The sequence below is a fragment of the Streptomyces caeni genome, from assembly GCF_042678285.1.
Lineage (GTDB): Bacteria > Actinomycetota > Actinomycetes > Streptomycetales > Streptomycetaceae > Streptomyces > Streptomyces caeni.
This window is the reverse complement of the sequence record NZ_JBHUDX010000004.1, coordinates 119,459-175,561: the sequence shown is the minus strand read 5'-3', so window position 1 is coordinate 175,561 and position 56,103 is coordinate 119,459. Positions and strand designations below refer to the sequence as shown.

Annotated in this window: 47 protein-coding genes and 5 pseudogenes (1 of these 52 running past the window's edge); 19 read left to right on the top strand and 33 right to left on the bottom strand. The window is 72.0% G+C overall.

From position 1 onward, the window contains the following. A protein-coding gene (gene recO, locus ACFSL4_RS02205; RefSeq protein ID WP_381077630.1) for a DNA repair protein RecO crosses the window boundary here: on the bottom strand, nucleotides 1-725 show its 5' portion. The gene continues 22 nt to the left of window position 1, outside the view; 725 of the gene's 747 nt are visible here — the first part of the coding sequence; the start codon lies at nucleotides 723-725; its stop codon lies beyond the left edge, outside the window. Nucleotides 726-812: 87 nt separating this feature from the next. On the opposite strand from recO, the gene ACFSL4_RS02200 reads away from it, so the two are divergent. Continuing rightward, nucleotides 813-2,276, top strand: a complete 1,464-nt coding sequence (locus ACFSL4_RS02200; RefSeq protein WP_381077627.1) for an MFS transporter — start codon at nucleotides 813-815, stop codon at nucleotides 2,274-2,276. A gap of 180 nt (nucleotides 2,277-2,456) precedes the next feature. Here the strand turns inward: ACFSL4_RS02200 and ACFSL4_RS02195 are convergent, their stop codons facing one another. Continuing rightward, nucleotides 2,457-2,672 (bottom strand): hypothetical protein, encoded by a 216-nt coding sequence (locus ACFSL4_RS02195; protein ID WP_381077625.1) that lies wholly within the window; start codon nucleotides 2,670-2,672, stop codon nucleotides 2,457-2,459. Next, a complete protein-coding gene (locus ACFSL4_RS02190) occupies nucleotides 2,669-2,977 on the bottom strand; it encodes a hypothetical protein (protein ID WP_381077623.1) in 309 nt (102 codons plus the stop codon). The genes ACFSL4_RS02195 and ACFSL4_RS02190 overlap by 4 nt, the downstream gene beginning before the upstream one ends. A 58-nt stretch (nucleotides 2,978-3,035) precedes the next feature. On the opposite strand from ACFSL4_RS02190, the pseudogene ACFSL4_RS02185 reads away from it, so the two are divergent. After that, nucleotides 3,036-3,294: pseudogene (locus tag ACFSL4_RS02185) on the top strand (Scr1 family TA system antitoxin-like transcriptional regulator); the annotation flags it as partial. A 363-nt stretch (nucleotides 3,295-3,657) separates the two neighbouring features. Here ACFSL4_RS02185 and ACFSL4_RS02180 read toward each other — a convergent pair. The 9 genes from ACFSL4_RS02180 to ACFSL4_RS02140 form a co-directional block, all read right to left on the bottom strand. Next, entirely contained in the window at nucleotides 3,658-5,163 is a 1,506-nt protein-coding gene (locus ACFSL4_RS02180; RefSeq protein WP_381077620.1) for an MFS transporter, read from the bottom strand. Nucleotides 5,164-5,261: 98 nt separating this feature from the next. After that, nucleotides 5,262-5,897, bottom strand: coding sequence for an NUDIX hydrolase (locus ACFSL4_RS02175; protein WP_381077617.1), 636 nt, complete (start codon nucleotides 5,895-5,897; stop codon nucleotides 5,262-5,264). A gap of 123 nt (nucleotides 5,898-6,020) precedes the next feature. Beyond that, nucleotides 6,021-6,557 (bottom strand): GTP cyclohydrolase I, encoded by a 537-nt coding sequence (gene folE / locus ACFSL4_RS02170; protein WP_381077615.1) that lies wholly within the window; start codon nucleotides 6,555-6,557, stop codon nucleotides 6,021-6,023. 407 nt (nucleotides 6,558-6,964) lie between these two features. After that, on the bottom strand, nucleotides 6,965-7,993 hold the full coding sequence (locus ACFSL4_RS02165; RefSeq protein ID WP_381077613.1) for a DUF6879 family protein: 1,029 nt from the start codon (nucleotides 7,991-7,993) through the stop codon (nucleotides 6,965-6,967). A 38-nt stretch (nucleotides 7,994-8,031) separates the two neighbouring features. Next, the gene (locus ACFSL4_RS02160) at nucleotides 8,032-9,000 is read right to left on the bottom strand and encodes an SCO2521 family protein (RefSeq protein ID WP_381077611.1); all 969 of its coding nucleotides are present in this window, start codon (nucleotides 8,998-9,000) and stop codon (nucleotides 8,032-8,034) included. A 1-nt stretch (nucleotide 9,001) separates the two neighbouring features. Then, complete coding sequence (locus ACFSL4_RS02155) at nucleotides 9,002-9,982, bottom strand: SCO2522 family protein (RefSeq protein WP_381077609.1); 981 nt, start codon at nucleotides 9,980-9,982, stop codon at nucleotides 9,002-9,004. Then, nucleotides 9,979-10,896: an SCO2523 family variant P-loop protein gene (locus tag ACFSL4_RS02150; protein WP_381077716.1), complete on the bottom strand. Its 918-nt coding sequence runs from the start codon at nucleotides 10,894-10,896 to the stop codon at nucleotides 9,979-9,981. Before ACFSL4_RS02150 ends, ACFSL4_RS02155 begins: the two co-directional genes overlap by 4 nt. A gap of 2 nt (nucleotides 10,897-10,898) precedes the next feature. Next, complete coding sequence (locus ACFSL4_RS02145; protein WP_381077606.1) at nucleotides 10,899-12,740, bottom strand: SCO2524 family protein; 1,842 nt, start codon at nucleotides 12,738-12,740, stop codon at nucleotides 10,899-10,901. Nucleotides 12,741-12,813: 73 nt separating this feature from the next. After that, nucleotides 12,814-13,602 (bottom strand): SCO2525 family SAM-dependent methyltransferase, encoded by a 789-nt coding sequence (locus ACFSL4_RS02140; RefSeq protein WP_381077603.1) that lies wholly within the window; start codon nucleotides 13,600-13,602, stop codon nucleotides 12,814-12,816. A gap of 265 nt (nucleotides 13,603-13,867) precedes the next feature. Between ACFSL4_RS02140 and ACFSL4_RS02135 the strand changes: the two genes are divergently transcribed. Then, nucleotides 13,868-14,401 (top strand): GNAT family N-acetyltransferase, encoded by a 534-nt coding sequence (locus ACFSL4_RS02135; RefSeq protein WP_381077600.1) that lies wholly within the window; start codon nucleotides 13,868-13,870, stop codon nucleotides 14,399-14,401. 50 nt (nucleotides 14,402-14,451) lie between these two features. Here the strand turns inward: ACFSL4_RS02135 and ACFSL4_RS02130 are convergent. Further along, nucleotides 14,452-14,810: pseudogene (locus tag ACFSL4_RS02130) on the bottom strand (protein phosphatase); the annotation flags it as partial. A gap of 121 nt (nucleotides 14,811-14,931) precedes the next feature. Here ACFSL4_RS02130 and ACFSL4_RS02125 point away from each other — a divergent pair. Next, on the top strand, nucleotides 14,932-15,867 hold the full coding sequence (locus ACFSL4_RS02125; RefSeq protein WP_381077597.1) for a dihydrodipicolinate synthase family protein: 936 nt from the start codon (nucleotides 14,932-14,934) through the stop codon (nucleotides 15,865-15,867). Between the two features lie 7 nt (nucleotides 15,868-15,874). Here ACFSL4_RS02125 and ACFSL4_RS02120 read toward each other — a convergent pair whose 3' ends face one another. Together ACFSL4_RS02120 and leuA are read right to left on the bottom strand one after the other, a co-directional pair. After that, complete coding sequence (locus ACFSL4_RS02120; RefSeq protein ID WP_381077595.1) at nucleotides 15,875-16,579, bottom strand: TerB family tellurite resistance protein; 705 nt, start codon at nucleotides 16,577-16,579, stop codon at nucleotides 15,875-15,877. 182 nt (nucleotides 16,580-16,761) lie between these two features. Further along, complete coding sequence (gene leuA / locus ACFSL4_RS02115; protein WP_381077592.1) at nucleotides 16,762-18,483, bottom strand: 2-isopropylmalate synthase; 1,722 nt, start codon at nucleotides 18,481-18,483, stop codon at nucleotides 16,762-16,764. A gap of 347 nt (nucleotides 18,484-18,830) precedes the next feature. Between leuA and ACFSL4_RS02110 the strand changes: the two genes are divergently transcribed. From ACFSL4_RS02110 to ACFSL4_RS02055, 12 genes and pseudogenes are all read left to right on the top strand, one after another. Continuing rightward, complete coding sequence (locus tag ACFSL4_RS02110) at nucleotides 18,831-19,898, top strand: M4 family metallopeptidase (RefSeq protein ID WP_381077589.1); 1,068 nt, start codon at nucleotides 18,831-18,833, stop codon at nucleotides 19,896-19,898. Between the two features lie 32 nt (nucleotides 19,899-19,930). After that, nucleotides 19,931-20,197 carry a protealysin inhibitor emfourin gene (locus tag ACFSL4_RS02105; RefSeq protein WP_381077587.1) on the top strand — a complete coding sequence of 89 codons (267 nt, stop codon included), beginning with the start codon at nucleotides 19,931-19,933 and terminating at the stop codon, nucleotides 20,195-20,197. 74 nt (nucleotides 20,198-20,271) lie between these two features. Further along, a complete protein-coding gene (locus tag ACFSL4_RS02100; RefSeq protein ID WP_381077584.1) occupies nucleotides 20,272-21,588 on the top strand; it encodes a GH1 family beta-glucosidase in 1,317 nt (438 codons plus the stop codon). Next, nucleotides 21,585-22,841: an MFS transporter gene (locus ACFSL4_RS02095; RefSeq protein ID WP_381077582.1), complete on the top strand. Its 1,257-nt coding sequence runs from the start codon at nucleotides 21,585-21,587 to the stop codon at nucleotides 22,839-22,841. Before ACFSL4_RS02100 ends, ACFSL4_RS02095 begins: the two co-directional genes overlap by 4 nt. Before the next feature lie 185 nt (nucleotides 22,842-23,026). Further along, the gene (locus ACFSL4_RS02090; RefSeq protein WP_381077579.1) at nucleotides 23,027-24,091 is read left to right on the top strand and encodes a PhoH family protein; all 1,065 of its coding nucleotides are present in this window, start codon (nucleotides 23,027-23,029) and stop codon (nucleotides 24,089-24,091) included. A gap of 12 nt (nucleotides 24,092-24,103) precedes the next feature. Beyond that, nucleotides 24,104-24,601: an rRNA maturation RNase YbeY gene (ybeY, locus tag ACFSL4_RS02085; protein WP_381077576.1), complete on the top strand. Its 498-nt coding sequence runs from the start codon at nucleotides 24,104-24,106 to the stop codon at nucleotides 24,599-24,601. After that, nucleotides 24,598-25,905: a hemolysin family protein gene (locus ACFSL4_RS02080; RefSeq protein ID WP_381077573.1), complete on the top strand. Its 1,308-nt coding sequence runs from the start codon at nucleotides 24,598-24,600 to the stop codon at nucleotides 25,903-25,905. Before ybeY ends, ACFSL4_RS02080 begins: the two co-directional genes overlap by 4 nt. Before the next feature lie 10 nt (nucleotides 25,906-25,915). After that, nucleotides 25,916-26,289, top strand: a pseudogene (locus ACFSL4_RS02075) (MmcQ/YjbR family DNA-binding protein). 81 nt (nucleotides 26,290-26,370) lie between these two features. Then, entirely contained in the window at nucleotides 26,371-26,724 is a 354-nt protein-coding gene (locus tag ACFSL4_RS02070; protein WP_381077570.1) for a cytidine deaminase, read from the top strand. Between the two features lie 274 nt (nucleotides 26,725-26,998). Next, nucleotides 26,999-27,469: a hypothetical protein gene (locus ACFSL4_RS02065; RefSeq protein WP_381077567.1), complete on the top strand. Its 471-nt coding sequence runs from the start codon at nucleotides 26,999-27,001 to the stop codon at nucleotides 27,467-27,469. A 204-nt stretch (nucleotides 27,470-27,673) separates the two neighbouring features. Further along, on the top strand, nucleotides 27,674-28,993 hold the full coding sequence (locus ACFSL4_RS02060; RefSeq protein WP_381077565.1) for a WxL domain-containing protein: 1,320 nt from the start codon (nucleotides 27,674-27,676) through the stop codon (nucleotides 28,991-28,993). 92 nt (nucleotides 28,994-29,085) lie between these two features. Continuing rightward, nucleotides 29,086-30,099: pseudogene (locus ACFSL4_RS02055) on the top strand (DUF916 domain-containing protein); the annotation flags it as partial. On the opposite strand, the gene ACFSL4_RS02050 reads toward ACFSL4_RS02055, so the two are convergent. After that, nucleotides 29,996-30,334 (bottom strand): P-II family nitrogen regulator, encoded by a 339-nt coding sequence (locus tag ACFSL4_RS02050; protein WP_381077562.1) that lies wholly within the window; start codon nucleotides 30,332-30,334, stop codon nucleotides 29,996-29,998. The pseudogene ACFSL4_RS02055 and the gene ACFSL4_RS02050 overlap by 104 nt on opposite strands. Beyond that, nucleotides 30,331-31,659, bottom strand: a complete 1,329-nt coding sequence (locus tag ACFSL4_RS02045; protein WP_381077560.1) for an ammonium transporter — start codon at nucleotides 31,657-31,659, stop codon at nucleotides 30,331-30,333. The genes ACFSL4_RS02050 and ACFSL4_RS02045 overlap by 4 nt, the downstream gene beginning before the upstream one ends. Before the next feature lie 167 nt (nucleotides 31,660-31,826). Here ACFSL4_RS02045 and era point away from each other — a divergent pair, with 167 nt between their 5' ends. Next, entirely contained in the window at nucleotides 31,827-32,786 is a 960-nt protein-coding gene (gene era, locus ACFSL4_RS02040; RefSeq protein ID WP_381077558.1) for a GTPase Era, read from the top strand. A gap of 7 nt (nucleotides 32,787-32,793) precedes the next feature. Here era and ACFSL4_RS02035 read toward each other — a convergent pair whose 3' ends face one another. The 12 genes from ACFSL4_RS02035 to hrcA all read right to left on the bottom strand — a co-directional run bounded on the left by ACFSL4_RS02035 (nucleotide 32,794) and on the right by hrcA (nucleotide 48,369). Continuing rightward, a complete protein-coding gene (locus tag ACFSL4_RS02035; RefSeq protein ID WP_381077555.1) occupies nucleotides 32,794-34,893 on the bottom strand; it encodes a glycoside hydrolase family 31 protein in 2,100 nt (699 codons plus the stop codon). Between the two features lie 151 nt (nucleotides 34,894-35,044). Then, nucleotides 35,045-36,157: a carbohydrate kinase family protein gene (locus ACFSL4_RS02030; protein WP_381077553.1), complete on the bottom strand. Its 1,113-nt coding sequence runs from the start codon at nucleotides 36,155-36,157 to the stop codon at nucleotides 35,045-35,047. Nucleotides 36,158-36,272: 115 nt separating this feature from the next. Continuing rightward, nucleotides 36,273-37,580 (bottom strand): glucarate dehydratase family protein, encoded by a 1,308-nt coding sequence (locus ACFSL4_RS02025; protein ID WP_381077551.1) that lies wholly within the window; start codon nucleotides 37,578-37,580, stop codon nucleotides 36,273-36,275. Between the two features lie 153 nt (nucleotides 37,581-37,733). Beyond that, nucleotides 37,734-38,726 (bottom strand): adenosine deaminase, encoded by a 993-nt coding sequence (locus tag ACFSL4_RS02020; protein ID WP_381077548.1) that lies wholly within the window; start codon nucleotides 38,724-38,726, stop codon nucleotides 37,734-37,736. 20 nt (nucleotides 38,727-38,746) lie between these two features. After that, nucleotides 38,747-39,652 carry a ribonuclease Z gene (locus ACFSL4_RS02015; RefSeq protein ID WP_381077545.1) on the bottom strand — a complete coding sequence of 302 codons (906 nt, stop codon included), beginning with the start codon at nucleotides 39,650-39,652 and terminating at the stop codon, nucleotides 38,747-38,749. A gap of 6 nt (nucleotides 39,653-39,658) precedes the next feature. Next, entirely contained in the window at nucleotides 39,659-40,012 is a 354-nt protein-coding gene (locus ACFSL4_RS02010; protein ID WP_381077543.1) for a histidine triad nucleotide-binding protein, read from the bottom strand. A 108-nt stretch (nucleotides 40,013-40,120) separates the two neighbouring features. Then, nucleotides 40,121-43,327 carry a S41 family peptidase gene (locus ACFSL4_RS02005; protein ID WP_381077541.1) on the bottom strand — a complete coding sequence of 1,069 codons (3,207 nt, stop codon included), beginning with the start codon at nucleotides 43,325-43,327 and terminating at the stop codon, nucleotides 40,121-40,123. A 70-nt stretch (nucleotides 43,328-43,397) separates the two neighbouring features. After that, nucleotides 43,398-43,952 carry a hypothetical protein gene (locus tag ACFSL4_RS02000; protein ID WP_381077538.1) on the bottom strand — a complete coding sequence of 185 codons (555 nt, stop codon included), beginning with the start codon at nucleotides 43,950-43,952 and terminating at the stop codon, nucleotides 43,398-43,400. Between the two features lie 118 nt (nucleotides 43,953-44,070). Continuing rightward, nucleotides 44,071-44,811 (bottom strand): 16S rRNA (uracil(1498)-N(3))-methyltransferase, encoded by a 741-nt coding sequence (locus tag ACFSL4_RS01995; protein WP_381077535.1) that lies wholly within the window; start codon nucleotides 44,809-44,811, stop codon nucleotides 44,071-44,073. Beyond that, complete coding sequence (locus ACFSL4_RS01990; protein ID WP_381077533.1) at nucleotides 44,808-45,932, bottom strand: nitronate monooxygenase; 1,125 nt, start codon at nucleotides 45,930-45,932, stop codon at nucleotides 44,808-44,810. Before ACFSL4_RS01990 ends, ACFSL4_RS01995 begins: the two co-directional genes overlap by 4 nt. A 280-nt stretch (nucleotides 45,933-46,212) precedes the next feature. After that, on the bottom strand, nucleotides 46,213-47,349 hold the full coding sequence (gene dnaJ / locus ACFSL4_RS01985; RefSeq protein ID WP_381077531.1) for a molecular chaperone DnaJ: 1,137 nt from the start codon (nucleotides 47,347-47,349) through the stop codon (nucleotides 46,213-46,215). After that, nucleotides 47,350-48,369 carry a heat-inducible transcriptional repressor HrcA gene (hrcA, locus tag ACFSL4_RS01980; RefSeq protein ID WP_381077529.1) on the bottom strand — a complete coding sequence of 340 codons (1,020 nt, stop codon included), beginning with the start codon at nucleotides 48,367-48,369 and terminating at the stop codon, nucleotides 47,350-47,352. 204 nt (nucleotides 48,370-48,573) lie between these two features. Between hrcA and ACFSL4_RS01975 the strand changes: the two genes are divergently transcribed. Next, nucleotides 48,574-49,308 (top strand): MBL fold metallo-hydrolase, encoded by a 735-nt coding sequence (locus ACFSL4_RS01975; RefSeq protein ID WP_381077526.1) that lies wholly within the window; start codon nucleotides 48,574-48,576, stop codon nucleotides 49,306-49,308. Nucleotides 49,309-49,354: 46 nt separating this feature from the next. Beyond that, complete coding sequence (locus tag ACFSL4_RS01970; protein WP_381077524.1) at nucleotides 49,355-50,173, top strand: DUF3097 domain-containing protein; 819 nt, start codon at nucleotides 49,355-49,357, stop codon at nucleotides 50,171-50,173. Here ACFSL4_RS01970 and ACFSL4_RS01965 read toward each other — a convergent pair. From ACFSL4_RS01965 to ACFSL4_RS01950, 4 genes and pseudogenes are all read right to left on the bottom strand, one after another. Then, nucleotides 50,142-50,580 (bottom strand): annotated as a pseudogene (locus tag ACFSL4_RS01965) (Uma2 family endonuclease); the annotation flags it as partial. The gene ACFSL4_RS01970 and the pseudogene ACFSL4_RS01965 sit on opposite strands and share 32 nt — an antisense overlap. Before the next feature lie 34 nt (nucleotides 50,581-50,614). After that, nucleotides 50,615-51,847 (bottom strand): radical SAM family heme chaperone HemW, encoded by a 1,233-nt coding sequence (gene hemW, locus ACFSL4_RS01960; RefSeq protein ID WP_381077521.1) that lies wholly within the window; start codon nucleotides 51,845-51,847, stop codon nucleotides 50,615-50,617. A 31-nt stretch (nucleotides 51,848-51,878) separates the two neighbouring features. Continuing rightward, a complete protein-coding gene (locus tag ACFSL4_RS01955) occupies nucleotides 51,879-53,816 on the bottom strand; it encodes a SpoIIE family protein phosphatase (RefSeq protein ID WP_381077518.1) in 1,938 nt (645 codons plus the stop codon). A gap of 228 nt (nucleotides 53,817-54,044) precedes the next feature. Further along, nucleotides 54,045-55,919: an AMP-dependent synthetase/ligase gene (locus ACFSL4_RS01950; protein ID WP_381077516.1), complete on the bottom strand. Its 1,875-nt coding sequence runs from the start codon at nucleotides 55,917-55,919 to the stop codon at nucleotides 54,045-54,047. Nucleotides 55,920-56,103 lie beyond the last annotated feature (184 nt).

Here is a 56,103-nt window from a genome sequence, read left to right as displayed (position 1 = left end):
GAGCGCAGTCCGCGCTCCAGGTGCCAGTGCAGATACGCCGACACCAGTCCGCTGCCCTCCCGGACGTACCGCGGCTCGCACGCGTCCGCGGTCTCCCAGTCTCCCGTGAGCAGCGCGCCGAGCAGTTCGAGGGCCCGCGGCGAGGGTACGACGCTGCCGGGCACCCTGCAGTCCCCGCAGACGACCCCGCCGGACGCCATGGAGAAGAAACGGTTCGGGCCGGGTATGCCGCACTTCGCGCAGTCGCCGAAGCTGGGCGCGTAGCCGTTGACGGCGAGGGAGCGCAGCAGGAAGGCGTCCAGCACGAGGTGCGGCGCATGCTCGCCCCGGGCGAGGGTGCGCAGTCCGCCGACCAGCAGCAGATACTGCTGCACCGCCGGCTCGCCCTCGTGGTCGGTGAAGCGCTCGGCGGTCTCCAGCATGGCCGTACCGGCCGTGTAGCGCGCGTAGTCGGTCACGATGCCGCCGCCGTAGGGAGCGATGGTCTCGCTCTGCGTGCACAGCGGCAGGCCGCGCCCCACCAGCTCGCTCCCCCGCGCGAAGAACTGCACGTCCACATGGGAGAAGGGCTCCAGCCGGGCCCCGAACTTGGACTTGGTCCGCCGCACCCCGCGGGCCACGGCGCGCACGCGTCCGTGCCCGCGGGTGAGCAGGGTGATGATCCGGTCCGCCTCACCCAGCCTCTGGGTGCGCAGCACGATGCCGTCGTCGCGGAACAGGCTCATGAGCCCCATTCTGCCCTCCTGCGAGCCCGTGCGGCCGGGCGAGCCGGAGACCAGCGGATGGGCATATCGGTGATATCGATGTTTTTCATGACCCGCGCCCATGCCCGCCCCGATCCGCCGGCCGCCCCCTCAGCGGTCGCCGCGGAGCACACCGCACCGGATCCCCGCGCGTGGCGCATGCTCGCCGTCGCGCTGAGCGCCACCTTCATGGCGAGCTTCGACCTCTTCGTGGTCAACATCGCCACGGCGGCGCTCCACACCGATCTGCGCATGAGCGACGCGGCGCTGGAACTCGTCGTCGCCGGGTACGGGTTCGCGTACGCGGCGGGCCTGGTGACCGGCGGCCGGCTCGGTGACCGGTACGGCTACCGGCGGATGTTCGTCACCGGCCTGTCCGCCTTCACGGCGACCTCGCTGCTGTGCGGGCTCGCCCAGTCCCCGGCCCAACTCGTCGCGGCCCGGCTGGCGCAGGGCCTCGCGGCGGCCGTGATGGTGCCGCAGGTGCTCTCGCTGGTCACGGCCCACTTCCCGGCCGCGCACCGGGGCCGGGCCACCGCGTGGTACGGCGCCGTCAACGGGATCGGCGCGGTCACCGGGCAGTTGCTCGGCGGACTGCTGCTCGAAGCGGACGTCCTCGGGCTGGGCTGGCGCACCGTCTTCCTGGTGAACGTGCCGGTCGGCCTGATCGCCGCCGGATTCGCCCTGCTCGTGCTGCCACCGCCCGCACGGGGCCGGACTGACCGGCGGTTCGATCCGCTGGGCGCGGTCGGCGTCACGCTCACCCTGGCCCTGGTCCTGGCGCCGCTGTCACTCGGCCGCCAGGAGGGCTGGCCGGTGTGGACCTGGGTCTGCCCGGCCGTCGCCGTGCCCACGGGCCGGCTCACCCTGGGCTGGCAGCGGACCCTGCGGGAGCGCGGCGGCGACCCCGTGGTGCATCCCGGGCTGCTCGGCAACCGCCCGTTCACGACCGTGCTCCTCGCGATCGGCCTCTTCCAGTCCTACTTCGGGGCCTACCTGTTCACGCTCGCCCTCCTCCTGCAGGGCGGCCTCGGCGCCCGCCCCGTCACGGCGGCCGTGGTCTTCGTCCCCCAGGCCGTGCTGTTCAGCACCGCCTCGTTGCTCAGCGGACGACTGACGGCCCGGCACGGGACGGCCGTGCCCGCCACCGGGGCCGCGCTGATCATCACCGGTCTGACCGCCCTCGCCGCCCACCTCGCGATCGCCGGGAACGACGTCACCGGCCCCGCGCTGATGCCCGCGCTCGCCCTCATCGGCCTCGGCAACGGCCTCCTGCTGCCGCCGCTGATCGGCTTCGCGCTGGCCCGCGTCGGCCCGGCGGAGGCGGGGTCCGCCTCCGGCACGCTCAGCACCACCCAGCAGTTCGCCAGTTCCCTGGGGGTCACCGTGTTCGGCATGGTCTTCTTCGCCGCGGCCGGCCCCGGCCTGCGCTCGGCCCCCACAGCGATGGTGACCGTCACGGCCGTGTTCGTCATCCTGATCGCGGCGGTCGCGTCCCTGCTGCGGGCCGTCGCCCGCCACCGCGCGGGCTGACGCGGGGGCGTTCCCGCCCGGGAGGGGAGAACATCAAGACCGGGCCCGCCCGGGAGGGGAGCACGTCAAGACCGGGCCCGCCCGGGAGGGAGCGCGTCGAGGCCCACCCCGGAAGGGAACGCCTCAAGGCCGGCCCCACCCGGAAGGAACACCTCAAGACCCGCCCCGGAAGGAAGCACCTCAAGGCACCTCGCCCCGGCTGCGGGCGTTGGCGTACGCGGTCGCCGCGCTCAGGCGCTCCGTCGGGGTCGCGATGCGCACGGCCCCCGGCTCGGCATCCCACTCCCTGCCACCGCCGTACGGCCGCAGCTGTACGTACGGCCCCTCGTGCCCCATCACCACGCCCACCCGTCCGGTGCGGACGTCGACGGCGTACGCCCCGATCGGCGGCCTCATCCCACCTCCGCGACCCGCTCGGCGCGCAGGGCCGCCGCGAGGCGGGCGGCGACGCCGGCGGAACAGCCGCCCAGTTCAACGAGTGGACACGGTGCCTCACGCGCAACACTCACCGGGTCGAGCCGGAGCGACGGCAACAGGATTCCGGCGCTCGCGAGCGCCGCACGCAATTCCTTCACGATGTCCTCCGCCTCTTCGACGCAACGCGCCGAGTGCCGTCCCCCGAGTGATACATGTGCCGCAGACACGTGCTCCCCTTCCTCTCCGGCTTTTACGCTTCGCATCTCCACGGTGACGTTGCGCATCTATACTCGGCAGCCATCCGGGCTCTACAAGCGCGGGGCAGCGAAAGGGCGTTCAGCTATGGCCGGCAGTTCGCGCCAGGTGGCGTGGGAGTTCTTCGGCGCGGAGCTGAAACGGCGGCGGGAGAACGCGGGATTGACGCTTTCGAGCGCACGTGGCGACAGCTGATCGACGACAAGCGGTACGCGGATTACTTCGCGGAGTCGTGGAGCTGGAGCGGACGGCGACGAAGATCTGCGAGTTCGCGCCGACGTTGGTGCCGGGGCTGTTGCAGACGGCGGAGTACACACGAGCGGTGACCCTGGCGAGCAGCCCGTTCGTCGCACGGGAGCACATCACGGGAGCACATCCAGGAGAAGGTGGCGGCCCGCGCGGAGCGGGCGCGCATCCGGTCAGCACCCGGAGTTGGCGGGCGCATCAGCACCCCGCATGCACGCCGGGCGGGTTCGGCGTCCACCGCAAAGCCGGTGGGCGCAACCGCCCACCGGGGCACACCGGGCCGAACCGGCGCCTGCGGCAGGACGGAGCCTCGGCGAGCGGCCGCCGGGCTCCTTCGAGAAACGCGTCGCGTCCGCCGGACGGTTCCTCCGCCCGCTCACGGTGCCCGCTGGTCGACCGGTTGGTGCATCCGTTCACTTCCTCACTTCCCTGCCTTCCCACCCGTACGAACAGGCCCATCGGCCTACCGCCCGTCCGGCACCGTCGCCTCCCGGAGTTCCGGGTCGAGTTCGCCGGGGTCCCGGTGTGCCGTCTCGTGGCGCAGCAGCGTCAGGTGGGCCGCGGCCAGGGCCAGCAGGACCCCGACGTTGAGCAGGGCCGCCGCGTGCAGGCCGTCGGTGAAGGCCCTTCGGGCGAGGGCGAGGAGTTCGCCGCCGAGCCGTTCCGGCAGCCGGCCGGCGACCTCGGCGGCGCCGCCCAGGGTGGCGCGGGCGGCCTCGGTGAGGTCGGGTCCGATGCGGCCCGGAAGGCTGCCGCCGTCCATCGTCGCCCGGTACACGGCCGCGGCGACGGATCCGGCGACGGCCACGCCCAGCGCCTCGCCCAGGTTCGCGCCGGTCTCCCCGACCCCCGAGGCGTTGCCGGCGCGTTCGGGTGGGGCGCTGCTGATGATCACGTCGTTGGTCAGGGCGAGCGCCGCCTGGATGCCGAAGGAGGCGATGGCGAAGGCGATGACGGCGGGGACCGGTCCGGATGTCGTGCGTGCCTGGGTGAGCAGTACCAGGCCCGGTACGGACAGCAGGAACCCACCCGACATGATCCAGAGCGGGTTCGTCCGGTTCGCCGCGAGTGGGGCCAGCAGCGCGCCCACCACGCCCGCCGCCACCGCGGGCAGCGTCCACAGCCCGGTCGCCAGGGGGGACAGTCCCAGCACCAGTTGGAAGTACTGCAGGAGCAGGAACTGTGTGCCGGTCACCGCGAAGAGCCCCAGGGTCAGCCCGCCGAGCGACACCCCGAACGCCGGGCGGGAGAACAGCCTCAGGTCGAGCATGGGGTCGGCGAGCTTCAACTGCCTGCGCACGAAGACCGCACCGAGGCAGAGCCCCACGACCATGCTCAGCAGCGGCAGTGCGTGAAGGCCGTGCTGGGCGACCTGTTTGAAGCCGTAGACCACCGGCAGCACGGTCGCGATGGACAGGACGGCGCTGAGCGGATCGAGCCGCCCGGCCTGCGGGTCGCGGAATTCGGGCAGCAGCAGCGGGCCGGCGATCAGCAGGACGACGCCTACCGGCACCCCGAGCAGGAACACCGAGCCGTACCAGAAGTGCTCCAGGAACAGCCCGCCGATCAGCGGGCCGATCATTCCGCCGATGCTGAAGTTGGTCATCCACACCGCGACCGCGAGCCGCCGCTGCCCCGGGTCGCGGAACATGTTGCTGATCAGGGAGAGCGTCGACGGCATCAACGTGGCCCCGGCGACCCCGAGCAGCGCCCGCGAGGCGATGAGCATCCCCACGCCGGACGAGCAGGCGGCGAGCAGCGAGGCCGCTGCGAAGGCGGCGGCGCCCGAGAGCAGGAGTCTGCGGCGCCCGATCCGGTCCCCCAGCGTTCCCATGGTGGCGAGGAAGCCGGCGACCATGAAGCCGTAGATGTCGATGATCCACAGCAGTTCCGTGGTGCTCGGATGCAGTCGCTCGCTGAGGTGGGGCGCGGCCAGGTGCAGCACGGTCATGTCGAGACCGATGAGCATCGTCGGCAGCGCGAGGACGGCCAGTCCGGTCCATTCCCGTCGTCCGGCCCGCGCCGGAACCCCGGCACGGGCGTCTGACGTGCCCCGGGCCACCGGCGTCAACCGGTCGCTCGGGAGGAGACCGGCGCGCCGCGGTAGGCGTCCAGCAGGCGGCGTACGGCGTAGGTGACCGGGACCGGATGGTGCAGCGCCTCGTCGGGTGTCAGCCATACGGCCGAGGTGCCCTCCGGGCCGAGGTGCACCGCGAGGCCGGTGTCCACCGCGTCGGCGGTGCGGTAGACGTGCCACAGATGGGCGTCGGCGCCGCGGCGGCAGCCGTCACCGGGTACGGGGACGCGGGCCAGGTGTTCCAGCCGCTCACCGGCGATGCCGGTCTCCTCCCGGAGTTCGCGCGCCGCCGCCTCGCCGGGGTGCTCGCCGCACTCGACGTGTCCGGCGGGGATCGTCAGGCCGAAGGGGAACGCCGTGCGGTCGAAGAACAGGAGGCGGCCGCGGACGTCATGGACGAACACGCCCGCCGTCTCGTGCCAGTACTCGCCGTCGGCGTCCGTCCACCACCGGACCGCGGGATCGAGCACCAGCGCCCGGTCGGCGGTGTGACCGCAGGCGGGGCACACGCAGTGCCGCCGGCCGCCGGTGGTGCGCCACTCCACCGGCTCGCCGTGGCAGCGCAGGCAGTAGTGGTGCTCGGCGCCGTCGTTCAGCGCGTGCGGTGGAAGGAAGTCCAGTTTCATGTCTCATCACCGTTCTCCGGCCTCCCGTCACGAACGTGCCGGACGTGCCGGACGGCGCGGCTTCGCGCGGCGGACGGCCCGGTGTCCTGGGCGCGAAGCCGGGTGCGTCGGCCGACGGGCCCGTCAGTCGTCCAGGCCGTACCGGAGGAACAGCTCCTTGTCGCCCGCGACATAGGAGGTGTCGGTGATCACCGTCTGGTCGGACGGGCCCCGGCTGCACATGCACATGTGCCGGCCGGTGGAGACGACCCGCGCCGCACGGGCACCGCCCGAGGTCATGATCTCCTCGGCGATGTCCTTCACGAGGTGCTCCTGGATCTGGAACCTGCGGCTGAACGCCTGTACCAGCCGGGGGAACTTGCCGAGGCCCAGGATCCGGTCGCCGGGCACGTAGGAGATCGCCACCTTGCCGTAGAAGGGCAGGAAGTGGTGCGCGCAGATCGAGTAGTAGTTGATGTCGTGCACGCGGACCACGCCGGCGTGCTCGCCCTTGACCTCGACCGTGGTCTTGAGGATGGTCGAGGTGTCGATCTCGTAGCCGCTCAGCAGTTCGCGGTAGGCCCGTACGATACGGGGTTCGCATTCCGGTTCCTGGTACCAGTCGAGCGCGCGCTTGTCGGTGGTGACGTTCTGTTCGAGCCACTCGGCGATGCTGCTCATGAAACACCTCCTGATGGGCGCCCATGGCGCCTTGAGTGCTGCTGTTTCAGGTCGCCCTGCGGCCGGCTCCGCGAAAGCGGTTGCCCGAGGAACTCGATCACGACGTTCCGACGGGATCCGACGGGTCCGAGGGAATCCGAGGGAATCCGACGGGATCCGACGGGATCCGACGGGATCCGACGGGATCCGACGGGATCGGTCGCTGTTGTCGACCAGAGCCAGAAGCGCGTACGCACGTGCTGTGAACAGCAGCTTCGTGCTGACTGTGCCATGCTGCCCGCCGCTGTCCGGGGCACGCAACTTGTCGGAGATGTCCGAGTGATCCCTCACTCTCCCGGCCTCTCCCGGGGGCCGCCGTCGCGGGGGGGCCGCCATGGCCGCCGCGACGTCGAGCCGCCCCCCGGGGTTCAGCCGGACGCCGTGCTGGGTTCGGGCTCGGAGTCCGGACCGCCGGGCTCGGTGGCCTCCCACAGCACGTTGAACCGGCTGACCCGCTCCTCGACGTGCTGGCGGGTCATCTTCAGCAAGGTCTTGGCGGGCACGATCTCCACGTCGGGCTCGGTCTCGTAGGACAGCTCCCCGTCGAAGAGGATGAAGTCGTTGAGCGGGGTCACCTGGGCGCGCGGCGGCAGCAGCGACCGGACCGCGATGCGGGCGTCGATGCCGAACTCCCGGTGCCGGTCGCACAGGCGCTCCAGGCTCTCTGTGCGCTCCTCGGGCCTGCTGACGAGGAACAGCCGCCGCACCTCCACACCGCGCTGCTTGATCGCCTCTTCCTGCGCCTTCAGATAGCGGTTCGCGGGCTCGCTGAACCAGAAGTCACGGTCCACCGAGGTGCTGGTCGCGTACACCGTCTTCCTGGCACAGGTGGTGAGATCGATCAGCCAGTCGTGGTTCTCTCCGGGACAGTCGGCGCTGCCGTTGCTGAGGCTCTCCATCAGCGAGGCGAGCCGGCCTATCTCCTCCTGGGCGAAGGTCTTGACGATCTCCGAACCGTGCTCGCCGACCTGGGTGTACTTGCGGGCCAGCCGGGTCACCCCGTCGGAGCGGAGCACCGACCGGTCCACCTGGCTGAACAGCTCCGTGGCGTCGTTGATCTTGGCGAAGCTCTCGTCGACGGCCGCGCGCATCTGCGCATTGTGCTCGGCCAGGCTGTCCTTCATCTCGCGGATGCGCTTCTTGTGGCCCGACTCCATGGTCTCCAGCCGCTGCTCGAACTCCACGAGGTACTGGATGATCAGCGCGGCGCCGCCGAGGACGACGGACACGGTCAGCTGCCACACCTGGTTCTTGTCCTGGTTGAGGACGCTGGTCAGGACCCAGGTGCCGCCGGCGACTAAGACCGTGAACAGAGTCTTCCTGAGGAGCTTCGGTATCTGCGTCTGGTCCTGGGTCCTCGGCGCGGTCCTGACTTCCCCTGTCGATGCTCCGTTCATATGAGCCTCCCCCGTCGGGTGTGTCGTTGTGCCGCCCTTCAGCGCGTGCTCAGTGCCTCGTGCAGCAACGGAACGGCCTGGACGGCCAGTTGGTCGCGGATGCGCTGGACCAGGGTCTGCCACTGGCGTGTGAACCCCGGTTCCCGTTCCAGCACGTCCCACAGGTGGCCCAGCGTGCGGTCCACGTGGGCGCGGGGCATCCACAGATGCAGTAGGTGATCGACGGCCGGGCGCAGGGCCAGGACGGCCGAGGGGCCGTCCGCCGCGCCGAGCCTGCTGCTGTCGAGCATGTGCACCACGGTCGTCAGCAGCCAGTCGTGCAGGGCGAGGTCCTCGCACAGGCCCGCCGCTGCGGCGGCCGGGGTGTCCTGCGGCAGCCGCAGCTCCACGGTCCGCAGCCCGTCCTCGGCGAGCGTGAAGCGCTCCAGTGACGGCCCCTCGCCCTCGGGGCCGCGCCGTGCGGCCCAGCGCAGATGGGTGCGCCGGGACTTGAAGGGTGCCTTGTGGTCGAGCAGCGGATGGCGCACCACCTGGGCGAACAGCCCCTCGGCGATCATCCCGAGGTCCAGTTCACCGCGTCCGCCGCCCCGCAGTACGCCCTCGGCGGTGGCCTGTTCGGGGAGCTTCCCGAAGGGTTCGACCAGGCCGGGCCTGACGAGGTAGTGGCCCCAGGGGCGGCGCGTGTCGGGGCCTGCGGCCGGGGCGCTGAAGTAGGCGGTGGCCTGCAGGACGCGGCCTTCGGTGAGCGCGGCGCGGGCGGCCACCGTGCCGACGCCGCGCACCTTGGCTCCGTTGGAGGTGGGCAGCCGGCAGTCCACTCCGGTGAGGACCTCCGGGGAGAGCGCGTACAGGTTGGGGCGTTCGGAGACGCGGACCAGTTCGTCGGCGCGCAGCCGCAGCAGTTGGGCGGCGGCCCGGCCGTCCAGCGCCTGGAAGGACGGCAGCAGGCCGGTGCGCACCTCACCGCAGGCGAGAACCGGGCGGGCCGACTGTCCGGGAGGCGGCATCTCAGGTCTCCCCGGGGGAGAAGGCGGGCGCGGGCTCCTCGTAGAACACGTAGGTGGCGCGCTGCGCGACGGCCGCCGGCACGGCGGCGCCCTCGCGCGCGGAGCGCTCGGCGACCTGCCGCAGTGCGCCCACGTCGACGTCTATCTGGTCGAGGATGAGCCGGACGGCGTCCTCGACGGCCAGGAAGCGGTTCGGCATCAGGGTGCAGGTGCGGTACGCGCTGAAGGGTGTCGCGGAGGCGTTGAGCTGGATCAGCGGCGGCAACCGGTCCCAGTCGTAGGGGAAGCCGGCACCGTTCCAGGGGCGCGGGGTGAGCACGGGCTCACCGAGGTGGCGCAGGAGGCCGAGGCGGGCCAGTTGCCAGACGGCGGCGAGGAACGGGCAGGACCACAGGCGCTGTCCGTCCTTCTCCGACCACAGTTCGACGTCCATGAACACGGAGTGGTTGCGGGCCGCCGTCTCCTGGGGCGGCTGCCAGACGCTGACCTCCATGGCGCGGCGGGAGGTGGGGCTGCGCTGCCCGTTGGCGAGCCAGCCGGTCTGGCTGACGGGCGGGCGGGAGCCGTGGCTGCCCGGCGGCGGCGACTCGACGAGGCGGTGCATCACGGCCTCGGCCAGCTCGATCTTGTCGGCGACGGCGCAGCCCGATTCGCGGGCGAGGTAGTCGATGACCAGTCCGGCCCGCCCGGCCTCTTCGAGGATCACGGGGACGAGCTCGGCGGGCGTGGAGAAGCGGGTGAAGTAGTCGTCGACGAGGAAGCAGGTGCTGATGCGGGGCCGCTTGCCACCGGTGCGGCGGGCGGCGGCGGCGCGGGCGGCGTCCACCCAGATCCGTACCTCGGCGAAGTGCTCGCGCAGCCGCTCGGGGCCGGCCTCGAAGTCCTCCATGTAGAGGTGGCCGAGCTCCAGGGAGAGGTGGGACAGCGGGACGGACTGGGTGCGGGGCTCTGCGGCGGTCTCGCGGAACACGGCTTCCGTCACGGCTGCTCCCAGTACTTGTCGTCGGTGAGCCGTCCGGCCAGCTCGCTCAGCGCCTCCCAGGTCTCCCTGTTGGCGATCTGGCTGTCGAGCACGTCCTCGTCGGTGATGAGCTGTTCGCGCCACTGCAGGACGGGCTCCAGGGGCACGGAGCCGAGGACCTGGCTGTAGCCGATGCCCTGGGCGGAGGCGAGGTGCTTGAGGTCCCGGTCGCACTCGCGCATCCACGCCGACTGGGTGGCCGACACCTGGGACCACAGTGGCGACTCGGGATCGGGGACGGCGGCCCGTACGAAGCGGATGACGGCGCGCAGCGCGTCCTCGTCGTGGCCGCGGGCCACGCCTCCGGCGACGATGCCGCGCCTGCCGAAGACCAGGCTGGCGGCGGCGGCCACGTGCTGGCGGGTCCAGCGGTGGAAGACGAGCCAGCGGAACTGCACGCCGCTCATCTCGCGCTGCGCGGTGGCCTCCAGGACCATGTCGACGGCGTAGCTGCGGCCGGCGCTGAGGTCGACGACGATCAGGTCGAACTCGCTGTTGAGCCGGAGCAGGAGGTCCACGCAGCGGCGCAGGTTGTCGTCGGTGGTGGCGAACTCGCCGCCGCTGAGGTCGCCGGGCATCAGGACCAGGCGGCCGGAGCCGGGCGGCCGGTTGCGCAGCACCCGGTGCTCGGTGTCGGACCAGACGTCGATGCGGGCCGGTTCGCCGACATCGCCCACCAGATAGGAGTGCAGTCCGCAATCCTCGGCGGCCTGGCGTGCGTCGGGCACGTCGAAGACGGCCGACGCGGTGGGCGAGCCGAAGTCGAAGTCCAGGTAGCAGACGTCGTCGCCGGCCAGCGCACGGTGGTAGGCCAGGTTGGCGCTGGTGACGGAGCGGCCCGTGCCTCCCTTGTCGGAGGCGGCGAACAGGAGCACGGTCACACCCCCTGGACCGCGGCTTCGCGGGCCCGGGCCAGGGCGTCCAGCTGTCCGAGGACGTCGAGGGCCAACGCGCAGGCGGTGCCGGGTTGTTCGTCCACGAGCGTGCGGGCGCGGCGCAACTTGACCTCGATGCCTCTGAGTTCCAGGCCGCGGTTGCCCTCGCTGGCGGGGGCGGGCTCCATCTGCTCGTTGCCGAGGAGGTGCGTGGACTCGCTCAGCAACGCCTGGGCGAGGTCGGTCAGTTTCGTGCTGCGGATCGGCGGCTGCTTGTACATCTCCTGGACTTGGACCATCACCTCGGTGACGCGTTCGGTGATGCTCCAGGACACCGGTACGTCGAGGGACGGGGAGTCCGGGTAGGCGGCGTGGACGTTGTCCCACAGGCCGATGCCCTCACCGTCGCGCAGGCGGCGGCGCCACACGTGGCCGAAGATGTGCTCGGCGAGTCTCAGCAGGCGGTCGTGTGCGTCGAGGTTGCGGGAGAGCGTGCACAGCTGGATGGTCCGCTTGAGCAGCTGCGCCGAGAAGTCGGTCATGGTCCACTGCATGGGCGGGCCGATGCGTTCGCTGCCCTGCAGCGGCAGGGTGACGCCGGGGTTGTGCAGCCGGACCATGGGGTCGTCGCGGGTCATGCGGCTGGTGATGCGGCCGCGTTCGGCGAGGCGTTCCATGACGCTGACGGTGCGGGTCAGGTCGTCGTCGGTGGCCCGGCGGCGCATCAGGTCGTGGATGAGGATGGCGGCGACGGAGAGGGAGAAGTACTCGGACTCCAGCTTCTGGCCCGTGGTGCGCCAGGGGATGTCCTCCAGGGGCCAGCGGTCGGTGTCGAAGCGCGCGATGCGCGACCAGAACTGCTGGGTGATCTCCCACCGCAGGCGTAACGCCTCGGCGAGCCTCTGCTGTTCGGGGCTGAGCAGGCCCAGGGTGAGGGTCCGGTCGGAGAACAGGTCCTGGATGCCGTCGAGGGCGACGACGGAGAAGTAGAGGTACGGCACCGCGTTGGCGACGCCCTCGGGCTGGGTCCCGATGGGTTCATCGGTCTCCACCTCGGGCGCGTCCTTGATGATGCTCCAGCCCCAGCCGCACTCGAAGAACTGGTTCTCGTCCTTGAGGCCCTCCTCGACGTCGAGGCCGAGGACGAGGCTCTCCCCGATGGCGGCGCGCAGCGCGCGGAAGCGGCGCTGGAACTTCTGCACCACGTGGCGCTGCGACAGCCGCCCCTGGCCGAGGAGTTCGCACAGCGTACGGCCCTGGGAGGAATCGGTGTCGAAGACGTTGACGGTGAAGGAGCGCAGCAGGCTCACCATGGCGGCGGTGAGCCGGGCGCTGGTGGCGAGGCGCAGTTCCTGGATGGTCTCCAGGACGTCGCTGCGGCGGGTCTTGGACTCGTAGACCTTGAGGAAGCCGAGCGTGGCCAGGCAGAGGGTGATGGACATCGAGTACGAGTCGACCACCCCGAGCTCACGCTGTTCCTTGGTGAGGTCCCGGTCCTTGTCCCTGGAGGAGAAGTAGTAGCCGCCGGCGAACGACGGCCGCTTGTCCTCGCCGGTGTGCATGCGCATGAACTGGGCTGCGGCGGCGACGAGGTTCGCGGGGATCTCCAGCCGTCCGCCTGCCCTGCGCATCGTCTGCTGGACGTCGTCCTGTGTGGTGTCCGGGTCGTCCAGCCGGAAGGCCGGGATCTCGGTAGCCGGGTACAGCAGGCAGAGCAGGCGCTCCGCATCGGCGACGCTGCTCTCTCCGCCCCATTTGCCCCATGCCCACTCCCCGCCGTCGAAGGAGTGGCGGGCGATCGCCTGCCAGATGTCCAGCAGATGCTGGCGTGGCTTGATCTGCATCCCATGCCCCTCACACAGGCCGCGCTGCCATCAGCTCGGTGAATTCTCTGTTCTCTTGTCGAAGCCGCGCTCCTCAACCGGTCGGAATATCGGACTCCGAATTCCTGCGCCCCCAGGCGACGATCATTCCCGAATACCCCTCGCGCAGGGCGGCCGACGCCTTGAGCCGCGTGGTCTTGAACTCCCGGGCGAAAGGCACCAGGCTCTCGTGCACCTCCGACTCTCCCACGTCGCACGCGGGGAAGAAATGCTCACCCGCGTGATACCCCGTGGAATGCTCCATGAACGCGGCGGCGAAGGGCGCGCCGGGGGCCAGGGCGCGCAGGAAGCACTCGACGCCCCGGGCGAACTCCTTGTGGGAGGTGGTCATCGACTCCGCGACGAAGAACATGGTCCCCATGGACCACTGCCCCTCGTGGTGCACCAGGTCGAACAGGTTGCCCGACCGGACCCGGACGACGTCGCGGAACTTCGCCCGCGGATCCATGTCCAGGGCGCCGTACACGTCGTTCTTGCACAGGACGCGCCAGAACTGGTCCCAGTTCGCGTCGTAGGAATCGACCTGGCTCTCCAGGTAGCGCACATTCGCGGGTGAACGCTCCAGGAGGGTGATCTGGTCGCACCACGGCAGCATGGCGAGTGCGGGATAGAGGTTCGCGCCGGCACCCACATCGATACCGGAGACCGGTCCGGGGGGCGGCGTTCGGAAATGATCGCCGAAATGATCGCGTACGATGTGGAGAATCTCCGCGTCCTCTGCCTGCAGGTCGCGGTAATTGTGATCCACATAGGCGATGGGGTCGAATGCGGCCCATGATACGTCCGCATTCAGTTGAGTATCCCCCGACGATCTCAAGGTCATTGGCTTACGGTACCAACGCCAGGCACCCCGCGGATCCCCTCCGACCAAGTGTCATGGAAGGCGACTACGGCACATGGGGCGCACCGGGGGCGCACCGGGGCGAATGACTTGTTGGACCTGATCCCACCTTGAACGGCCAGATCACCCCGCTCAAGATGGTCGGAACTCTGTCGAACACATCCGAACGGCAGAGATCACGCGTCCCACCCGTATCACCCGTGCGGGTGTCAACGCGTCCTTGACTCCTTTCCGCTTGGGGGGCGGCATGGCTGCGTTTCCACAGGAACGTTTCTCTTCGCATGGGGGCCGGACCGGCCCGGCGCTGTTCCACGACCGGGGGCTCGTCGACCGGACGCTGACGATGAGGGGAGCCACGGAGGAGGACCTGCCCGAACTCGTCCGGGTCGACAGGGAGGCGTTCCCCGACGACCCCTACCCCTACTTCGTGCTCCGCCAGCTCTTCGACCTGCACGCGGACCAGCTGCTCGTCCTCGAGGACGGGGAGCGCCTGCACGGCTACGTCCTGTTCGTCATCTCACCCGACCGCTACCGGGGTTGGATCGTCAGCCTCGGCGTCACCCGCGACCAGCGGGGGCGCGGGCTGGGCCGGCGGCTGATGCTGGAGGTGCTGCGCCGGCTGCGCGCCGAGAGCGTCCGCGAGGTCCGGCTGACGGTGGAGCCGGCGAACGATGCCGCGATCACGCTGTACCGGTCGCTCGGCTTCTCGTCCGACGAGGGCGTGCGCAAGGACTACTTCGGCGCCGGGGAGGACAGGCTCATCATGACGCTCGGGCTGTGAACCTCACGGCGCGGGGGCCGTGAGGCTCATGAGGCCCGCTCGGACGGTCAAGCGCCGGGCGTACCGCGCTGCCAGGGCGTCTCCACGGCGTGCCGGTCGCAGTGCGCGCGGACGTACGCCACGACGTTCCCGGCGGCACGCCGTCCAGCACGGCGAGGCAGGCCGGCGCCGTGCCGGTGCGGCCGCGACCGCCGCCGCGGGCGACCTCGACACGCTCGGCGGCGGCGCGGTCCCACGCCCCGGCGAGCAGCCGGCGCGCCTGGGAACGGCTGCCGGGCAGGCGGAAGTCGGGCCAGCGCAGCCAGCCGGCCTCCCAGGAGACGACGGACCGGCGATCAAGCACGCCACCGCCTCCCGCCACCAGCGGCCCGCGGCCTCCCGGGCGAGTCGGCCGCCGGGCACCGCTTCCGCTGCCACCATCCTGTGCGGGAGGGCGAGCCGGCGCGCGAGCCCCTGCGGCAGGCGGCACACCCCTCCCCGGCCACCGCCGTGGCCGACGTACCCCACCAGAAGAACGCCAGGGAGCCCTGATGACCCTGCCCGCCCCGCTGACCGGTGTCGTCCCGCCCGTCTGCACCCCTCTGACGCCGGAAGGCGAGGTCGACGTCCCCTCGCTGCTCGGGCTCGTGGACCATCTGGTGACGGGCGGGGTGGACGCCCTGTTCGTCCTGGGGTCGTCCTCGGAGGCGGCTCACCTGACGGACAGTCAGCGCCGTCTGGTGGTGCGGACGGTGGTGGCGCACGTGGCCGGCCGGCTGCCGGTCCTGGCCGGGGCGATCGACATGACGACGCCGCGTGTGCTGGACCACGTGGCATACGTGGTGGAGGCGGGCGCGGACGCGGTGGTCGTCACTGCGCCGTTCTATACCCGGACGCATCCCGCCGAGATCGCCCGCCACTACCGGCTGGTCGCCGGCCGCTCCCCCGTGCCGGTGATCGCCTACGACATCCCCGTCTCCGTCCACACCAAGCTGAGCGCCGAGCTGGTCCTGGAGCTCGCCGCGGACGGGACGCTGGCCGGGCTGAAGGACTCCAGCGGCGACCTGGCCGGCTTCCGCGCGGTCGTCACGGGCGCCCGTGCGCGGGCCGGCATCACGGGCTTCAGCGCGCTGACGGGGTCCGAGCTGGTCGTGGACTCGGCCCTGGCGCTGGGCGCGGACGGGGCGGTGCCGGGCCTGGCGAACGTGGACCCGGAGGGCTACGTCCGTCTGGACCGCCTGTGCCGTGCGGGCGACTGGGACGCGGCGCGGGCGGAGCAGGAGCGGCTGTGCGCGCTGTACGGGATGACGGGCGTCGGGGACAGGGCCCGGATGGGCGCGAGCTCGTCGGGCCTGGGGGCGTTCAAGGCGGCGCTGTACCTGCGGGGGGTGATCGCCTGCCCGGCGACGGCCCAGCCGCAGGTGCCCCTGTCGGAGGGGGAGGTGGAACGGGTCGGGAAGCATCTGGCGGCGGCCGGGCTGCTGTAGCGGGGTCCTACGACGGTGTGCGCGCCGCCGCCAGCAGTCGGGTCACGTCGTCCGAGCAGATGGTGAGCGCCGCGCCGACGGTGGCGAGGACCTCGCACTCGGCGACGGTGTAGGGGCCGTCCGCGAGGGCGATGCGGGCGCCCTGCAGCAGGACGGACTCCCGGCCGGTGGGGGCGAGGTGGGGGGCGAGCGGGTCCAGGGCCTCATGGAGCTCTATGGCCAGGCTGGCGCCGCCCGGTTCGCCGCAGACGCGGCCGGTGTCGGCGGCCAGGGCGTCGACCAGGGCGCTGAGGCTGTCCGCCGTGCAGTCCTCGAAGCCTGCGGCGCGGACCGCGGACGCGGCCGTCTCCAGGGACGTGCGGGAGCCGGTGCCGCCCGCGGCGAGGACGGCGAGGGCCACCGTGTGGACGGCGTCGCGGAGCATCGCGGAGAAGCGGGTGGTGGTCGGGTGGTCGAGGACGTCCGTGCCGTAGTGGTGGCCGCAGGCCGCGCACTCCACGACCGGGCCGGTCTCGCCGCGCGGCAGCACGGGCAGGCCCGCCAGGGAGAAGCTGCGGCGTCCGGTGAGGCGCTGGTAGTTGCGGTCGCCCCCGCAGCCCGGGCAGAAGAACTCGCCGTCGCCGACGGCGGTCCACGTGGTGCGGACACCCAGGAGACGCGCGGCACGGCCCTTGCGGACTCCACGGCCGTTGCGTCCCCGTCCTGGCAGCACGTCGCACCTCCGAAACGGCACGGCAACATCGCCGTGCTGGCGTGATGTTAGCCACATCGTTGATGCGAAGTCAGTACCCCGGACGAGACCTCTCCGTGATCTTTGGCGGAAATGGCCGGTCCGCGACGCGGCCCTGCCCGCCCCCGGGGGCGGGCAGGGCCGTGAAGCCGCCGGTCAGAGGGTCAGCGGGTGGCGCGGTTGACGGCGGAGACGACGGCCTTCAGCGAGGCACGTGTCGTATTCGCGTCGATGCCGATGCCCCACAGGACCTTTCCGTCGATCGCGCACTCGATATAGGAGGCGGCCTGCGCGGAGGCGCCCTCGCTCATGGTGTGCTCCTGGTAGTCCAGGAGGCGTACGTCGATGCCGATGTTCTCCAGGGCGTCGAAGAACGCCGAGATCGGGCCGTTGCCGGTGCCGGTCAGGACGGTGTCCTCGCCGTCGACCGTGGCCTCGACGGTGAGGGTGTCGACGCCGTCCTTGTCGGTGGTCGTCTGGCCCGTCCTGACCTGGATGCGGCCCCACGGGTTACCGGGGTTCGGCAGGTACTCGTCCTGGAAGACCGACCAGATCTCCTTCGGCGTGACCTCGCCGCCCTCGGCGTCCGTCTTCGCCTGGATGATCCTGGAGAACTCGATCTGCATCCGGCGCGGCAGGTCCAGCTTGTGGTCGTTCTTGAGGACGTAGGCCACGCCGCCCTTGCCGGACTGCGAGTTGACGCGGATGACGGCCTCGTAGGAGCGGCCGACGTCCTTGGGGTCGATCGGCAGGTACGGCACCGCCCACTCGATCTCGTCGACGGTCCTGCCCTGGGCCGTCGCCTCGGCCTCCATGGCGTCGAAGCCCTTCTTGATGGCGTCCTGGTGGGAGCCGGAGAAGGAGGTGTAGACGAGGTCGCCGATGTAGGGGTGGCGCGGGTGGACCTCCATCTGGTTGCAGTACTCCCAGGTGCGGCGGATCTCGTCGATGTGGGAGAAGTCGATCTGCGGGTCGACGCCCTGCGAGAAGAGGTTCATCCCCAGGGTGACCAGGTCGACGTTGCCGGTGCGCTCGCCCTGGCCGAACAGGCAGCCCTCGACGCGATCGGCGCCGGCCATCACGGCCAGCTCGGCGGCCGCCACCGCGGTGCCGCGGTCGTTGTGGGGGTGGGCGGACAGGCAGACGTACGCGCGGCGGGAGAGGTTGCGGTGCATCCACTCGAAGCGGTCCGCGTGCGTGGACGGGGTGGAACGCTCCACGGTGGCGGGCAGGTTCAGGATGATCTCGCGGTCCGGGCCGGGCTGCCAGACGTCCATGACCGCCTCGCAGACCTCCAGGGCGAAGTCCAGCTCGGTGTCGGTGAAGATCTCGGGGCTGTACTGGTAGCCGAACTCGGTCTCGGGGCCCAGCAGCTTCTCGGCGTACTCCATCACCAGCCGGGTGCCATCGACGGCGATCTGCCTGATGTCGTCCTTGGAGCCGCGGAAGACGACCCGGCGGAAGACCGGGGCCGTCGCGTTGTAGAGGTGCACGTTCGCGCGCCGGGCGCCCCTCAGGGACTCGACGGTCCGTTCGATCAGGTCCTCGCGGGCCTGGGTGAGGACGGAGACGGTCACGTCCTCGGGGATCGCGCCCTCCTCCTCGATGATGGAGCGCACGAAGTCGAAGTCGGTCTGGCCGGAGGCCGGGAAGCCGATCTCGATCTCCTTGTAGCCCATCTTGACCAGCAGGTCGAACATCGCGCGCTTACGGGCCGGCGACATGGGGTCGATCAGTGCCTGGTTGCCGTCGCGCAGGTCCGTGGACAGCCAGCGCGGGGCCTGGGTGATCCGCTTGTCCGGCCAGGTGCGGTCGGGGATGTCGACCTGCTCGTAGGGGCGGTACTTGTGGATCGGCATGGACGTGGGCTGCTGGCGGTTCGCCATGGTGCGTGGGCTCCTCGTGGGGTCCGGAAGGACGGCCGACGGCGCAACGCCGAACTCCGCGGGGAGGGAGTCGGCCTCGACTACAGGCCCTCGCCGCGGCAGCTAAGGAGGAGCAGCCCGAAACGCATGATGCTCCGCATGCTAGCCGAGCCGCGCCGGATGCGCGGGCCCGTATCAGTATGCGGGACTGGGGTGACATTCCGGACATAAAGTGTCTCAACTCACAGAGACACCAGACCCCGCCCCTTACCACTTTCCCGCGAACCGCACGATCCCCTTCCTCGCCTTTTCACCGATCATGGTTGCAGGTAGTGACAGGCCGGTAACGCAGTGCAAGGGTGCCGGGCATGACCAGCAACGGGAGCCACGAGCCCGCCTTCTGCACCATCGTGCCACCGCATGTCCTCGACAATCTCGCCCAGCACGAGGACTCCGCGCTCGCCACACCCGCGCGCCGCACCCTGGAGCGCGACGCCCTGGAGCGCACCCGCCGCCGGCTGACCACGGTCATCGGGGCCCCCTCGGCGGCGCCGCCCGCGCACGCCGCCGACCAGCCGCACCGCACCGTCTACGACGCCGGGCACCGCCAGGACCTGCCCGGCAGGAAGGTCCGCGGCGAGGGCGACGAGCCCGGCGGGGACGCCACGGTCAACCGGGCCTACGCGGGCCTCGGCGCCACCTACGAGCTGTACCGGACGGCGTACGGCCGCGACTCCATCGACGGCAGGGGGCTGGCGCTGGACGCGAGCGTGCACTTCGGCGAGAACTACGACAACGCCTTCTGGAACGGCGAGCAGATGGTGTTCGGCGACGGGGACAACGAGATCTTCCTCGATTTCACCATCCCGGTGGACGTGATCGGCCACGAGCTGACCCACGGTGTGACCCAGTACACGGCGAACCTGGCCTACTACGGCCAGCCGGGCGCCCTCAACGAGTCGATGTCGGACGTGTTCGGCTCGCTGATCAAGCAGCACGCCCTCGGGCAGACCGCGGCCGACGCCGACTGGCTGATCGGCGCCGGGCTGCTCGCCCCGCGCGTCACCGGCAAGGCGCTGCGCTCGATGAAGAAGCCGGGCACCGCGTACGACGACGACGTGCTCGGCAAGGACCCGCAGCCGGGGACGATGGACGGCTATGTGCACACCAGCCAGGACAACGGCGGTGTGCACATCAACTCCGGCATCCCCAACCACGCGTTCTACCTGGTCGCCACCGAACTCGGCGGGCACGCCTGGGAGCGGGCCGGACAGATCTGGTACGACGTGCTGACCGGCGGGGAGCTGCGGGCTCGGGCGACCTTCGCCGACTTCGCGAAGCTGACCGTGGCGGCCGCCCTGGCCCGGTACCACCGGGGGCAGGAGCAGGAGGCCGTCCTCAAGGCGTGGGAGCAGGTCGGGGTGCCCACCTCGTAGCCCCGGCGCCCGTCACGTACTAGACAGGACCCATGCGTATTCGGGTGAGGCGCACGGGCGGGTTCGCGGGCATCGAGCGCCGGGCCGAGGTGGAGACCTCGGGACGGGCCGACGCCCCCGAGTGGCATGTCCTGGCGGAGCGGGCGCTCGCCGGCGGCCGGGGCGCGCCGCCGGCGGGTGTGCCGGACGGCTTCAGCTACGAGATCACCGTGGACGGCAGGACCGTGTACTGCGCGGATCCCCGGCTCACCGAGGAACAGCGGACGCTGATCTCGAGAGTCCTGAAGGAAGGGGCCTGACCGCCCCCTTCGCCCTCCAGCGGGGGAACAGCCGGTCGGCGCCTGCCCGTTGACTTCCCTTACCCGCGGTAAGGATGATCCGGCGCATGGCGACGAACCCGATACCCCAGTTCCCGGCCGGCTTCCTGTGGGGCGTGTCGACCTCGGCCCACCAGATCGAGGGCGCGGTGGACGAGCGCGGGCCCTCCGTGTGGGACGCGTTCACCGCCGAGCCGGGGCGGGTGAAGGACGGCTCGACCGCGGCGGTGGCGTGCGACCACTACCACCGCTACCGCGAGGACGTGGCGCTCCTGGCGGACCTCGGCGTGGACGCGTACCGTTTCTCGGTCTCCTGGCCCCGGGTCGGTTCCCCCGGGGGCCTCGACTTCTACGACCGCCTGGTGGACGAGTTGTGCGCGGCGGACGTGCAGCCCGTCCCGACCCTCTTCCACTGGGACCTGCCGGTCGCGCTGGACTGGCTGGAGCGCGACACCGCGGCCCGGTTCGCCGAGTACGTGTCCGTCGTCGCCGAACGCCTCGGCGACCGGGTCACCCGGTGGATCACCCTCAACGAGCCCGCCGAGCACACCCTGCTCGGCCACGCGCTCGGCGTCCACGCGCCGGGCAGGCGGCTGATGTTCGACGCGCTGCCGGTGGCCCACCACCAGTTGCTCGCCCACGGTCTGGCCGTACGGGCCCTGCGCGCGGCCGGCACCTTCGACATCGGCATCGCCAACTCGCACGGGCCCACATGGCCCGCGTCCGGGTCGCCGCAGGACGTGGAGGCCGCGGAGTTCTACGACGTCCTGCTCAACCGGCTCTTCTCCGACCCGCTTGTGCTGGGCCGTTACCCGGAGGGCATCGGCGAACTGATGCCGGGCGATGTGGAGTCCGACCTGAAGGTGATCGCGGAGCCGGTCGACTGGTACGGGATCAACTACTACGCGCCGACGAAGGTGGGTGCTCCGCAGGGCGCGGAGATCGATTTCGCCGGCATCACGCTGCCCGCCGAGCTGCCCTTCTCCGTACGGGAGATCGAGGGCCACCCGGTCACGGACTTCGGCTGGCCGGTGGTGCCGGAGGCGCTGACCGAGCTGCTGACCGGCTTCCGCGAGCGCTACGGCGACCGGCTCCCGCCGATCGTCATCACCGAGAACGGCTGCTCCTACGAGGGCATCGACGACCAGGAGCGCGTCGCCTACCTGGACGGCCATGTGCGGGCGCTGCACCGGGCGTTGGAGGCGGGCGTCGACGTGCGCGGCTACTTCGTGTGGTCCCTGATGGACAACTTCGAGTGGGCCGAGGGGTACGCCCGCCGCTTCGGGCTGGTCCACGTCGACCACGAGACGCTGGAGCGCACCCCCAAGGCGTCCTACGCGTGGCTGCGCGACCGGCTGCGGTCGCGGGGATGACGACGGCCGGGCGGACCGTGGACGCCCTCGCCGAGCCCGTCGAACCGGTCGGCGGAGGCTGGACGTCCGCCCTGTCGCTCGCCAACGGCGCGATCTGGGTGGGCTGGTACGGCCCGCTGCAGATCCTGCTCGCCTCGCAGGCGAAGGACTTCGCCCCGGGTTCCGGCATGTCCAAGGAGACCATGCTGGCCTGGGTCACGGGCGCGGGCGCCGTGGTGTCGCTCGTCGCGAACCCGGTCTTCGGCGCGCTGTCGGACCGCACGACGGCGCGCCGGGGCCGCCGCACGCCGTGGATCGTGGCCGGTGCGGCGGGCGGCGCGGCGTCGCTCCTGCTGCTGGCGGGCGCCGGCGGGCCGTGGACCATGGCGCTCGGCTGGTGCCTGGTGCAGCTGACGCTGAACGCGGCCTTCGCCGCGGTGACGGCGGCGGTGCCGGACCGGGTGCCGCGGCTCCAGCGGGGTTCGGTGGGCGGCTGGCTGGGCGCGGCGCAGATCCTCGGCGTGGTCGGGGGCACCGGTCTCGCCGCGGCGGCGGGCGGGGTGGGCGCGGGCTACACGGCGTGCGCACTGTTCACGCTGGCGGGGGTGCTCCCGTACGTCATGGCCTACGAGGACCTGCGGCTGCCGGTGGCGGACCGCCCCGCCTGGTCCTGGCGGGGCTTCCTGGCCGGCTTCTGGCTCAGCCCGCGCCTCCACCCGGACCTGGGCTGGGCCTGGCTGACCCGCTTCCTGATCAATCTCAGCAACGCGCTCGTCCTGCTGTACCTGCTCTACTACCTCCGGGACCGCCTGCACCGCGGCGATCCCGAGCAGGGCGTGCTGGTCCTCACGGCCGTGAACGGCCTCACGCTGCTGGCCACGGTCGTGGCCGGCGGGATCTGGTCGGACCGGGTGGGCCGGCGCAAGCCGTTCGTGATCTGGTCGGGCGTCCTGATGGCGGTGGCGACGGCGGCCCTGGCCGTCTGGCAGACCTGGCCGGGCGCGATCGTCGCGGCGGCGGTGCTGGGGGTCGGCTTCGGCGTCTTCACATCGGTCGACTTCGCGCTGATGACGGACGTCCTGCCGACGGCACTGGACCGCGGGAAGGACCTCGGGGTCATCAATGTCGCCAACGCGCTCCCCCAGGTCGCGGCCCCCGCCCTGGCCGCGCCGGTCGTCACCTACCTGGGGGGCTATCGCGTGCTGTACCTGGTGGCGGCGGTGATCGGGCTGGGCGGGGCACTGCTGGTGGGGCGGATCCGCGGCACGAAGTGAGCCGGACGGCGCGGGCCGCCCGGTCCGCGCCGCCCGGCACGGCACGGTGTCCGAGGGACGGCGTCCACCGGCCGGGTGAAAAGTCCTACGGCTCTGTCAGTCCCGCGTCGTACTCTTGAAACCGCGAGGCCGCCCTCAGCAGCGCGGCCGTACGGAGGAGGAATCGCGGCCTTCAGAGCCGGCCCATGACTCAGACACCCACAGCGCACAGCCCCGCGGAGGGACAGGCCAGAGCGCACTTCACCGTCCCCGCCCAGCACCCCATGGTGACCGTGCTGGGTTCTGGAGACTCCCTCCTGCGCGTGATCGAGAAGGCTTTCCCGGCGGCCGACATCCATGTCCGGGGCAATGAGATCAGCGCGGTGGGCGACGCCGGTGAGGTCGCCCTGATCCAGCGCCTGTTCGACGAGATGATGCTGGTGCTCCGCACCGGACAGCCGATGACGGAGGACGCAGTGGAACGCTCGATCGCCATGCTCCGGGCGGGCGGGACCGGGGAGGGCCCGGAGGAGACCCCGGCCCAGGTGCTCACGCAGAACATCCTGTCGTCCCGCGGTCGCACGATCCGTCCCAAGACGCTCAACCAGAAGCGGTACGTGGACGCGATCGACAAGCACACGGTCGTCTTCGGCATCGGTCCCGCGGGCACCGGCAAGACCTACCTGGCCATGGCCAAGGCCGTGCAGGCCCTGCAGTCCAAGCAGGTCAACCGCATCATCCTGACCCGCCCGGCCGTCGAGGCGGGCGAGCGCCTCGGCTTCCTGCCCGGCACGCTGTACGAGAAGATCGACCCGTATCTGCGCCCGCTGTACGACGCGCTGCACGACATGCTCGACCCGGACTCGATCCCACGGCTCATGGCGGCGGGGACGATCGAGGTGGCACCGCTGGCCTATATGCGCGGAAGGACCCTGAACGACGCCTTCATCATCCTCGACGAGGCCCAGAACACGAGCCCCGAGCAGATGAAGATGTTCCTCACCCGCCTCGGCTTCGACTCGAAGATCGTGATCACGGGTGATGTGACCCAGGTCGACCTCCCCGAAGGGACCAGGAGCGGCCTGCGGCAGGTCCAGGAGATCCTGGAGGGCGTCGAGGACGTCCACTTCTCCCGGCTGTCGTCCCACGATGTCGTACGGCACAAGCTGGTCGGCCGTATCGTCGACGCCTACGAGAAGTACGACAGCAAGCACGGCACCCAGAACGGCACGCACAAGGGCCGGGGCAAGGCCGGGCACAAGGGGAAGTAGACCAGCACGACCATGTCGATCGACGTCAACAACGAGTCCGGCACCGAGGTCGACGAGCAGGCGATCCTCGACATCGCCCGCTACGCGCTCGCGCGGATGCGCATCCACCCGCTCTCCGAGCTCTCGGTGATCGTCGTGGACGCCGACGCCATGGAGCAGCTGCACGTCCAGTGGATGGACCTGCCCGGACCCACCGATGTCATGTCCTTCCCCATGGACGAGCTGCGGCCGCCGTCCAAGGACGACGACGAGCCGCCGCAGGGGCTGCTCGGCGACATCGTGCTGTGCCCGGAGGTCGCCGCCAAGCAGGGCGCCGAGGCACCGACGCAGCACACCATGGACGAGGAGCTGCAGCTCCTGACCGTCCACGGTGTGCTGCACCTGCTCGGCTACGACCACGAGGAGCCCGACGAGAAGGCCGAGATGTTCGGTCTTCAGGCCGCCATCGTGGACGGCTGGCGCGCGGAGAAGGGGCTGAGCGGCCCCTCGCCGGCGCCCACCGTGTCATGAGCCCTCAACTCGTCACCGGCGCGATCGCTCTGGTGGTGGTCGCCTGGCTGGCCGCCTGTGCGGAGGCGGGCCTGGCCCGCGTGTCCAGCTTCCGCGCCGAGGAGGCAGTCCGCAGCGGCCGGCGCGGCAGCGCCAAGCTCGCCCAGGTCGCCGCGGACCCGACCCGCTATCTGAACGTGGCGCTGCTGGTCCGGGTCGCCTGCGAGATGGCCGCCGCCTCGCTCGTCACCTACGCCTGCCTGAAGGAGTTCGCCGGTACCGCCGAGGCCCTCCTGGTCGCGATCGCGGTCATGGTCCTCGTGTCGTACGTCGCCGTCGGCGTCTCCCCTCGCACCATCGGCCGCCAGCATCCGCTGAACACGGCGACGGCGGCGGCGTACGTCCTCGTGCCGCTGGCCCGGGTGATGGGGCCGGTGCCCTCCCTGCTCATCCTCATCGGCAACGCCCTCACCCCCGGCAAGGGCTTCCGCCGCGGCCCGTTCGCCTCGGAGGCGGAACTGCGCGCCCTCGTCGACCTCGCCGAGAAGGAGTCCCTCATCGAGGCCGAGGAGCGCCGCATGGTGCACTCCGTCTTCGAACTCGGCGACACCCTGGTCCGGGAGGTGATGGTGCCGAGGACCGACCTGGTGGTCATCGAGCGCTACAAGACCATCCGGCAGGCGCTGACCCTGGCCCTCAGGTCCGGCTTCTCGCGCATCCCGGTGACCGGGGAGAGCGAGGACGACATCGTGGGGATCGTGTATCTCAAGGACCTGGCCCGCAAGACGCACATCAGCCGCGACGCCGAGTCGGAACTGGTGGCCACCGCGATGCGGCCCGCCACCTTCGTACCCGACACCAAGAACGCGGGCGACCTGCTGCGGGAGATGCAGAAGGAGCGCAACCACGTGGCCGTCGTCATCGACGAGTACGGCGGCACGGCCGGGATCGTGACCATCGAGGACATCCTGGAGGAGATCGTCGGCGAGATCACCGACGAGTACGACCGTGAGCTGCCGCCGGTCGAGGAACTGGGCGGGGACAGCTACCGGGTCACGGCCCGTCTCGACATCGGCGACCTGGGCGAGCTGTACGGGCTCGAAGCGTTCGACGACGAGGACGTGGAGACGGTCGGCGGGCTGCTCGCGAAGGCGCTGGGCCGGGTGCCCATCGCGGGTGCCTCGTCGGTCGTCGAGCTGCCCGACGGGCGTGAGCTGCGGCTGACCGCGGAGGCCGCGGCAGGCCGCAGGAACAAGATCGTGACCGTGCTGGTGGAGCCGGCGGGGCCCGCCGGGCCGCCGGGGGAGGAGCCGAGGCCGGAATGACCCGCAGGAGCTGCGCGCGTTGTGCCTGGCCTTCAACGCCGCCACGGAGGACCTCCCGCTCACCTCGCAGACCTCGGTCTTCAAGGTCCAGGGCAGGCTCTTCGCCCTGGTGAGCCTGGACGCCCGGCCCCTGAAGGTCAACCTCAAGTGCGACCCGGAGGACGCGGTCCGGCTGCGCGCCGAGTACCCGGACCTGATCGTCCCCGGCTGGCACATGCTGCGTTCTCCGGGGGTGGCCCCCAGACCCCCGAGTACCGCTGGAACACCGTCACGGTGGACGGCGAGCTCCCGGACCGCCTGGTCCGGGAGCTCATCGAGGACTCGTACGACCTGGTCGTCGCCGGTCTACCGCGGGCCGACCGCCTCCGCCTCGACCGCCCCTGAGCCCTGCCTCCCGGCCCATCCGACGACTCCGGTGGCGGGGTGAGCGGCCGGGGCGTTCGCACCGCTCCGTATGCTCGGGGCATGACCGACAGCAATGCGCTCGACCCCGAGGACCGCAAGATCGTCACCCTGGCCCGTTCGGTGCGGGCCCGCAATGGCGTGCCCGAGGGCGCCGCCGTGCGGGACGAGACCGGGCGGACGTATGCCGCCGGGACCGTCGCCCTCGACTCGCTCAGGCTGAGCGCCCTGCAGACGGCGGTCGCCATGGCGGTGGCGTCGGGGGCGAAGTCGCTGGAGGCGGCGGCCGTGGTGACCGAGGCGGAGTCCGCCGCCGCGGAGGACCGGGCGGCCGTCCGGGATCTCGGTGGGCCTCGGACGCCGGTGCTGGTGGCCGGGCCCGACGGAACGGTCCGCGAGCGGACGACCGCGGGCTGAGGGTATGACTTCGGCCACTTTTCCCGGCCCCTGAAGAAACCGCCCGGCGTCTCTTGCAATCCCACCGCCCCGGCGCATCAATGGAATCGCTGGTTTCCGACGGACCGTCAGTTGTGCCGTCACGTGGCGTGCCGCACCCCGCCCGTGGACGGTCCGCGTTCAGCGCGCATCTCTCCGCACCCACCGCGGTCCCGTGACACTCCTGTGCGCACGGCCCGCGGCGGTCCGTTGGGCGTCCCCACATGGCAATTCCCGTACCAGGGAAGGGATTTCAATGAGAGGCAAGCGACTCGGCACGGGCACGGCGTTACTCGCGGCGGTCGCCGCGACCGGCCTGGCCTTCACCCAGACCGCGGCCGCCGTCACTCCCCAGACGGCGAGCATCACCGCCGACTGCGGCAGCTTCGGCGGCGGCGCGGCCACGCTCACGGCCACCCAGAGCGGCACCGCCGCCACCATCACCGTGCAGTCCGCGGTGACCGTGCCGATCAGCCTGGCAAAGGACTCGATCACGTCCACGCTCACCCTGGTGAAGGCGGGCGGCGGCACCACCGTCTTCTCCGGCAAGAAGAACCCCGCCATGTCCGCCGGCAGCTCGGTCACCGTGGGCCCGCTCAGCGGCACCGTGGCCTCCGGCGACAGTCTGGAGGCGTACGGCGGCTCGCTGAAGATGACCGTCTTCGGCATCACCATCACCTGCACGGCGACCGGGCCGCAGTCTCCGGGCCCGTTCGTGTTCGACTGACGGTGGGTCCCACCGGACCCGCGGCACCGTGAGCCGGTGCCGCCCGGACACGGGCGGCACCGGTTTGCGCATCGCCCGGCCATAACTGACGGAGCATCAGACCACTTGCGGCATCTCCATTGACTTCTCACACATTCCGCACATCAATGACCCCGTGCCGGCGCAGAACAGCCGCTGCGCCCATGACCACACGAGGGGGCAAGGATGGCTTACGGAATTCGAAGACGCCGCTGGGCCGCGGTGCTCGCGCTGGCCGCCGGTGCGGTGGCCGGCGGCGGCGCACTGGCCTGCCCGGCCGGTGCCACCCCGCAGGAGGTGGCCTTCGCCACCCACTGCATCCCGCCCGCGATCGCGGGAATCCCGCCGATCGACGGCACCACCACCGCGAAGATCACGGTGGACGACGCCAGCCCCAAGGTCGGCGACACGGTCACCGTGACCTACACGGTGGTCACCCCCGCCGCGAGCAACCCCACCGACCTGGCCCTGCCGGCCGACATCATGACGCCCACCGGCAAGGTCGCCCTCGGCGGCGCCCAGACGGGGGACGTCACCGTCACAGGGCCCAAGAAGAACGACCCCGTGCCGGGCAAGGGCGCCTTTCCCTCGTTCAGCATGACCGGCACGTTCACGGTCACCTCGCCCGGTGCCATCACGCTCTCGCCGGGCGACTACAACATCCACACCAGCTACATCCTGGAACTGGACACCCCCTGCACGGTGACCGACCCGCCCGCCCCCGTCTCCGAGACCGTGACGGCGGCGGACACCACCCCGGTCAACAACCGTGCGATCACGCTGAGTTCAGCCTCCGGGAAGCCCGGTGACAGCGTGACCGTCACCGGCAGCAACTTCACCCCGGGCGCGACCGTCACCCTCGCCGGGCGCTCCGGCACCGCGCAGACCGCGGACACGGCGACCGTGACCGCCGACGCCCAGGGAGCCTTCAGCGGCGCGCTCACCGTCAGCGACAGGACGACGACCGGTGTGGTGGCCTACGAGGGCGGCGCCTGGAGCGAGGACGAGGGAGCCGGCCCGGCCACGTACATCGTCGTGGACGACACCCCCGTACCCGCGGACAGCCAGAAACTCACCACCACCGTGAAGGCGGGCACCCTGTCGATGTCGCAGGCCGCGGACACCGTCCAGTTGTCGGCCGTCGACTTCGGCACGGGCGGGGCCTCGCAGGGGGCCCTGCAGACGGTGACGGTCAAGGACTTCCGCGGCGGACCCGCGGGCTGGTCCCTGACCGGCAAGGTCACCGACTTCGCGGGACCGGGCGCGACGATCGACGCCGGCCGGCTGAGCTGGACCCCGGCCTGCGCCACCGAGGCGGGCAGCCCCAGCACCTGCCTGGCCGGTTCGGCGGGCACGGTGGGCACGTCCGGCGCGACCCTGGCCTCCGCCCCCGACGGCACGCTCACCGGTGGTGAGTTCACCGTCGACGCCGGGCTCTCGCTGGACGTGCCGGCGTTCACTCCTCCGGGGTCGTACTCCGGTGTGCTGACGCTGACCCTGACCTGACCGCACACCTCACCCCTCCGGTGGCCGGGCGCCCGCCCCGCGGGACCGCACCCGCCCGTCCACCCCGACCACGTCCGCGGGGGTCCGCACCCATGCGCAAGCCGTACGTCGTCCTGTTGTTCCTGTGCTTGTTCCTCAGCGCGGCGGCGGCACCCTGCCACGCCGCCGACAACGGCGGCTGGTCCGTCTACCCCGTCTCCTCGAAGCTCGGCGCACGCCCCTACTTCTATCTCTCCGCCGATCCCGGGCAGACGATCGAGGACACGGTCGTCGTCGCCAACAAGACCGGCCGCCCCCTCACCTTCCGCCTCTACGCGGCCGACGCCTACAACACCGCGCGCGACGGCGGGTTCGCGGTGCGCACGGTACGGGAGAGGATGCGGGGCGTCGGCGCGTGGGCCAGGCCCGCGCGCTCCCGGGTCACCGTCCCCGGCCACGCGTCGATCAGCGTGCCGTTCACGTTACGGGTGCCCGCGGACGCCGAACCGGGCGACCATCCGGGGGCGCTGGTGGCGCTCGACGATCACGTCGACAGGGGCGGCGGGCCGCTCGCGCTGGGGGTGCAGCGGGCGGTCGGCGCCCGCGTCTACCTCCGGGTGAGCGGGCCGGCCCTCCCCGCGGTCTCCGTCGAGGACGTCCGCGTCAGCCACCACCAGCCGCTGGTGCCCGGCCTCGGGAACAGCACGGCGGCGATCTCGTACACGCTGCACAACACGGGCAACGTCACCCTGAGTCCGAGGGTGGAGCTGCGGGCGCGGGGCCTGTTCGGCCGTACGCTGCTGGCGCGCGGCCTGACGGGGATCCCCTCGCAGCTGCTGCCCGGCCAGCGCGTCCGGCTCACCGAACCGTGGCGGGACGCGCCGCAGCTGGACCGGGGCGACGTCACGCTGACGGCGAGCGCGCGGGGGACGCGCGACTCGGCCGGCGCGTCGTTCCTCGCGCTGCCGTGGCTGGTCGTGGCGGTACTGGCCGCGGCGGCGGCCGCGGCGGCGGCGCTCGCGGTCAGAGCGCGTCGGGGCCGCGCTCGCCGGTCCGTACCCGCACCACCGACTCCACCGGCACCGCCCACACCTTCCCGTCCCCGATCTTCCCCGTCTGCGCGGCCTTCACGATCGCGTCGATGACGGCGTCGGTGTCCGCGTCCTCGACGACGACGTCGATCCGCACCTTGGGCACCAGATCGACCTGGTACTCGGCGCCGCGGTACACCTCGGTGTGGCCGCGCTGGCGGCCGTAGCCGCTGGCCTCGGTCACGGTCAGGCCGTGCACGCCGAGTTCCTGCAGGGCCGCCTTGACCTCGTCGAGGCGGAACGGCTTGACGATCGCGGTGATGAGCTTCATGCCTGGGACGTGACCTTCTGGGTGACGGAGGAGACGGAGTGGGCGACCGGGGCGCCATGGCCCAGGACCCCGTGATCGTAGGCCGTCTCGGCGTGCACCGTAAGGTCCAGGCCGGTGTGCTCCTGCTCCTCGCTCGCGCGGAAGCCCATCGCCTTGTCGATCAGCTTGCCGATGCCGTAGGTGACGGCGAAGGCGTACGCGGCGACGGCGGCCACGGCCACCGCCTGCCTGCCCAGCAGGACGAGCCCGCCGCCGTACAGCAGGCCCTCGCTCCCCTGCGTCATCTCCCGCACCGCGAACAGACCGATGAGCAGGGTGCCGATGACGCCGCCGACGAGGTGAACGCCGACCACGTCCAGCGAGTCGTCGTAGTTCAGCTTGAACTTCCAGCTCACGGCGTACGAGCAGACGACACCGGCGGCGAGGCCCACGACCAGCGCGCCGAGCAGGGACACCGAGCCGCAGGACGGGGTGATGGCGACCAGGCCCGCGACCGCGCCGGACGCCGCGCCGAGCGTGGTGGGGTGGCCGTCCCGCTTCTGCTCCACGAACAGCCAGCCGAGCAGGCCGGTGCAGCCGGCGGCGAGGGTGTTGAGGAAGACCGCCGCGGCGAGGCCGTTGGCGCCAAGGGCCGAGCCCGCGTTGAAGCCGAACCAGCCGAACCAGAGGAGACCGGCCCCCAGCACCACCATGGGCAGGTTGTGCGGGCGCATGGCGTCCTTCTTGAAGCCGAGGCGCGGGCCGAGGACCAGGCACAGGGCGAGACCGGAGGCGCCGGAGGTGATCTCGACGGGGAGGCCGCCCGCGAAGTCGAGGGCACCGAGCCGCTCCAGGATCCAGCCGCCCGGGCCCCACACCCAGTGAGTGACGGGAACGTATACCAGCAGGGCCCACACGGGGACGAAGACGAGCCAGGCCCCGAACTTCGCCCGGTCCGCGATCGCGCCGCTGACGAGGGCCGCCGTGACGATCGCGAAGGTCAGCTGGAAGGTCGCGAACAGGAGGGTCGGCACGGTGCCGTGAAGGCTCGCGGGACCCAGGCCCGCCATCCCGGCGTGCCGCAGATCGCCGATCAGCCCGCCCGCGCTGTCGTCGCCGAAGGCGAGCGCGTACCCGGCGGCCAGCCACACCACCGTGACCAGCGCGATCGACACGAAGCTCATCATCAGCATGTTGAGGACGCTCTTCGTGCGGACCATGCCGCCGTAGAAGAGGGCCAGGCCCGGGGTCATCAGCAGGACGAGGGCGGTGGCGGCGAGCAGCCAGGCGGTGTCGCCGGTGTCGAGGGCGGGGGTCTTTGCGGCGGCCAGGAAGGCGGTCTCCACGGACGGGTCTCCTCGGGGTGCGGGGCTCGTCCGAGGGTCACGGGTGTGCGTTTCCGGTTGCGTACAGATGTGTTTCGCCGACGTTTCGTGTTGCGCGGGGGTTTCCGGAACCTCACCTGGGGCCGTGCCGCGCTCGCCGTGCGAGGCTGCCTCGTGGATCAGGGAGAATGGGCGCCATGAGCGTTCGCAGCCAGTCATCCGAGCCGACACAGGCCGTCCACCGGGCGGGCTTCGCCTGTTTCGTGGGCCGCCCCAACGCGGGCAAGTCCACCCTGACGAACGCTCTGGTCGGGCAGAAGGTGGCAATCACCTCGAACCGCCCGCAGACCACGCGGCACACGGTGCGCGGCATCGTGCACCGTCCGGACGCGCAGCTGATCCTGGTCGACACCCCCGGTCTGCACAAGCCGCGGACGCTGCTGGGCGAGCGGCTGAACGACGTGGTACGCACCACATGGGCCGAGGTGGACGTGATCGGCTTCTGTCTGCCCGCCGACCAGAAGATCGGCCCCGGCGACCGTTTCATCGCCAAGGAGCTCGCGGGGATCAGGAAGACCCCCAAGGTGGCGGTCGTCACGAAGACGGACCTCGTGGACTCCAAGGCCCTGGCCGAGCAGCTGATCGCGATCGACCGGCTCGGCAAGGAGCTGGGGTTCGAGTGGGCGCAGATCGTTCCGGTGTCGGCGGTCGGGGGCAAGCAGGTGGACCTGCTGGCGGACCTGCTGATCCCGCTGCTGCCCGAGGGGCCGGCGCTCTACCCGGAGGGTGACCTGACGGACGAGCCGGAGCAGGTCATGGTGGCGGAGCTGATCCGGGAGGCGGCGCTGGAGGGTGTGCGCGACGAGCTGCCGCACTCGATCGCGGTGGTGGTGGAGGAGATGCTGCCGCGCGAGGACCGCCCGGCGGACAAGCCCCTCCTCGACATCCACGCGAACCTGTTCATCGAGCGCCCGAGCCAGAAGGGGATCGTGATCGGGCCGAAGGGGAAGCGGCTGAAGGAGGTCGGCGTCAAGTCCCGCAAGCAGATCGAGGCGCTGCTCGGGACGCCCGTGTTCCTCGACCTCCATGTGAAGGTGGCCAAGGACTGGCAGCGGGACCCGAAGCAGCTGCGGCGCCTGGGCTTCTGAACGCCCGTCAGCCGGGCGTGGGGGAAGGTCTCAGCGCCCGCAGGGCCTTGCCGGCGCCCTCGGCCTTCAGGTTCACGAAGGCCGGGGTGACGCCCAGGGGGACGTCGTAGCCCGTGAGGGTCCGCGGGCCGCGGACGACGGTGCCGCGGGCGACGTCGTACCAGACTCCGGGCGGGAGGTGGACGGTGCGACTCGCGCCGTCGGTGAGCTGCGGGGCGGCCAGGACCGCCGGGCCGAGCATCCACTCGTCGGTGATCGTGTAGGAGGCCCTGTCCCGCGGGAAGTCGAAGAACAGCGGCCGCATGATCGGGTCGCCGGTGCGCAGCGCGCGCCGCACCTGGTCCCAGATGTACGGCGCGAGGCGTGCGTGCCGGGCGACGGCCTTGCGGTAGAGGTCGACGGTCTCCTGGTCGTAGTCCACCGTGCGGCCCGTCGTGACGTCGACGGTGTCGACGGGAGATGTGGAGGAGTACATCAGCGGCTGCAGCGAGGCGGACTGCGCCCAGCGCACCAGCACCTGTTTGACGGGCGCGGGCCGGCCGCCGGAGCCGCCGATCATGTCGGTGGCGACGAAGGGGTAGCCGATGGTGGAGATGGCCAGGTTCTGGGTCACGGAGGCGCGCAGCGACTCCCAGCCGGTGCCCTTGTCGATCTGCCGGGTGACGAACCCCGCCCGGTGGGCGCTCGCGTCCCAGTGCACGCGGATGCCGACGCCCTGGAGGTCGAACCCGTCGGCGAGTCCGGCGCCGAGCCGCTGGTAGTCGGTGGGCCGGTAGCCGTCGTGCGGGGCGCACCGTTCGTCGAAGAAGCGGGTGTCGAACTTCAGCCCGTCGACGCCGTAGTCGCTCATCAGGGTCCTGAGCCGGCCGGTGTACCAGGCCCTGGCGTCCTGGTCGGCGAGGTCGACGATCCCGGCGGTGCCGTTCCACCAGGTGACGGTGCACGGCTTGGAGGGGTCGGCCGCGTCCTTCAGCAGGTACCCGTGGTCGGCGGCGTACCGGTACGCGTCGGAGTCGAGGTTGATCCACAGGGTGACCCAGAGGCCGAGGTCGAAGCCGAGGTCGTGGATGGTCCGCGACATGGCCCTGGGGTCGGGGTACGCCTTCGGGTCGAAGGTCATGTTCCCGTAATGCGACTCCCATTTGTCGTCGAGCTGGAGGGTGTGCCCGGCGAGTCCGTTGTCGTGCAGGTCGCGGGCGTAGTCGAGGAGCCCGGCCTGGTCGACGTGGGTGTAGAACTGCGCCCAGGAGTTCCACACCGGCGTGGCGTACTGCTCGTGGGTGGCGTCGCTCTTGGCGGGCTTGCCGACGATGCCGATGTAGTCGCGGTAGACCTCCAGCGGTGTGGACTCCACGAAGACGGTCGCCCGGTAGGGCTCGGCGGACTCTACGTCGAAGCGGCCGAGGCCGTCCTTGCCCCGGTTGATCGCCACGTCCATGACGTGCCCGGTGTCGACGTGCAGCCCGGCCGCGCTCGACGTGTACCAGAAGGGGTCGATCATCTGGTACGAGGCCGGGCCGAAGGCCGGGTGGACGACCTCGCCGGCGTCGAGCGGCCAGGGCTGGTCGGTGCCGGGGCCGCCCTGCGGGGTCTCGGCCTCCCCGTGCCCGTACCAGTGGCCGGCGGACGCCAGGTCGTAGGCGAGTCCGAGCCGGTCGGGGTCCGCTCCCCCGACGGTCCAGTCGAGGTGGTAGCGGTCGGCGGAGGGGGTGACGCGGGCCCGGACCGTGGCGCCGGTGGCCGTCGTGTCCGCGGTGAGGGCGAGGACTCCGTCCTTCCAGGACCAGCCGGTGACCTCGGTGGCGTGCTGCCAGACTCCGTCGGCGCGGAAGCGCAGGGCGCCGGTGTCGCCGCCCGCGGTGGCCAGGACGCCGGTGCCGGACCGGCTGGTCGCGAGGGCGAGCCGGGCCGTCGTCACCTCGACGGTGTAGCCGGGGGCGTTCCCGGAGGGCGGCACGGTCAGGGCGAGCCGGCCGGCGGACGCGGAGAACCGGGCGGCCGGGAGAGCGGGGGCGGCCTGTACCGGTGCGGTGAGGCCGGCGGGGAGGGCCGGGGCCAGTGTCACGGTCGCGAGCAGTGCCCTGAGTCCGCGTGATGGTCCGCGCACAGCACATGTCCTTCGACGGGGGCGGTCAGGGGCCGGGAGGCGCGAGTCAGAGGTCGGTCCGTGCAAAGTCGTGCTCGATTCAGCTCGATCCAGCCGATGATCGAGCGGTGTTCATCATGTGTCAACGACCGTTTGCGGTCGGCCCGGTGCGTCACGCCGGCCGTCTGAAGCCGATCGTCGGCACCGCCCGGCGCCGCGGCCACGGCTCCACGCACACCTCGGGGAGCAGTCCGTCCAGGAAGGCGTACCGGCGCAGCGCCGCGGGCGCCTGGTTCTCGTACGACTGCACCTTCCGCCACCAGGCCGCGATCTCCGACCACCCGGGCGCCGAGAGCGACCCGCCGAACTCCTGCACGGACAGGGCGGCGGTCAGCCCCGCGAAGGCGAGGCGGTCGGCCAGCGGCCACTCGGCGAGCGTGCCCGTCACGAACCCCGCAACGAAGACGTCCCCCGCGCCCGTGGGGTCCAGCGCCTCGACGGCGATCGCGGGCACGGCGGCGGTCTCCCCGGTACGCCGGTCGACGGCGTACGCGCCCTCCGCGCCGAGGGTGACGACGGCCAGCGGCACATACTCGGTGAGCGCGTGCGCGGCGGCGCGCGGGCAGTCCGTGCCGGTGTACCGCATGGCCTCGTCCGCGTTGGGCAGGAACGCCTCGCACAGTTCGAGGTCGGCCAGGCCCGCCAGGTTCCAGGCGCCGGTCTCGTCCCAGCCGACGTCGGCGAAGATACGGGTGCCCTGCCGGGCGGCGGTGGCGATCCAGGGGGCGCGTCTGCCGGGGGTCAGGGAGGCGACGGCGGCGCGGACACGGGGCGGGCAGTCGGGTGCGGGCTCCTGTGGCGGCGGCTCGTGGCCGTGGGAGACCATGGTCCGCTCGCCCTCGTACGCCATGGAGACGGTGACCGGGGAGTGCCAGCCGGGAACCGTCCGCGAGGGCGACAGGTCGATGCCCTCACCCCGTTCCAGGGCGTCCCAGCAGTAGTCGCCGTAGTGGTCGTCGCCGAAGGCCGCCGCCAGGCAGGTCTTCAGGCCCAGGCGGGCCAGCGCGGTGGCCATGTTGGCGACGCCGCCGGGACTCGACCCCATGCCCCGCGCCCAGCTCTCGGTGCCGCGCACCGGGGCCGAGTCGAGCCCGGTGAAGATGATGTCGAGGAAGACCGTGCCCGTCAGATACACGTCCCAGGGCGGGTCCTCCGGCAGGCGCAGGACGGCAAGGGGATCGATGTGGGCCTGGCGGTGCGGTCCCTCTCCGATGGACGCGGTCACGGTGCGCTCCCTGGCGTGATGCGGATCCAGCCAGTGTGCACCAAGCGCCCCTTCGAAGGGGCCGGTCACACGAGAGCGGCGACGGACGGGCGCCGGGGGCCGCGGCCGCGGGCCGTTACCAGCGGGGGACGGTCGGTGTGGCCCAGGCGGGGTTCGCGATGCGCATCGCGGCCTCGTCGTCGCGGTCGCGCAGGGCGCCGTCACCGGTGAGCCAGCGCTCGTGAAGGGCGGCCATCCGGTCGCGGTCCAGCGTGACGCCGAGGCCGGGGGCGTCCGGCACGGCGATCGTGCCGTCCCGGAAGGCGAGGCGCTCGGTGAGGACGTCCTCGGACTGCCACGGGTAGTGGGTGTCGCAGGCGTGGTGGAGGTCCGGCACGGTCGAGGCGACATGGGTCATCGCGGCGAGGGAGATGCCGAGGTGCGTGTTGGAGTGCATGGACACCCCGACCCCGAACGCACGGCAGACGGCGGCGAGTTCGCGGGTGGCGCGCAGCCCTCCCCAGTAGTGGTGGTCGCAGAGCAGCACCTGGACGGCGCCGCGCGTGAACGCCTCCTCGATCTCGGCGAACGTGGTGACGCACATGTTGGTGGCCAGCGGCACCTCGGTGCCCGCGGCCACCTCGGCCATGGCGGGCGTGCCGAGGGCGGGGTCCTCCAGGTACTCGAGGACGTCGGCCAGTTCCCGGGCCACCCTCAGCGAGGTCTCCACGGACCAGGCACCGTTCGGGTCCAGGCGCAGCGGGTGCCCGGGGAACGCCTCGGCGAGGGCGCGGACCGCGGCGGTCTCCTCGTCCGGCGGGAAGACCCCGCCCTTGAGCTTGAAGGACCGGAAGCCGTAGCGCTCCTTGAACGCCCGGGCCTGGGCGACGACTCCCGCCGGATCGAGGGCGGCACCCCAGTCGTCCTTCTCGCCGGCCACGCCCTCGGGATGGCCGGCCCACCGGTAGAAGAGGTAGCCGCTGTACTCGACCGCGTCCCGCACCCTGCCGCCGAGCAGTGCGTGCACGGGCAGTCCGAGCGCCTGGCCGAGGGCGTCGAGGCAGGCGACCTCGAAGGCGGACAGGACGGACAGGCGCAGCTTTTCGGCGGTCTGGACGCCGCGCAGCCCGCCGACGTCGACCCGGCCACTGGCCCGGGAGGGGTCGACGGCGACCTCGCCGGCGAGGGCGGACAGCCCGTTCAGCTCCGTCACCGGGCGGCCGGCCAGTCTGTCCGCCAGCGGCCGGGCCAGCTCCAGGTACTTGGTGTCGCCGTACGTCTCGCCGAGTCCCGTGATCCCGTCGGCCGTCACCACCTCCACGATCAGACGGGGCGTGTACGGCTGGTGGACGCCCTGCGTGTTCAGCAGCGGCGGGTCGGCGACCAGAACCGGGGTCAGGCGCACCTCGGCGATGGACAGGTCGCAGGAGGTCTCGGCGGTCACAGGGCGACTCCCCTTTCGTTTCGCCGTATGGACGCCATCCATGTATGCGAACAGCATAGGGCAGCGCGCTCCTACCCGGCCGCCCGCCCCGCAAACCGGCACGGCACCGGCACCGGCACCGGCACCGGCACCGGCGGAACCGTCCCCGGCCGCCTACGGGAACTCGTATGCGTCCACCTCGGCGATGTAGCGCGCCCGCCGCTCCTCGTCGTGCTCCAGGAAGGAGGCGGCGAAGGAGTTGCGGGCCAGCTCGCGCAGCCGCTCCTCGCCCAGGCCGAGCGCGGCCCGCACGGCGTCGAAGTTGTCCCCCGCGTACCCGCCGAAGTACGCGGGGTCGTCGGAGTTGACGGTGCACAGCAGCCCGGCGTCCAGCATGGCCGCGAGCGGATGGTCCGCCAGGGCGTCCACGGCGCGCAGACGCACGTTCGACAGGGGGCACAGGGTCAGCGGGATCCGCTCCCGCGCGAGCCGCTCGACGAGCGCCGGATCCTCCATGCAGCGCAGCCCGTGGTCGACGCGTTCCACGCCGAGCACGTCGAGGGCCTCGGTGATGTACTCCGGCGGCCCCTCCTCACCGGCGTGCGCCACACGGTGCAGGCCCAGGGCGGCGGCCGCCTCGTACACCTCGCGGAACTTCCCCGGCGGATTCCCGGTCTCGGCCGAGTCGAGACCGATGCCGGCGATCCGGTCGAGGTACGGCCGCGCCGCCTCCAGGGTCTCCATGGCCGACTCGGCGGACTCGTCGCGCAGGAAGCACATGATCAGCCGGGTGGAGACGCCATGGTTGTCCTGGCTGCCGCCGAGCGCCCGCCACAGTCCCTCGACGACCGTGCCCATGCCGACCCCGCGCGCCATGTGGGCCTGCGGATCGAAGAAGATCTCGGCGTGCCGCACGCCCTGCGCGGCGGCCCGCGCGAGATAGGCGTCCGCAAGGTCCCCGAAGTCCCGTTCCGTCCGCAGGACGGCCATGAGCTCGTAGTACAGGTCCAGGAAGGACTGGAGGTCCTCGAACCGGTACGCCGTGCGAAGGGCGTCCGCGTCGGCGTACGGCAGCGTCACGCCGTTGCGCGCGGCCAGCTCGAACGCCAGCTCGGGCTCCAGGGTGCCTTCGATATGCAGGTGCAGTTCCGCTTTCGGGAGGGGCATCGCAGCATCGTACGGCCGTTTCACCGGCGTTTCGGTACCGGCACCGTCATCAGATCGTGTGCCACGGTCAGTTCGCCGTCAAACCCGGCGGCCCGTGCCTCCCGCCCGAACGCTTCGGGTTCGGCGTAGCGCTGGCTGAAGTGGGTGAGGACGAGATGGCGCACCCCGGCCTCCGCGGCGACGCGCCCGGCCTGACCGGCGGTCAGGTGGCCGTGGTCCTCGGCCAGGTGCGCGTCCGCGTCGAGGAACGTGGACTCGATGACCAGCAGGTCGCAGCCCTCGGCGAGGACGGGCACGGCCTCGCACAGCCGCGTGTCCATCACGAAGGCGAACCGCTGCCCGCGCCGCACCTCGCTCACCTCGTCGAGCGGGACACCGCCGAGGGAGCCCTCCCGCTGGATCCGTCCGACGTCGGGCCCCTGGATGCCGTGCGCGGCGAGCCGTTCGGGCAGCATACGGCGCCCGTCGGGCTCGACCAGCCGGTAGCCGTAGGACTCGACGGGGTGGGACAGCCGGCGGGCCTCAAGGGTGTAGGCGGGAGTGACCGCGAGCGGACCGTCGGCGGCGACGGGCGCCTCGGTCACCCGTACCGTCTCCCGGTACGCCGTCGCGTACCGCAGCCGCTCGAAGAACCGCTGCCCCGACTCCGGGTAGTGTGCGGTGATCCGGTGGCGCACCTGGTCGAGGCTGATGCGCTGGATCACCCCGGCGAGTCCGAGGCAGTGGTCGCCGTGGAAGTGCGTGACGCAGATCCGGTGCAGGTCGTGGGCGGCGACCCCGGCACGGAGCATCTGCCGTTGGGTGCCCTCGCCGGGGTCGAAGAGGATTCCCTCCCCGTCCCACCGCAGCACATAGCCGTTGTGGTTGCGCTGCCGGGTGGGCACCTGGCTGGCGGTGCCGAGGACCACCAGTTCGCGTACCGACACGGTGGCTTATCCGGGGGGCCACTGCAGGCCGCGGCCGCCCAGGACGTGGGCGTGCGCGTGGAAGACGGTCTGGCCCGCCCCGCCGCCGGTGTTGAAGACGACACGGTAGTGGTCGAGCTTCTCGTCCGCGGCGACCTCGCCGGCCTCCCGGAGCACGTCGGCGGCCACGGCCGGTGCGGCGGCGGCGAGGGAGGCGGCGTGCGGGTAGTGCAGCCGGGGGATGACCAGCACATGGGTCGGCGCTTGGGGGTTGATGTCCCGGAAGGCGACCGTGGTCTCGGTCTCCCGGACGATCGTCGCCGGGATGTGCCCCGCGACGATCTTGCAGAACAGACAGTCGTCCTGCGGCTCTCCCGCCATGTGCGTGCCTCCTGACACAGACTGATCGCGACGACGGCATCGTATCGGCCCTCCCCGCCCGCCCGCTCCGAAGGGCGGGCGGGCACCGTCCGCCGCCGGACGGGGGGATCACGACGACGGCAGCTCCGGGGGCCGCTTCGCCGGGCGTTCCTCCAGCGTGGCCAGCGCGATGCGCACCGCCTCGTCCAGCTGGACGTCACGCCCCGCTGCGTGGTCCTGCGGCGCCTGGACCACCTCGACATCCGGATCGACCCCGTGGTTCTCCACGCCCCACCCGTAACCCTCCAGCCAGAACGCGTACTTGGGCTGCGTCACCAGCGTCCCGTCGACCAGCCGGTAACGGCTGTCGATCCCGACGACCCCGCCCCATGTCCGGGTGCCCACCACCGGCCCGATCCCGAGCGCCTTGACGGCCGCGTTCACGATGTCCCCGTCCGATCCGGAGAACTCGTCCGCGACGGCGACGACGGGCCCCCTGGGCGCGTCCTCGGGGTAGCTGTAGGGCCGCATCCCGCGCGGCAGGTCCCATCCCACGATCCGCCGGGCCAGCTTCTCCACGACCAGCTGGGAGGTGTGCCCGCCCCGGTTCTCCCGCACGTCCACGATCAGCCCCTCACGGGCGACCTCGATCCGCAGGTCGCGGTGGAGCTGGGCCCACCCGGAGCCCACCATGTCCGGCACGTGCAGATAGCCGAGCCGCCCGCCGGACCTCTCGTGCACGTAGGCGCGCCGGTCCGCCACCCACGCGTGGTACCGCAGCGGCTCCTCGTCCGCGATCGGGACGACGACGGCGTGCCGCAGCTCGCCCCCGCCCGCCGGCGAGACCGTCAGCTCCACCGGCTTGCCGGCCGTCCCCACCAGCAGCGGCCCGGGCCCGGTCACCGGGTCCACCGGCCGGCCGCCGACCGCGACGATCGCGTCGCCCGCCCGTACGGCCACACCGGGTGCCGCCAGCGGCGCCTGCGCGTCGGGGTCGGAGGTCTCCGAGGGCAGCACGCGCTCGATGCGCCAGCTCCCGTCCTCGTGCCGGGACAGGTCGGCCCCGAGCAGCCCCTGCCGCCGGTCCCCGCCCCAGCTCCCGCCCGCGGGCGTGACATAGGCGTGCGAGGTGCCCAGCTCGCCCTGCACCTCCCACAGCAGGTCGACGAGGTCGTCGTGCGTGGCGACACGCCCGAGCACGGGCCGGTAGCGGTCCAGTACGCCCTCCCAGTCGACCCCGCCCAGGTCGGGCCGCCAGAAGTTGTCGCGCATGAGGCGGCCGGTCTCCTCGTACATCTGCCGCCACTCGGCCGCCGGGTCGACGGTCTGCCGTACGCGCGACAGGTCCACGGTGATGTTCGCGTCGCTGTCGTCGTCGTTCGGGGCACGCCGGTCGCTCGGTACGACCTTGAGCTTGCCGTCGGTCCACAGCAGCACCCGTTTGCCGTCGCCGGTGACCGCGAAGCGCTCGGCGTCCGCGCACAGGTGCTCGATGCGCTGCTGGACGAGGTCGTACCGTTCCAACTCGGTGTGGGGATCGGGGTCGTCGGGGGTGGCGCGCGAGGCGCCCAGCACACCGCGCACCGGATGCCGCAGCCACAGCACGCCGTCCCTGGCCGCCTGCAGCCCGGAGTAGCGCGCGGCCTCGACCGGGAACGGCACGATCCGGTCGGCGAGACCCTCCAGGTCGATCCGGGTGGCGGGCGCGCCCTCGCTGCCGGGCGTCTCGTCCTTGTCCGGCGCCTCGAAGGGGCGGCCGTGCCGCTGCGGCCCGAACGGGGAGGGGGTGGCCGCGGCGAGCGTGATCAGATACGGACGCGAGCCGCCCACGAAGGCCAGGTCGAAGACGTGCTCGTCGTAAACCGGGTCGAACGAGCGCGCCGAGAGGAACGCCAGGTGCTTGCCGTCCAGAGTGAAGGCCGGCGCGTAGTCGCGGAAGCGGAGCGGTGTCGCCTCCGTCACCGACAGGTCGGCCGTGTTGGCGAGCTTGAGCTGCCGCAGCGGGCGCGGTCCGGGATGCGACCAGGCCAGCCACGCCGAGTCCGGCGCGAAGACGAGCCCGCTGACCTCGCCGTCCTCGCTGCGGTCGACCTCGCGCACCTCACCGCTGTCCCGCTCGACGAGCAGCACCCGCCCGTCGTGCGCGGCGACCGCGACCCGGCTGCCGTCGGGAGCCACCGCGAGGCCGAGCACACGGCCGAGCTGCCCGGCCGCGAGCCGCCGCGGGACGGCGCCGGGCGCGAGTCCGGTGGCGGGCGCGAACTCCAGCGCGTCGTCGCCCTCCGCGTCCGTGACCCACACCACCCACTCCTCGCCGTCCGTGCGGAAGGTGTGCGGCAGACGGGCCCGTACGCCGTGCCCGTCGGCGAGCGCGCGGGCGGGCCCCGAGCGGTGGGTGACCCAGTGGACGGCGCCCCGCACCAGGACGGCACTGCCACGCCCGGTGTGATCGGGCGAGGCGGAGCCGAACCAGCGGGCGGCGCTCACGGGATGCGGCTGGAGGTCGGTGCGCTGCCCGCCGAGCCGGATGTCGAGCCGTCGCGGCTCGGCCCCGTCCAGGTCGTCCAGGAGCCACAGTTCACCGGCGGACGCGTAGACGACCCGGGTGCCGTCGGTGGCGGCGTGCCGGGCGTAGAAGTCGCCCAGGGGCGTGTGCCGCCGCAGATCCGAGCCGTCGGCCGACGACGAGTAGAGCGCCCCGACGCCCTCGTGGTCGCTGAGGAAGGCGATGCGCTCCCCGACCCAGAAGGGGTACTCGACATTGCCGTCGAGGTCCTCGTGCAGCCGCACGAACTCCCCCTCGCCGGCACGGTCGATCCACAGCTTGCCCGCCGTGCCGCCCCGGTACCGCTTCCAGTGCGCCGCCTCGCGGCCCATGGACGCGGACAGCAGCACCGTGGCCGGCCCGTACGCGACATCGCCGACGGGTCCGTACGGCAGGGTGGCCGCCGCCCCGCCGTCCAGGGGCACCGCGCGCGCCCAGGTGCGGCGCAGCGACGCCTGGCCGACCGTGCTGAGGGCGAGCACGCGTCCCTCGGGGGTCCAGCCGCGCACCTGGGTCTTCGCGCTGCCCCAGTGGGTCAGGCGCCGGGCGGGGCCGCCGTCGAGCGGGGCGACGTGCACCTCGGGGGCGCCGTCGCGGGTGGACGTCCAGGCGACGGTCGTGCCGTCCGGGGATATCCGGGGGTGGTTGACGGGGACGTTGTCGGCGCTGACCCGCCAGGCGCGGCCGCCGTCGACCGGGGCGACCCAGACGTCGTCCTCGGCGGTGAAGGCGAGCAACTCGCCGTGCAGGTGCGGGAACCGGAGATACGCGGGCGATGCGGACTGAGTCACCAGGTCACCCTAAGCAGCGATCGTGGTCCCTGGCAGGGGTTTGCGCTGTTGCCTGCGTCCCATGCGCTCGTCACTTGCCCTGGACCGGCCAGCAGGTGGGGTCGCCCTGGCACCAGATGGTCTTCGTCACGGTGACGGTGGGACCGGGCCCGCCGGGCGTGACGGGGTGGTAGGAAACGGGCGGCGTGGGGGTGGCGTTGCAGTTGCCGAGGCCGCTGACGTGGAAGACCTCCTTGCCGCCCACCGTGGCCCTGAGGTCCCCGCGAACACACCTGCCGTCGACGGCCCGCGTGACCCTGCCCTTGACGGTGATGTCCTTGTGGTCGTCCGTCTGCCCCTGGCAGTCGACGCTCACGACGGTGGTCTCGCTCGGCGCGGGCGTCCCTGCGGACGTGGCGGCCTTGCCGCCGCTGCCGTAGGTGCCCGTGCAGCTGAGCCAGCGCACGTTCACATGCTGCCGCTGCAGTTGTGCGGTCGCAGTCTGGTCGGTCGTGTACGCCACCGTCGCGGAACTCAGATCTCCGGGCTGGCACGCCACGGCTCCGCCGACGGCGACGGCGACGATTCCGGTCACGGCCGCGAGCCGCCGTCCCCTCGGCCGTCGAATCCGCCTCAATACCCCCATGGATGGCAGCCTGCCACCGTCCCGCCCACGACGGTAGAGCGCATACGGCCACCCGGGCGCTCCTGGTGTTCCCATCACTTGGACGGGTTCCGTCGCATGCCCCGTGGATGTCCGCGGATCAGGACCAGCGGCCCGTGCGCCCAAGCAGCAGGGCGGCCGCCGCGGTGCCCGCGGTCGACGTACGCAGGACGGTGCTCCCCAGCCGGAACGCCCTGGCACCCGCCTGGCCGAACAGCGCCAGCTCCTGAGGCGAGATGCCCCCTTCGGGCCCCACGACCAGCACGATCTCGCCCTCGGTGGGAAGGTCCGCGGTCGCCAGGGGTTCCTCGCCGCTCTCGTGCAGGACGGCGGCGAGATCGACGGTGGCCAGAAGTGCGGCAACCTGTTGGGTGGTTGCCGCGTCCGCGACCTCGGGGAAGCGCACCCGGCGGGACTGCTTGCCCGCCTCACGGGCGGTGGCCCGCCACTTGCCGAGCGCCTTCAGTCCGCGCTCGCCCTTCCACTGTGTGATGCACCGGGAAGCCGACCACGGCACGATCGCGTCCACCCCGACCTCGGTCATGGTCTCCACGGCCAGCTCCCCCCGGTCGCCCTTGGGCAGGGCCTGCACCACGGTGATGCGCGGGGTCTGCGGCGGCTCCTCGTCGACGGACTCCAGGTCCATGACCACGAGGCGGTCCTTGCCCTCGGCGGCCTTCACCACGCCCTCGATCCACCGACCGCGTCCGTCGGTGAGGACCACGTCCTCGCCGGGCCGCAGCCGCTTCACCGAGACCGCGTGCCGCCCCTCGGGGCCGTCGAGCACGAACTCCCCTCCGATGCCGTCGAGTCGGTCGACCACGAACACCGGTGCGGTCATCGGGACGCACCTCCCGTCGACAACGCTGTCACCGCTGCCCCGGCCTCCGCCGCCAGCACCTCCACCAGCTCTCCGGCGGGCAGTTCGCGCGCCATACGATGGCCCTGGCCCGCCCACAGCGCCATGCCCTGCGCGTCGCCGCTCTTGGCGGCCGCCTTGCGCAGCGGCGAGGTCAGATGGTGGACCTCCGGGTAGGCGGCGGGCGCGTAGGGGCCGTGCTCACGCATGAAGCGGTTGACCAGGCCGCGCGCCGGACGCCCGGAGAAGGCGCGCGTCAGCTCCGTCCGGACGAACAGGGGGTCGGTCAGCGCCCGCTTGTGCAGGGGGTGGGCGCCGGACTCGGGCGTCACCAGGAACGCGGTGCCCAGCTGGGCGGCGCTCGCCCCCGCCGCGAGCACCGCGGCGATCTGGCTGCCGCGCATGATCCCGCCGGCCGCCACGATCGGGATCCGCACGCTCTCGCGGACCTGGGCGACCAGCGAGAGCAGCCCGATACCGCAGGGGTCGTTCTCGGCGAGGTCGCGGTGGGTGCCCTGGTGGCCGCCCGCCTCGACGCCCTGCACGATCACCGCGTCGGCGCCCGCCCGCTGCACGGCGAGGGCCTCGTCCACGGTGGTAGCGGTGACCAGGGTGAGGGTGCCCGCGCGGCGCAGCGAGTCCAGGACGTCAGGGGCGGGGACGCCGAAGTGGAAGGAGACCGCCGGCACCGGGTTGTCGAGCAGGACGGCGAGTTTGGCGTCGTAGCCGTCGTCCCGGCCGCTGTCGGGGTCGCCCAGTTCCGTCTCGTACCAGGCGGCCTCACCGGCGAGCTGGTTGGCGTAGACCTCGACGGCGGCGGCAGAGGGCAGCGCGGTCACGGCCGCCGCTCCTGTGGAGCCGCTGCCCGCACCGGGGTACTCGGGCTGCGGCATGAACAGGTTCACGCCGAAGGGGGCGCCCGTGAGGCCGCGGAGCTGCTTGATCTCCTGGTACATGCCGTCGGCGGTCTTGTACCCGGCGGCGAGGAACCCCAGGCCGCCGGCGTCCGACACGGCGGCGGCGAGCCGCGGCACGGAGGCGCCGCCCGCCATGGGGGCCTGCACGATCGGATGGCGGAGGAGATCGGTCAGCGCGGTGGACATGACCGCATGGTGTCACGTCCTCCGCACGGGTCCGAATCCGGTCTTCCTCTGGCATATGCCAAGGGAATCGGCGGCGGGTCAGGACGTCAGGGGCACGACGAGACCCACCGTAATCCGGCCTGCCGGCCTCACGGATCACCGCCCGGCCCGGACCCACATCACCGCCCGGCCCAGGCCCACACCACCGGCCCGTCCGGCGCCCGAGGACAAGGCCGTTCAGGCCGAAGCGGGTCTGGGGGTTGCCGCCCCCAGACGGGCGGTGACGCCGGGCGGCCCCGCGTCACCGCCCGTTGAATGCATCCTTCAGCCGCGAGAACAGCCCCTGCTGCCCCGGCTGGAACTGCCCCTGCGGCCGCTCCTCGCCCCGCAGCTTCGCCAGCTCGCGCAGCAGCCGCTCCTGCTCCGGGTCCAGCTTCGTCGGGGTCTGCACCTCGACGTGCACGACCAGGTCGCCCCGGCCGCCGCCGCGCAGGTGCGTGACGCCGCGGCCGTGCAGCGGGATCGACTGCCCGGACTGGGTGCCTGGGCGGATGTCGACCTCCTCCAGGCCGTCGAGCGTCTCCAGCGGCACCTTCGTGCCGAGGGACGCGGCGGTCATCGGGATGGTGACCGTGCAGTGCAGGTCGTCGCCGCGGCGCTGGAAGGTCGCGTGCGGCAGCTCGTGGATCTCGACGTACAGGTCGCCGGCCGGGCCGCCGCCGGGGCCGACCTCGCCCTCGCCCGCGAGCTGGATCCGCGTGCCGTTGTCGACACCGGCGGGGATCTTGACGGTGAGCGTCCTGCGGGAGCGCACCCGCCCGTCGCCCGCGCACTCCGGGCACGGGTTCGGGACGATGGTGCCGAATCCCTGGCACTGCGGGCACGGCCGCGACGTCATGACCTGGCCGAGGAAGGACCGGGTGACCTGCGAGACCTCGCCGCGGCCCCGGCACATGTCGCAGGTCTGGGCGCTCGTCCCGGGCGCCGCGCCCTCGCCGTTGCAGGTGTTGCAGACGACGGCCGTGTCGACCTGGATGTCCTTGGTCGTGCCGAAGGCCGCCTCGTCGAGGTCGACTTCGAGCCGGATCATCGCGTCCTGGCCGCGGCGGGTGCGCGAGCGCGGACCGCGCTGCGACGCCGCGCCGAAGAACGCGTCCATGATGTCGGAGAAGTTTCCGAAGCCGCCCGCGCCGAAGCCGCCCGCGCCCCCGCCGCCCGACTGGGACAGCGGGTCGCCGCCGAGGTCGTAGACCTGCTTCTTCTGCGGGTCCGAGAGCACCTCGTAGGCGGCGTTGATCTCCTTGAACCGCTCCTGCGTCTTCGGATCGGGGTTGACGTCCGGGTGCAGCTCGCGGGCGAGCCGGCGGAACGCCTTCTTGATCTCGTCCTGTGACGCGTCGCGGCGTACGCCGAGCACGGCGTAGTAGTCCGTGGCCACTTACGACTCCGCCAGGATCTGTCCGACGTACCGTGCCACCGCTCGTACCGCTCCCATCGTTCCCGGGTAATCCATGCGGGTCGGTCCGACCACGCCGAGTTTCGCTACTGCCTCGCCGCCCGAACCGTAGCCGACGGAGACGATGGACGTGGTGTTGAGTCCCTCGTACGCGTTCTCATGGCCGATACGCACCATCATGGCCGGATCCTTCGCCTCGCCCAGCAGCTTGAGAAGGACGACCTGCTCCTCCAGCGCCTCCAGGACGGGGCGGATGGTGAGCGGGAAGTCGTGCGCGAAGCGGGTGAGATTGGCGGTGCCGCCGATCATCAGCCGCTCCTCGGTCTCCTCCACGAGCGTCTCCAGGAGGGTGGACAGTACCGTCGAGACCGCGCCGCGGTCCTCCGGTTCCTCGAACGCCTCGGGAAGGTCCTGCACGAGCTGCGGGACATCCGCGAAACGGCGGCCGGCGACCCGGCTGTTGAGCCGCGCCCGCAGATCCGCGAGGGACGTCTCCCCGAACGGCGCGGGGCAGTCGATCATCCGCTGCTCCACCCGGCCGGTGTCCGTGATCAGCACCAGCATCACACGCGCGGGTGCCATCGACAGCAGTTCCACGTGCCGCACGGTCGAGCGTGTCAGCGACGGGTACTGCACTACGGCGACCTGCCGGGTGAGCTGCGCGAGCAGGCGTACCGTACGCGCGACCACGTCGTCGAGGTCGACCGCGCCCTCCAGGAAGTTCTGGATCGCGCGGCGCTCGGGCGGGCTCATCGGCTTGACGGCCGCGAGCTTGTCGACGAAGAGGCGGTAGCCCTTGTCCGTGGGGATGCGTCCGGCGCTGGTGTGCGGCTGGGCGATGTAGCCCTCCTCCTCCAGCGCCGCCATGTCGTTTCGGACGGTGGCCGGGGAGACGCCGAGCCTGTGCCGCTCGGTGAGTGCCTTGGAGCCCACGGGCTCCTCGGTGCCCACATAGTCCTGGACGATGGCGCGCAGCACTTCGAGCCTGCGTTCACTGAGCATCGCGCGCACCTCCAGCAATCGGTCTTCCCGGCACTTCCCCTGGCTCCCCTGGCACTCTGCGCATTCGAGTGCCAGCATCCCGGGGCCCAGTGTACGGCGGCCGGGTACGCCCCCGGCAAGGGAGAGCCCGGCTGTCGTACCGACGTGTACCGACCTGTCCCGGGCTGTCCTGCCAGGCCGGGCGCCTGCCGATAGCGTCGCCGTATGACGGTGCTGTGGGAAGGGTCCGGGTGGGAGCCGCTCGGTACGCGCTCGGGGCGGCGGCGGCTTCCGGTCTGGGACTGCACGGCCGGGCTCGTGGTCGGCGGGCACGGGGCGCTCCTCGTGGACGCGGGGTCGAGCCTCGGCGAGGGCGCGCGGTTGCGCGCCCAGGCGCGGCGGCTGCTCGCGCCGCTCGGCGGGGACCGGAGTGTGACGCATCTCGCGCTCACGCACCCCCACTTCGACCATGTCTTCGGGGCGGCGGCGTTCGCGGGCGCGGAGGTGTTCGGGGCGGCGGGCATCGACGCGGTGCTCGTCCGCGGCCGCGACGAACTGGTCATGGACGCCGTGCGCCACGGCCTGGACCCGGCGGCGGCGGCCGAGGCCGCGGACGTGCTGGTGCGTCCGCGCCACCAGGTGTCGGGCGAGCGGACGCTGGACCTGGGCGGGGTGCGGGTCCTGCTGGCCGACGTGGGACCCGGCCACACCGCCCACGACCTGGCGGTCCTCGTTCCCGGTGACCCGGAGGTGGTGTTCTGCGGGGACCTGGTGGAGGAGTCCGGCGAGCCGCAGGCGGGTTTGGACGCGGTCCCCTCGCACTGGCCGGCCGCCCTTGACCGGCTGCTGGAGCTGGGCGGCGAGGACGCGCTGTACGTGCCGGGGCACGGGGCGGTGGTGGACGCCGGGTTCGTCCGGTCCCAGCGGGACGGGCTGGCGGCCCGTTTCGGCGTGTCGTAGGCGCTCGCCGCACCCTCCGACCCCGGCTTCTCCTATCGTCATCCGAATGCGCATGTACTCGCCGGACCTGACCCCGCCGTGGAAGAAGCCGAAGCCCGCCCCGGAGGTCCCGGCGGACCCCGGCCTGGTGGTGGAGGAGCCGCGCACCGGCTTCTGCGGCGCGGTGATCCGCTGCGAGGCGGGCACGGTGACGCTGGAGGACCGCTTCGGCAAGCACCGGGTGTTCCCCCTGGAGCCTCGTGGTTTCCTGCTGGAGGGCAGGGTGGTGACGCTGGTGCGTCCGAAGACTCCCCCGCGGCGCCCCGCCCGTACGGCGTCGGGCTCGGTGGCCGTCCCGGGGGCCCGGGCGAGGGTGGCCCGGGCGGGCCGTATCTACGTCGAGGGCCGTCACGACGCGGAACTGGTCGAGAAGGTGTGGGGCGACGACCTGCGCATCGAGGGCGTGGTGGTGGAGTACCTGGAGGGTGTCGACGACCTGCCGTCGATCGTGGCGTCCTTCGCCCCCGGCCCCGACGCCCGCCTCGGCGTCCTGGTGGACCACCTGGTCCCCGGCTCGAAGGAGTGGCGCATCGCGGAGTCGGTGACGAGCGGGCACGCCCTGGTGGTCGGGCACCCCTACATCGACATCTGGCAGGCGGTGAAGCCGTCGTCGCTGGGCATCCGAGAGTGGCCGGCCGTCCCGCGCGGGCAGGACTGGAAGAAGGGGGTGTGCCGGGCGCTGGGGTGGCCGGAGAACACCGGGGAGGCGTGGCAGGGGATTCTTGCGCGGGTGCGGTCCTACAAGGACCTGGAGCCGGAGTTGCTGGGGCGTGTGGAGGAACTGATCGACTTCGTCACGGCAGGTGGTGACGCCGGACCCCGGTGAGGGTCCCGAACTCGCTCGTGTCCAGTTCCACACCGAGGGGCTCCAGCGGAAGGGGGCCACCGCCTTCCGTGATCCGCTGCGCCCGGTAATCTGCGATCTCGCCCTCACCCTCGGGTCCGGTCTCACCCTCGGGTCCGGTGAGCAGAACGCAGTGCGCGACAATCGGGTCGATGATCAGGTACCCGGGGATCTTGCCCGCCGCGTAGACGGACCGCTTGATCCCGTAGTCCCGGTCAACGTTCGTCCCGGAAACCACCTCGACAACCACGTAATCAACCGGGACGGCAGAAGACGCCCTGAGTCCGGGGCAACGCCGCGATCAGCACCAAGAAGTCCAAAACGGGCTCGCTGGCCTCGCCGACGATGTCCACATCTGTTGTCTGGAGCCGCTCCCACCGCTCGCGCGGGCGATGTCCTGCGGTGATTCACCCGCCGGAGTGATCAGTCCACCAGGTCCCGCACCACCGCATCCGCCAGCAGTCGCCCCCGCAGTGTCAGAACGGCCCGTCCCTCCGCGTACGGCCCCTCCTCCAGCAGCCCCTCCGCCAGCGCCCGCCGGGAAGCCGCCAGCCCCTCCTCCCGCAGCAGAGCCAGCGGCGCCCCCTCCCTCAGCCGCAGCTCCAGCAGGACGCGCTCCACCCGGCGGTCCTCGTCCGTGAGGATCTCCCGCCCCGCTCCCGGGGAACGGCCATCCGCCAAGGCCGCCCCGTACGCCCCCGGGTGCTTCACGTTCCACCAGCGCACGCCGCCGATGTGCGAGTGCGCCCCGGGGCCGGCACCCCACCAGTCGGCGCCGCGCCAGTACAGCTCGTTGTGGAGGCAGCGGCCGGACTCCGACACGGCCCAGTTCGAGACCTCGTACCAGTCGTAGCCCGCCGCCGACAGCATGTCCTGGGCGATCAGGTACCGGTCCGCGTGCACGTCGTCGTCCGTCATCGGGATCTCGCCCCGGCGGATGCGGCGCGCCAGCCGCGTGCCCTCCTCCACGATCAGCGCATAGGCGCTGATGTGGTCCGGGCCCGCCCCCAGCGCCGCCTCCAGCGAAGCCCGCCAGTCGTCGTCCGACTCCCCCGGCGTCCCGTAGATCAGGTCCAGGTTCACATGCTCGAAGCCCGCCGCCCGCGCCTCGGCCACGCACGCCTCGGGGCGGCCCGGGGTGTGGGTGCGGTCGAGGATCTTCAGGATGTGCGGGCGGGCGCTCTGCATGCCGAAGGAGATCCGCGTGAAGCCGCCCTCCCTCAGGGCCGTCAGATACGCCGGATCGACCGACTCCGGGTTGGCCTCCGTCGTCACCTCGGCGTCGGCCGCGAGGCCGAACTCGTCCCGGACCGCCCCCAGCATCCGTACCAGGTCGTCCGCCGCCAGCAGCGTCGGCGTACCGCCCCCGACGAACACCGTGCGCACCTCGCGCGGGTCGTCGCCGAGCACCTTGCGGGCCAGGCGGATCTCCTCGATCAGGGTCGGCGCGTAGGTCTCCCGCGAGGCGAGGACGCCTCCCGTGCCCCGCAGCTCCGTCGCCGTGTACGTGTTGAAGTCGCAGTAGCCGCAGCGCGTGGCGCAGTACGGCACGTGGAGGTAGAACCCGAGAGGGCGCCCTGCGGCCCCGGCGAGCGCGTGCGCGGGCAGTGCGCCGTCGTCGGGGACGGGTTCGCCGTCGGGGAGTGCGGAGGGCATGCCCTCCATTGTCCCGCACGGCCAGACGTCCTCATTCCGCCTGCAGCACCAGCAGCGCCAGATCGTCCTCCGGCGGGTTCCCGCCGAAATCGTGCACCAGCCTCCTCATCCGCTCCGCGATCAGCTGCGCGGTCAGTCCGGCGCAGCCGGCGAGCGCCGCGGCGAGCCCGTCCCCGTCGTCGAACTGGCACGATCCGCTGCGCCGCTCCGTCACCCCGTCCGTGACGCACAGAAGCGTGTCGGCGGGGTGCAGTTCGAAGGTCTCGCACGTGTACGTCACATCCTCGACGACTCCGAGCAGCGTCTGCGGCTGCGCCACGGCCCGTACGTCGCCGTCCGGCCCCAGCAGCAGCGGCAGCGGGTGCCCGGCTGCGGCCAGCGTGCACCGCACCCCGCCGTCGAAGGGGACCAGCTCGCCGTAGAGGAGGGAGAGGAAGCGGGCCTGCGGGCCGTCGTCGACGACCGGTACGGGGGCGCCCGCCGCGACCAGGGCCCGCGCCGCCGCGTCCGAGGCTTCCGTCGCGTCGTCCAGCAGGAGCTGGTTGAGGCGGTCCAGGACGTCGGGGACGTCGTAGCCCTCGCGGGCCAACAACCGCAGCCAGGGCCGGGCGAGCCCGATCACGACCGCCGCCTCGGGGCCCTTGCCCTGGACGTCACCGATCGCGAAGCACCAGCGGCCGTTCCCCGCCGGGAACAGGTCGTAGAAGTCGCCGCTGGGACCGCCCTTGTCGCACGGTTCGTACACGAGCGCGCTGCGCACACCGGGGATCTCGGCGACCGCGCCCGGCAGCAGCCCGCGTTGCAGCACCCGGCTGATGGTGGCCTGGCGCGCGTACTGCCGGGCGGCCCCGATGGCCAGCGCCACCCGGCGGCTGAGGTCCTCGACGAGGCCGGTGATCTCGTCGGGGAAGCGCGGCAGCCCGGCCCGCCCGATGACGAGCGTGCCGAGCGGCCGGCCGCCGGCGATCAGACGGTAGGCGAGCGCCGCCCCGGCCGCGCCCCGCGGGCCCAGCGCCTCGGCGGGCCAGGGCACCGGCACCGCGCGGGAGCGCACCGACTCGGGCAGCCGGGGCGGGTCCTTCTCCAGCGCCCGGCGCAGTTCCTCGATGCGGTTCTCGCTGCCGTGCCAGACGCGGGCGAGGCGCGGCCCGGAGGCCACGGCGGACTCGGACCCGCGCCAGCCGGTCGCCTCGTCCTCCAGCCACACCGCGCACCAATCGGCCAGCCGTGGCACGAGCAGTTGCCCGGTGAGCGCGGCCACCAGGTCCTCGTCGAGCTGCCCGGCGAGCAGGTCGGACGCCTCGGCGAGGAAGGACAGGGCGCCGCGGCCCCGCCAGTCCCGGTCGGGGGAGCCGCGCCCGGGGTCGGCGCACACGAGGAGTTCCGGCGCGGGGAGCCCGGCCGTGCCCGGCTCCCACTCCGGGACGCTCTCGCCGGCGTACGCCTCCATCTCCTCCTCGGCGTCCAGGGTGCCGTCCAGGGGCAGGCGCGCCCAGACGGTCTTGGCACCGGTGCGGTAGGTGATGCCCCAGGCCGTGGCGAGCGTGGAGACGAGCCGCAGACCGCGCCCGTACTCGGGTATGCCGTAGGGGCGTTCGGTGCCGTCGTCCCGCACCACGCGCGAGGGGTGGCGGTCGGAGACCTCGACGACGAGTCCGGCCGGATCGTCCCTGGCGTCCTCCAGGCGGCAGACCAGTTCGACGTCCGTGCCCGCGTGCACGACGGCGTTGGTGACGAGTTCGCTGACGACGACCAGCGCGTCGTCGCTCAGCCGCTCGGTGACGGTGCCGGGTTCGGCGAGCCCCTCCCAATCGGTGAGGGCGGCCCGCATGAACCGGCGGGCGGCCCCGGGCGCGAGCGGCCCTCCGGGCAGCGTGGTGCGCGCCGACGTCCACAGCTCCGCGCCCTCGTGCGCCGGCGCGTCAGGGGCGCGGGACATGGTCTCCCGCTGCGTCGGGACGGCCCCCATGGACAACTCCCCGGGAAGTTCGGACGAATGCGCCTCTGGCGATGCGGACAGAGTGACAGACCGACCGCGTCCATAAGCACCGAGTTACCGAACTGGGCCCCCTTGGAGGGGAACAGTGCTCCACAAGTGCTCGACAACGGACAGATTCGAGCAGCGGATTCCCTTACGGGCACAGCGGCACGGGCGGCGCGTCGACCGCGCGCCGCCCGTGCCCCGCGTCCTCGTACCTCACGCCTCGCGGGTGCCGTCGTACATCTCGTCGATGAGGTGCTTGTACTCGCGCTCCACGACGGGCCGCTTCAGCTTGAGGCTGGGGGTGATCTCGCCGTGCTCCACGTCGAGGTCGCGCGGCAGGAGGCGGAACTTCTTGATGGTCTGCCAGCGCTGGAGGCCCTCGTTGAGCCGCTTGATGTAGCCGTCGATCAGCTCGACCGTGGCGGGGTCGGCGACGATGTCGGCGTACGACGTGCCGGCCCGGCCGTTCTCCTTCGCCCACTCCAGGATGGACGGCTCGTCGAGGGCGATGAGCGCGGTGCAGAAGTTGCGGTCGGCGCCGTGCACCAGGATGTTGGAGACGTACGGGCACACCGCCTTGAACTGGCCCTCGACCTCGGCCGGCGCGATGTACTTGCCGCCGGAGGTCTTGATGAGGTCCTTCTTGCGGTCGGTGATCCGCAGATAGCCGTCGGGCGACAGCTCGCCGATGTCCCCGGTGTGGAACCAGCCGTCGGACTCGAGCACCTCGGCGGTCTTCTCCGGCAGGCCGTGGTAGCCCTCCATGATGCCCGGGCCCCGCAGCAGGATCTCGCCGTCGTCCGCGATCCGCACCTCGGTGCCGGGCAGCGGCTTGCCGACCGTGCCCGTGCGGTAGGCCTCGCCCGGGTTCACGAAGGAGGCCGCGGAGGACTCGGTGAGGCCGTAGCCCTCCAGGATGTGGACGCCCGCGCCCGCGAAGAAGTACCCGATCTCGGGTGCGAGGGCGGCGGAGCCGGAGATGCAGGCGCGCAGCCTCCCGCCGAACGCCTCACGGATCTTGGCGTACACGAGCGTGTCCGCGACCTTGTGCTTGGCGGCCAGGCCGAAGGGTGCGGAGTGGGTGCCGGTGCGGCGGAAGTTGTCCTGGGTGACCTTGCCGTACTCGCGCGCGACCCCGGCCGCCCACTGGAAGATCTTGTACTTGGCCGCACCACCGGACCGCGCCTTGGCCGCGACCCCGTTGTAGACCTTCTCGAAGATGCGCGGCACGGCGGCCATGTACGTCGGCTGCACCACCGGCAGATTCTCGATGATCTTGTCGACGCGGCCGTCGACGGCGGTGACGTGCCCGACCTCGATCTGGCCGGAGGTGAGCACCTTTCCGAAGACGTGGGCGAGCGGCAGCCACAGGTACTGCACGTCCTCGCTGCTGATCAGCCCGGTCGCGGCGATGGCCTTCGCCATGTACGCCCAGTTGTCGTGCGGCAGGCGCACGCCCTTGGGCCGGCCGGTGGTGCCGGAGGTGTAGATGAGGGTGGCGAGCTGGTCCCTGGTGATCGCGCCGACCCGCTCCTTGATCAGCTCGGGGTGCTTCTCCAGGTAGGCGGCGCCGTGGGCCTCCAGCTCGGCGAGGGTCATCACCCAGTCGCCGGTCTCGACGCCCTCGGGGTCGATCACCACGACGCGTGTCAGCTCGGGCAGTTCGGCGCGCTTCTCCCGCGCCTTGGCGAGCTGGGCGGCGTTCTCGGCGATCAGCACCTTGCTGCCGGAGTCGGCGAGGATGAACGCGGACTCGTCGACGTTCGTCTGCGGGTAGATCGTCGTCGTGGCCGCGCCCGCGCACAGGATGCCCAGGTCGGCGAGGATCCACTCGACGCGGGTGGAGGAGGCGAGCGCCACCCGCTGCTCCGGCTGCACGCCCAGCTCGATCAGTCCGGCCGCGATGGCGTAGACCCGCCCGGCGGCCTGCGCCCAGCTCAGCGACTTCCAGTCGTCGGGGCCCTCGCCGGAGGCCGGGGGCACCGGGTAGCGGTATGCCTCGGCGTCCGGCGTGGCCGCCACGCGCTCCAGGAAGAGGCCCGCCACGGACGGCGGACGGTTCTCGATCAAGGTCTGTGTGTCGCTCACGACATCCTCCGGGGCCCGCGACGGTGCGGCTGGCTCAGTGCGGCTGGCTCATTGCGGCTTGTATTCCACCCGCGAGCCGTTGTTTAACTCGCGAGTAACTATCGGGCAGGGACAGGGTAGAGCCCGACCGGCCGGTTCGTAAGGGGCGACGGCCTGTCGCTTCCTACAGAGAGCGGCCGGGCGC

What these genes read in the sequence shown, in the direction of transcription:
- ACFSL4_RS02110 (WP_381077589.1), top strand. Translation starts at nt 18,831, where the DNA reads ATGACCAGCAACGGGAGCCACGAGCCCGCCTTCTGCACCATCGTGCCA.
- ACFSL4_RS02060 (WP_381077565.1), top strand. Translation starts at nt 27,674, where the DNA reads ATGGCTTACGGAATTCGAAGACGCCGCTGGGCCGCGGTGCTCGCGCTG.
- ACFSL4_RS02175 (WP_381077617.1), bottom strand. Translation starts at nt 5,897, where the DNA reads ATGAAACTGGACTTCCTTCCACCGCACGCGCTGAACGACGGCGCCGAG.
- ACFSL4_RS02135 (WP_381077600.1), top strand. Translation starts at nt 13,868, where the DNA reads ATGGCTGCGTTTCCACAGGAACGTTTCTCTTCGCATGGGGGCCGGACC.
- ACFSL4_RS02125 (WP_381077597.1), top strand. Translation starts at nt 14,932, where the DNA reads ATGACCCTGCCCGCCCCGCTGACCGGTGTCGTCCCGCCCGTCTGCACC.
- ACFSL4_RS02165 (WP_381077613.1), bottom strand. Translation starts at nt 7,993, where the DNA reads ATGAACGGAGCATCGACAGGGGAAGTCAGGACCGCGCCGAGGACCCAG.
- ACFSL4_RS01990 (WP_381077533.1), bottom strand. Translation starts at nt 45,932, where the DNA reads ATGTCCACCGCGCTGACCGATCTCCTCCGCCATCCGATCGTGCAGGCC.
- ACFSL4_RS02145 (WP_381077606.1), bottom strand. Translation starts at nt 12,740, where the DNA reads ATGCAGATCAAGCCACGCCAGCATCTGCTGGACATCTGGCAGGCGATC.
- ACFSL4_RS02070 (WP_381077570.1), top strand. Translation starts at nt 26,371, where the DNA reads ATGACCGACAGCAATGCGCTCGACCCCGAGGACCGCAAGATCGTCACC.
- ACFSL4_RS02010 (WP_381077543.1), bottom strand. Translation starts at nt 40,012, where the DNA reads ATGGCGGGAGAGCCGCAGGACGACTGTCTGTTCTGCAAGATCGTCGCG.
- ACFSL4_RS02180 (WP_381077620.1), bottom strand. Translation starts at nt 5,163, where the DNA reads ATGCTCATCGGTCTCGACATGACCGTGCTGCACCTGGCCGCGCCCCAC.
- ACFSL4_RS02140 (WP_381077603.1), bottom strand. Translation starts at nt 13,602, where the DNA reads ATGACCTTGAGATCGTCGGGGGATACTCAACTGAATGCGGACGTATCA.
- ACFSL4_RS02000 (WP_381077538.1), bottom strand. Translation starts at nt 43,952, where the DNA reads ATGGGGGTATTGAGGCGGATTCGACGGCCGAGGGGACGGCGGCTCGCG.
- ACFSL4_RS02050 (WP_381077562.1), bottom strand. Translation starts at nt 30,334, where the DNA reads ATGAAGCTCATCACCGCGATCGTCAAGCCGTTCCGCCTCGACGAGGTC.
- hemW (WP_381077521.1), bottom strand. Translation starts at nt 51,847, where the DNA reads ATGCCCTCCGCACTCCCCGACGGCGAACCCGTCCCCGACGACGGCGCA.
- ACFSL4_RS01955 (WP_381077518.1), bottom strand. Translation starts at nt 53,816, where the DNA reads ATGGGGGCCGTCCCGACGCAGCGGGAGACCATGTCCCGCGCCCCTGAC.
- ACFSL4_RS02200 (WP_381077627.1), top strand. Translation starts at nt 813, where the DNA reads ATGACCCGCGCCCATGCCCGCCCCGATCCGCCGGCCGCCCCCTCAGCG.
- ACFSL4_RS02090 (WP_381077579.1), top strand. Translation starts at nt 23,027, where the DNA reads ATGACTCAGACACCCACAGCGCACAGCCCCGCGGAGGGACAGGCCAGA.
- ACFSL4_RS02080 (WP_381077573.1), top strand. Translation starts at nt 24,598, where the DNA reads ATGAGCCCTCAACTCGTCACCGGCGCGATCGCTCTGGTGGTGGTCGCC.
- ACFSL4_RS02160 (WP_381077611.1), bottom strand. Translation starts at nt 9,000, where the DNA reads ATGCCGCCTCCCGGACAGTCGGCCCGCCCGGTTCTCGCCTGCGGTGAG.
- ybeY (WP_381077576.1), top strand. Translation starts at nt 24,104, where the DNA reads ATGTCGATCGACGTCAACAACGAGTCCGGCACCGAGGTCGACGAGCAG.
- ACFSL4_RS02095 (WP_381077582.1), top strand. Translation starts at nt 21,585, where the DNA reads ATGACGACGGCCGGGCGGACCGTGGACGCCCTCGCCGAGCCCGTCGAA.
- leuA (WP_381077592.1), bottom strand. Translation starts at nt 18,483, where the DNA reads ATGGCGAACCGCCAGCAGCCCACGTCCATGCCGATCCACAAGTACCGC.
- ACFSL4_RS01975 (WP_381077526.1), top strand. Translation starts at nt 48,574, where the DNA reads ATGACGGTGCTGTGGGAAGGGTCCGGGTGGGAGCCGCTCGGTACGCGC.
- folE (WP_381077615.1), bottom strand. Translation starts at nt 6,557, where the DNA reads ATGAGCAGCATCGCCGAGTGGCTCGAACAGAACGTCACCACCGACAAG.
- ACFSL4_RS01995 (WP_381077535.1), bottom strand. Translation starts at nt 44,811, where the DNA reads ATGACCGCACCGGTGTTCGTGGTCGACCGACTCGACGGCATCGGAGGG.
- ACFSL4_RS02065 (WP_381077567.1), top strand. Translation starts at nt 26,999, where the DNA reads ATGAGAGGCAAGCGACTCGGCACGGGCACGGCGTTACTCGCGGCGGTC.
- ACFSL4_RS02100 (WP_381077584.1), top strand. Translation starts at nt 20,272, where the DNA reads ATGATCCGGCGCATGGCGACGAACCCGATACCCCAGTTCCCGGCCGGC.
- hrcA (WP_381077529.1), bottom strand. Translation starts at nt 48,369, where the DNA reads ATGCTCAGTGAACGCAGGCTCGAAGTGCTGCGCGCCATCGTCCAGGAC.
- era (WP_381077558.1), top strand. Translation starts at nt 31,827, where the DNA reads ATGGGCGCCATGAGCGTTCGCAGCCAGTCATCCGAGCCGACACAGGCC.
- ACFSL4_RS01970 (WP_381077524.1), top strand. Translation starts at nt 49,355, where the DNA reads ATGCGCATGTACTCGCCGGACCTGACCCCGCCGTGGAAGAAGCCGAAG.
- ACFSL4_RS02190 (WP_381077623.1), bottom strand. Translation starts at nt 2,977, where the DNA reads ATGCGCAACGTCACCGTGGAGATGCGAAGCGTAAAAGCCGGAGAGGAA.
- ACFSL4_RS02105 (WP_381077587.1), top strand. Translation starts at nt 19,931, where the DNA reads ATGCGTATTCGGGTGAGGCGCACGGGCGGGTTCGCGGGCATCGAGCGC.
- ACFSL4_RS02195 (WP_381077625.1), bottom strand. Translation starts at nt 2,672, where the DNA reads ATGAGGCCGCCGATCGGGGCGTACGCCGTCGACGTCCGCACCGGACGG.
- ACFSL4_RS02020 (WP_381077548.1), bottom strand. Translation starts at nt 38,726, where the DNA reads ATGCCCCTCCCGAAAGCGGAACTGCACCTGCATATCGAAGGCACCCTG.